Origin of the sequence: Kitasatospora sp. NPDC058063 (genome assembly GCF_042885395.1) — a bacterium.
Lineage (GTDB): Bacteria > Actinomycetota > Actinomycetes > Streptomycetales > Streptomycetaceae > Kitasatospora > Kitasatospora lactacystinica.
On sequence record NZ_JBHVSD010000004.1, the window covers coordinates 302209 to 359879 of the forward strand.

41 protein-coding genes and 1 riboswitch (2 of these 42 only partly in view) are annotated in these 57671 nt (G+C 74.0%); of the genes, 17 read left to right on the plus strand and 24 right to left on the minus strand.

All coding sequences use genetic code 11. The features are described from left to right. Together ACFVUY_RS09280 and ACFVUY_RS09285 are read right to left on the minus strand one after the other, a co-directional pair. Positions 1–218: the start of a sugar ABC transporter permease gene (locus ACFVUY_RS09280; protein ID WP_359898313.1), read on the minus strand. 715 nt of this gene lie to the left of the window's left edge; the window shows 218 of its 933 coding nt (coding positions 1–218); the start codon lies at positions 216–218; its stop codon lies beyond the left edge, outside the window. Further along, positions 215–1492, minus strand: coding sequence for an ABC transporter substrate-binding protein (locus ACFVUY_RS09285; RefSeq protein WP_387728516.1), 1278 nt, complete (start codon positions 1490–1492; stop codon positions 215–217). Before ACFVUY_RS09285 ends, ACFVUY_RS09280 begins: the two co-directional genes overlap by 4 nt. 211 nt (positions 1493–1703) lie before the next feature. Here ACFVUY_RS09285 and ACFVUY_RS09290 point away from each other — a divergent pair, with 211 nt between their 5' ends. Together ACFVUY_RS09290 and ACFVUY_RS09295 are read left to right on the plus strand one after the other, a co-directional pair. Next, positions 1704–2552: a universal stress protein gene (locus tag ACFVUY_RS09290; RefSeq protein WP_387728518.1), complete on the plus strand. Its 849-nt coding sequence runs from the start codon at positions 1704–1706 to the stop codon at positions 2550–2552. Positions 2553–2588: 36 nt separating this feature from the next. After that, entirely contained in the window at positions 2589–3161 is a 573-nt protein-coding gene (locus ACFVUY_RS09295; RefSeq protein ID WP_387686545.1) for a YbaK/EbsC family protein, read from the plus strand. A gap of 57 nt (positions 3162–3218) precedes the next feature. On the opposite strand, the gene ACFVUY_RS09300 is transcribed toward ACFVUY_RS09295, so the two are convergent. Genes ACFVUY_RS09300 through ACFVUY_RS09310 form a run of 3 tightly spaced genes read right to left on the minus strand, consistent with a single transcriptional unit; the run spans position 3219 to position 6219 of the window. Continuing rightward, a complete protein-coding gene (locus ACFVUY_RS09300; protein WP_387728520.1) occupies positions 3219–4106 on the minus strand; it encodes an ABC transporter ATP-binding protein in 888 nt (295 codons plus the stop codon). Next, positions 4103–5224, minus strand: coding sequence for a FecCD family ABC transporter permease (locus ACFVUY_RS09305; protein ID WP_387728523.1), 1122 nt, complete (start codon positions 5222–5224; stop codon positions 4103–4105). The genes ACFVUY_RS09300 and ACFVUY_RS09305 overlap by 4 nt, the downstream gene beginning before the upstream one ends. Then, positions 5221–6219: an iron ABC transporter permease gene (locus tag ACFVUY_RS09310; protein WP_359898319.1), complete on the minus strand. Its 999-nt coding sequence runs from the start codon at positions 6217–6219 to the stop codon at positions 5221–5223. Before ACFVUY_RS09310 ends, ACFVUY_RS09305 begins: the two co-directional genes overlap by 4 nt. A 90-nt stretch (positions 6220–6309) precedes the next feature. Here ACFVUY_RS09310 and ACFVUY_RS09315 point away from each other — a divergent pair, with 90 nt between their 5' ends. Next, a complete protein-coding gene (locus ACFVUY_RS09315) occupies positions 6310–7269 on the plus strand; it encodes an ABC transporter substrate-binding protein (protein WP_387728526.1) in 960 nt (319 codons plus the stop codon). Positions 7270–7426: 157 nt separating this feature from the next. Here ACFVUY_RS09315 and ACFVUY_RS09320 read toward each other — a convergent pair whose 3' ends face one another. Then, positions 7427–7846, minus strand: coding sequence for a MarR family winged helix-turn-helix transcriptional regulator (locus ACFVUY_RS09320; protein WP_387728529.1), 420 nt, complete (start codon positions 7844–7846; stop codon positions 7427–7429). Between the two features lie 69 nt (positions 7847–7915). Between ACFVUY_RS09320 and ACFVUY_RS09325 the strand changes: the two genes are divergently transcribed. Further along, positions 7916–8767, plus strand: coding sequence for an SDR family oxidoreductase (locus ACFVUY_RS09325; RefSeq protein WP_387728531.1), 852 nt, complete (start codon positions 7916–7918; stop codon positions 8765–8767). 89 nt (positions 8768–8856) lie between these two features. Here ACFVUY_RS09325 and metE read toward each other — a convergent pair whose 3' ends face one another. After that, positions 8857–11172, minus strand: coding sequence for a 5-methyltetrahydropteroyltriglutamate--homocysteine S-methyltransferase (gene metE, locus ACFVUY_RS09330; protein ID WP_387728534.1), 2316 nt, complete (start codon positions 11170–11172; stop codon positions 8857–8859). 155 nt (positions 11173–11327) lie between these two features. Continuing rightward, positions 11328–11571: riboswitch (cobalamin riboswitch) on the minus strand. Between the two features lie 114 nt (positions 11572–11685). Between metE and cobF the strand changes: the two genes are divergently transcribed. Then, positions 11686–12456 (plus strand): precorrin-6A synthase (deacetylating), encoded by a 771-nt coding sequence (cobF, locus tag ACFVUY_RS09335; RefSeq protein ID WP_387728537.1) that lies wholly within the window; start codon positions 11686–11688, stop codon positions 12454–12456. Between the two features lie 142 nt (positions 12457–12598). Here the strand turns inward: cobF and ACFVUY_RS09340 are convergent, their stop codons facing one another. The 5 genes from ACFVUY_RS09340 to ACFVUY_RS09360 form a co-directional block, all read right to left on the minus strand. Then, entirely contained in the window at positions 12599–13051 is a 453-nt protein-coding gene (locus ACFVUY_RS09340; RefSeq protein WP_359898326.1) for a MarR family transcriptional regulator, read from the minus strand. Continuing rightward, entirely contained in the window at positions 13051–14514 is a 1464-nt protein-coding gene (locus ACFVUY_RS09345) for an MFS transporter (RefSeq protein ID WP_387728538.1), read from the minus strand. The genes ACFVUY_RS09340 and ACFVUY_RS09345 overlap by 1 nt, the downstream gene beginning before the upstream one ends. Positions 14515–14666: 152 nt before the next feature. Then, the gene (locus tag ACFVUY_RS09350) at positions 14667–15023 is read right to left on the minus strand and encodes a zinc ribbon domain-containing protein YjdM (RefSeq protein ID WP_387686568.1); all 357 of its coding nucleotides are present in this window, start codon (positions 15021–15023) and stop codon (positions 14667–14669) included. A 160-nt stretch (positions 15024–15183) separates the two neighbouring features. Next, positions 15184–17280: a HelD family protein gene (locus ACFVUY_RS09355; RefSeq protein WP_387728539.1), complete on the minus strand. Its 2097-nt coding sequence runs from the start codon at positions 17278–17280 to the stop codon at positions 15184–15186. Between the two features lie 117 nt (positions 17281–17397). Next, complete coding sequence (locus ACFVUY_RS09360; RefSeq protein WP_380630844.1) at positions 17398–19017, minus strand: ADP-ribosyltransferase domain-containing protein; 1620 nt, start codon at positions 19015–19017, stop codon at positions 17398–17400. 263 nt (positions 19018–19280) lie between these two features. Between ACFVUY_RS09360 and ACFVUY_RS09365 the strand changes: the two genes are divergently transcribed. Continuing rightward, positions 19281–19967, plus strand: coding sequence for a macro domain-containing protein (locus ACFVUY_RS09365; protein WP_387686578.1), 687 nt, complete (start codon positions 19281–19283; stop codon positions 19965–19967). Positions 19968–20074: 107 nt separating this feature from the next. Here the strand turns inward: ACFVUY_RS09365 and ACFVUY_RS09370 are convergent, their stop codons facing one another. Then, positions 20075–20737, minus strand: a complete 663-nt coding sequence (locus ACFVUY_RS09370; RefSeq protein ID WP_387686581.1) for a TetR/AcrR family transcriptional regulator — start codon at positions 20735–20737, stop codon at positions 20075–20077. A gap of 99 nt (positions 20738–20836) precedes the next feature. Between ACFVUY_RS09370 and ACFVUY_RS09375 the strand changes: the two genes are divergently transcribed. Together ACFVUY_RS09375 and ACFVUY_RS09380 are read left to right on the plus strand one after the other, a co-directional pair. Next, positions 20837–21850 (plus strand): zinc-binding dehydrogenase, encoded by a 1014-nt coding sequence (locus ACFVUY_RS09375; protein ID WP_387728542.1) that lies wholly within the window; start codon positions 20837–20839, stop codon positions 21848–21850. A 324-nt stretch (positions 21851–22174) separates the two neighbouring features. Next, positions 22175–24991: a penicillin acylase family protein gene (locus ACFVUY_RS09380; protein ID WP_387728544.1), complete on the plus strand. Its 2817-nt coding sequence runs from the start codon at positions 22175–22177 to the stop codon at positions 24989–24991. Positions 24992–25033: 42 nt separating this feature from the next. Here ACFVUY_RS09380 and ACFVUY_RS09385 read toward each other — a convergent pair whose 3' ends face one another. Further along, positions 25034–25345 carry a hypothetical protein gene (locus ACFVUY_RS09385; RefSeq protein WP_387686587.1) on the minus strand — a complete coding sequence of 104 codons (312 nt, stop codon included), beginning with the start codon at positions 25343–25345 and terminating at the stop codon, positions 25034–25036. A 175-nt stretch (positions 25346–25520) separates the two neighbouring features. Between ACFVUY_RS09385 and ACFVUY_RS09390 the strand changes: the two genes are divergently transcribed. The 3 genes from ACFVUY_RS09390 (at position 25521) to ACFVUY_RS09400 (ending at position 28918) form a co-directional block, all read left to right on the plus strand. Continuing rightward, positions 25521–26072, plus strand: coding sequence for a YceI family protein (locus ACFVUY_RS09390; protein WP_387686867.1), 552 nt, complete (start codon positions 25521–25523; stop codon positions 26070–26072). 102 nt (positions 26073–26174) lie between these two features. After that, a complete protein-coding gene (locus ACFVUY_RS09395) occupies positions 26175–27392 on the plus strand; it encodes a pyridoxal-phosphate dependent enzyme (protein WP_387728546.1) in 1218 nt (405 codons plus the stop codon). 140 nt (positions 27393–27532) lie between these two features. Further along, complete coding sequence (locus ACFVUY_RS09400) at positions 27533–28918, plus strand: hypothetical protein (RefSeq protein WP_387686591.1); 1386 nt, start codon at positions 27533–27535, stop codon at positions 28916–28918. Between the two features lie 79 nt (positions 28919–28997). Here ACFVUY_RS09400 and ACFVUY_RS09405 read toward each other — a convergent pair whose 3' ends face one another. The 6 genes from ACFVUY_RS09405 to ACFVUY_RS09430 form a co-directional block, all read right to left on the minus strand. Further along, a complete protein-coding gene (locus ACFVUY_RS09405; RefSeq protein WP_387686593.1) occupies positions 28998–30053 on the minus strand; it encodes a zinc-binding dehydrogenase in 1056 nt (351 codons plus the stop codon). Further along, positions 30050–31714: a phytoene desaturase family protein gene (locus ACFVUY_RS09410; protein WP_387728759.1), complete on the minus strand. Its 1665-nt coding sequence runs from the start codon at positions 31712–31714 to the stop codon at positions 30050–30052. The genes ACFVUY_RS09405 and ACFVUY_RS09410 overlap by 4 nt, the downstream gene beginning before the upstream one ends. A 29-nt stretch (positions 31715–31743) precedes the next feature. After that, positions 31744–33453: a phytoene desaturase family protein gene (locus ACFVUY_RS09415; protein WP_387728549.1), complete on the minus strand. Its 1710-nt coding sequence runs from the start codon at positions 33451–33453 to the stop codon at positions 31744–31746. Beyond that, a complete protein-coding gene (locus ACFVUY_RS09420; protein ID WP_387728552.1) occupies positions 33440–42685 on the minus strand; it encodes an amino acid adenylation domain-containing protein in 9246 nt (3081 codons plus the stop codon). The genes ACFVUY_RS09415 and ACFVUY_RS09420 overlap by 14 nt, the downstream gene beginning before the upstream one ends. 70 nt (positions 42686–42755) lie before the next feature. Beyond that, entirely contained in the window at positions 42756–43613 is an 858-nt protein-coding gene (locus ACFVUY_RS09425; RefSeq protein WP_387686599.1) for a sterol desaturase family protein, read from the minus strand. Positions 43614–43921: 308 nt separating this feature from the next. Then, positions 43922–45355, minus strand: a complete 1434-nt coding sequence (locus ACFVUY_RS09430; RefSeq protein ID WP_387728554.1) for a helix-turn-helix domain-containing protein — start codon at positions 45353–45355, stop codon at positions 43922–43924. 356 nt (positions 45356–45711) lie between these two features. Here ACFVUY_RS09430 and ACFVUY_RS09435 point away from each other — a divergent pair, with 356 nt between their 5' ends. Further along, positions 45712–48921, plus strand: a complete 3210-nt coding sequence (locus ACFVUY_RS09435) for a M28 family peptidase (protein ID WP_387728557.1) — start codon at positions 45712–45714, stop codon at positions 48919–48921. Positions 48922–49027: 106 nt separating this feature from the next. Here the strand turns inward: ACFVUY_RS09435 and ACFVUY_RS09440 are convergent, their stop codons facing one another. Together ACFVUY_RS09440 and ACFVUY_RS09445 are read right to left on the minus strand one after the other, a co-directional pair. After that, positions 49028–49738 carry a hypothetical protein gene (locus ACFVUY_RS09440; RefSeq protein WP_387728560.1) on the minus strand — a complete coding sequence of 237 codons (711 nt, stop codon included), beginning with the start codon at positions 49736–49738 and terminating at the stop codon, positions 49028–49030. Positions 49739–49917: 179 nt separating this feature from the next. Continuing rightward, entirely contained in the window at positions 49918–50556 is a 639-nt protein-coding gene (locus ACFVUY_RS09445; protein ID WP_387686607.1) for a hypothetical protein, read from the minus strand. A 195-nt stretch (positions 50557–50751) separates the two neighbouring features. Between ACFVUY_RS09445 and ACFVUY_RS09450 the strand changes: the two genes are divergently transcribed. Further along, on the plus strand, positions 50752–51990 hold the full coding sequence (locus tag ACFVUY_RS09450) for a cytochrome P450 (RefSeq protein ID WP_387728562.1): 1239 nt from the start codon (positions 50752–50754) through the stop codon (positions 51988–51990). Positions 51991–51996: 6 nt separating this feature from the next. On the opposite strand, the gene ACFVUY_RS09455 is transcribed toward ACFVUY_RS09450, so the two are convergent. After that, on the minus strand, positions 51997–52515 hold the full coding sequence (locus ACFVUY_RS09455) for a MerR family transcriptional regulator (RefSeq protein WP_387728564.1): 519 nt from the start codon (positions 52513–52515) through the stop codon (positions 51997–51999). A 143-nt stretch (positions 52516–52658) separates the two neighbouring features. Between ACFVUY_RS09455 and ACFVUY_RS09460 the strand changes: the two genes are divergently transcribed. From ACFVUY_RS09460 to ACFVUY_RS09470, 3 genes are all read left to right on the plus strand, one after another. Next, the gene (locus ACFVUY_RS09460) at positions 52659–53900 is read left to right on the plus strand and encodes a CynX/NimT family MFS transporter (protein ID WP_387728566.1); all 1242 of its coding nucleotides are present in this window, start codon (positions 52659–52661) and stop codon (positions 53898–53900) included. A gap of 43 nt (positions 53901–53943) precedes the next feature. Next, positions 53944–54462, plus strand: a complete 519-nt coding sequence (locus ACFVUY_RS09465) for a carboxymuconolactone decarboxylase family protein (RefSeq protein ID WP_387728568.1) — start codon at positions 53944–53946, stop codon at positions 54460–54462. A 185-nt stretch (positions 54463–54647) separates the two neighbouring features. Then, positions 54648–56543 (plus strand): penicillin-binding transpeptidase domain-containing protein, encoded by a 1896-nt coding sequence (locus tag ACFVUY_RS09470; protein ID WP_387728570.1) that lies wholly within the window; start codon positions 54648–54650, stop codon positions 56541–56543. A gap of 135 nt (positions 56544–56678) precedes the next feature. Here ACFVUY_RS09470 and ACFVUY_RS09475 read toward each other — a convergent pair whose 3' ends face one another. Beyond that, on the minus strand, positions 56679–56990 hold the full coding sequence (locus ACFVUY_RS09475; RefSeq protein ID WP_387686623.1) for a hypothetical protein: 312 nt from the start codon (positions 56988–56990) through the stop codon (positions 56679–56681). Positions 56991–57206: 216 nt separating this feature from the next. Here ACFVUY_RS09475 and ACFVUY_RS09480 point away from each other — a divergent pair, with 216 nt between their 5' ends. Beyond that, on the plus strand, positions 57207–57671 hold the 5' portion of the coding sequence (locus tag ACFVUY_RS09480) for a UTP--glucose-1-phosphate uridylyltransferase (protein WP_387686625.1). The gene runs 444 nt beyond the window's last position; 465 of the gene's 909 nt are visible here — the first part of the coding sequence; it begins with the start codon at positions 57207–57209; its stop codon lies off the right edge, out of view.

Consider the following 57671-nt stretch of genomic DNA (forward strand, 5'->3'; position numbering starts at 1 on the left):
GCGAGCCCGATCCAGTGCGCCTGCTCGGGGAAGCGCAGGTCGTAGCGCTGCAGGGACAGGTAGACGGCGTAGCCGATCGGGTAGGCGGTGACGCCGAGCATCACGATCACCGCGGGGGCGCACAGCAGCAGGCCCAGCCGGCGCTCCTGGCGGGCCCCGCGCGAGGGCCCGGCCGGTTGCGGTGCAGCCGCGGCGGCGGTCTCGGTGGACGGTGTCACGGGATCAGCCCCTTCGAGCCGAGGGCGTCCTGGATCTGCCCGCGGAGGTCGGCCACGTCCTTCTCCGGGTGGATGCCGGCGGGCGGGGAGAGGGTGTGCGAGATGGCGATGGAGACGTTCTGGTAGGCCGGGGTCTGCGGGCGCACGCTGGCGGAGTCGAGGGCGGCCAGCACGTCGGCGGCGAACGGGTAGCTGGCGGTGAGCTCGGCCGTCTCGTACAGGCTGCGCAGCGAGGGCGGCAGGCCGCCCTTCAGCGCGTTGGTGAGCTGGTTGTCCCGGTCGCGCAGGCAGAGGGTGGCCTCGGCGGCGAGGTCGGGGTGCCGGCTGTACGCGCCCACCGCGAGGTCGATCCCGCCGATGGTCACGCTGGCGGGGCGGTCGGCGCTCACCGCGGGGTACGGGGCCCAGCGGAAGTGCGGGAACAGCTCCGGTCGGTTGGCCTTCATCGAGGGGTAGACGAAGGGGTAGTTGAGTTCGAAGGCGGCCGTCCCGGACTCCATCGCGAGCCGGTTCTGGTCCTCCATCTGGTTCGGCAGCGAGGGGTCGGCGGCCACCGACGTCGCCAGGTCGTGCATCACCCCGGCGGCCGTGACGGCGGGCGCCCCGAGCGAGGGCGCCTGCGCGTCGGGGGTGAGGATCGTGCCGCCCGCGCTGGTGACCAGCGTGTTGAACCAGACCGTCAGCCCCTCGTACTGGGCGCCCTGGATCTCCACGAAGTGCGGCTTGCCCTCGGCGGCCAGCTGCTGCGCCCGGGAGAGCATCTCCGCCCAGGTCCCGGGCGGGGTCGGCACCAGGTCGTCGCGGTACCAGAGCAGCTGGGTGTTGGAGTTGTAGGGCACGGCGTACAGCCGGTCCCGCCAGGTCGCGGTCCGCACGGCCGCGTCGAGGGTGTCGGCGGTGGCCCGTGCGCGCATCTCCCCGGTCCACTCGCGGATCCAGCCGGCCTCGGCGAACTCGGCGGGCCAGGTGACGTCCAGGCCCAGGACGTCCACCTCGGTGTCGTGCGCCGCCATCCGGCGCACCAGCTGCTGGCGCTGGCCGTCGGCGCCGCGGGGCAGCTTGTTGTAGCGGATCGTGTAGCGGCCGCCGGACTGCTGCCCGCAGCGGTCGGCGGCCTGCTGGAGGGCGCCCGAGTCGTCCGGGAAGTTGTACCAGTTCAGGGTGACCGGGCCGCCGCTCCCACCGCCCCCGCAGCCCACCAGGGCGGAGGCGAACACGGCCAGTCCGGCGGCGGCGCTCGCCCACCGCGAGCGGAACGTGGGGACCCTCGGCATCGTTCTCCCGCGCTGGGACGGACCGGTCCGGCCGACCCTAGCCGGGCTCCCCCGGCCCGGCCCGGCCCTCCCGGGCCGCCGGGCCGGGCGACCAGCCGGACGGCGGAACCGGGCCCCGGGCTCCCGGGAGGCGCCGGTCCGGGTCGGCACGGATACTGGCCGCACCGAAACCTCCGGAGGCTGGGACCGCACCGGAACCGAGGAGCACGCCGTGACCGGACCCGTCGTCGTCGGATTCGACGGCTCACCCGAGAGCCTGGCCGCCGCCGCCTGGGCCGCCCATGAGGCGCAGCGCCGCGGCCTGCGCCTGGACGTCCTCCAGGCCTGGCCCCGGCCGAAGCAGATCGCCCCCGGGAGCAGACCCGGCGACCACCCCGCGCTGGCACAACTCGCCGAGCGGGAGAGCGAGTTGCGCACGCTCGCGCCGGAGGTGGAGGTCGCCGCCACCTCCGTGGCCGCCGATCCCGTCGAGGCGCTGGAGGCGGCCGCGCGCGGGGCCGCCCTGCTGGTGCTCGGCTCGCGCGGGCTGGGCACCCTGCGCGGCTTCCTGGTCGGCTCGGTGAGCCAGGAGGTGCTGCGCCGGGCGGACTGCCCGGTGGTGCTGATCCGGGCCGGCGGGGACGAACCGGACGGCGCGGTGACGGTCGGCCTCGACCTGGCGCACCCGGCGGACGAGGTGCTGGCCTTCGCCTTCGAGGCCGCCGCCCTGCGCTCGGCGCCGCTGCGCGTCCTCCACGTCTGGTCCCCGCCGGCCGGCAGCGAGTACATGTCCTACGGGGCGATCGGCGGTCTGGAGGGCGAGGTCTCCGCCGTCGAGCGCAGCGGGCTCGACGGGGCCCTGGACCCCTGGCGGGCCCGGCACCCCGAGGTGACGGTGACCACCGACCTGATCCGCGGCAAGCCCGCCGTCGACCTGGTGGACGCCGCCGCGACGGCCCGGCTGCTGGTCGTCGGCCGCCGCGTCCGGCGGATGCCGCTGCGCCACCACCACCTCGGCCCGGTCGCGCACGCCGCGATCCACCACGTGCACTGCCCGGTCGCGGTCGTCCCGTACGGCTGACCGGGAGCCGGCCCGGGCGCGCTACAGTCCGGTGCCATGAGTGAGTCCGTACGCCCGCCCTTCGGGAACTTCGCCTCCGCCGTGGCCGCGCTGGAGGCCGGCGCGGAGCTCGCCGCGCCCGTCGCCGACGCGCTGAAGAACTGGGACGACCAGGAGGCCGCCGCCTCGGTGCTCTACGTGGACAGCGATCCGCTGAAGGCGGACACCGCCGTGTTCTGCGCGGCCTACGACACCCCGCCGGAGCTCTCGGCGAACTGTGTGGTGGTGGCCGCCAAGCGCGCCGGGGAGGTGACCCTGGCCGCGTGCCTGGCCCTGGCCACCACCCGGGTGGACGTGAACAAGGCGGTGCGCACCCACCTGGGGGCGCGCAAGGCGTCCTTCGCGCCGATGGACACCGCGGTCGAGCTGACCGGCATGGAGTACGGCGGAATCACCCCCGTCGGCCTGCCCGGCGACTGGCCGCTGCTGATCGACGAGGCGGTGGCCGCGGCCCCGTGGGTGCTGGTCGGCAGCGGGCGGCGGCGGGGCAAGCTCATCCTGCCCGGGTGGGCGCTGGCGAAGCTGCCGGGCGCCCGGGTGCTGCCGGGCCTGGCCGGCAGCACCGGCTGACCGGCCCGGCGGCACCAGGGCCCGGAGCCAACGGAGCCGGAGCCGGCGGGCCCGGAGTCAGCGGGCCCGGGGGGCGAGACCGACCGGGCAGACCACCGGGGTGCCGTGCACCGGGTCGGTGAGGATCACGCTCTCCACCCCGTACAGCTCGCGCACCAGCTCCGGGGTGACGATGTCGCGCGGCGCGCCCTGGGCGGCCACCTCGCCGTCGCGCATGGCCACCATGTGGTCGGCGTAGCGGCAGGCGGTGCTGAGGTCGTGCAGGACGAGGACGACGGTGCGGCCGCGCCCGGTCGTCAGGCCGCGCACCATCTCCAGCACCTCCAGGGCGTGGCCCATGTCCAGCGCCGAGGTGGGTTCGTCGAGCATCAGGATGTCGGTGTCCTGGGCGACGGCCATGGCGATCCAGGCGCGCTGGCGCTGGCCGCCGGAGAGGGTGTCCAGCGGACGGTCGGCCAGCTCGTGCAGGTCGGCGGCGGTGAGCGCGTGCTCGACCGCCTCGGCGTCGGCGGCGGACCACTGTCGCAGCAGGCCCTGGTGCGGCTGGCGGCCGTAGCGGACCAGGTCACGGACGGTCAGCCCGTCCGGGGCGGTGGCGGACTGCGGCAGCAGGCCGATGATCCGGGCGATCGCGCGGGTGGACAGCGAGGTCAGCGGCTTGCCGTCGAGCAGCACGGCGCCGGAGCGCGGGGCGATGGTCCGGGCGAGGCCGCCGAGCAGGGTGGACTTGCCGCAGCCGTTCGGGCCGACGATGACGGTGACCTGCTGCCGCGGCAGTTCGAGGTCGAGCTCGCGGACCACGATGGTGCGGTCGTGGCCGAGGCTCAGCGCGCTGGTCGCCAGCCGGGGCGCTCCGGCGGCGGTCGCGTCGGGCGCGGCGGTCCCGTCGGGCGCGGCGGTCCCGTCGGGCGCGGCGGTCGCGGTGGTCGCGGTGCGGGCGGTCATGCGGTCCTCCGGGGACGGGTGGTGAGCAGCAGCCAGAGCAGGTACGGGCCGCCCACGACGGCGGTGACCAGGCCGGCCGGGACCTCGATCGGCGACAGGACGGTGCGGCCGAGCAGGTCGGCGAGCAGGGTGAAGGCGGCTCCGGCGGCGGCCGAGGTGAGCACCGGGACGCAGCGCGGTCCGGCGATCCGGCGGGCGGCCTCGGGCGCGGCGAGCGCGATCATGCCGAGCGGTCCGGCGACGGCCACCGCCAGGCCCGCGCAGACCACGGCGACCACCAGGACGCCGACCCGCAGGCCGCGCACCCGGACGCCCAGCCCGGTGGCGACGGCGTCGGAGAATCGCAGCAGCGACAGCCGGCGGCCGAGCAGCACGGCGGCGGGCAGGCAGACCAGCAGACCGAGCAGGAGCAGCCCGACGGCGTCGGCGTCCCGGCTGTTGAGGGTGCCGACCGTCCAGGCGTACGCGGAGTTGGCGGCGTCGATGGCGGCGCGGGAGAGCATCAGGTTGGTCACCGCGCCGAAGACCGCGCCGATGCCGAGGCCGACGACCAGGAAGCGGTAGCCGTTGCGGCCGGCCCCGCCACCGAGGGCGAAGGCGAGCGAGGCGGCGGTGGCGGCGCCCACCAGGGCGGCGGCGGAGGGCAGCAGCTGGGTGGCGACGCCGGTGACGGAGGCGACGGCGAAGGCGGTGGCGCCCTCGTTGAAGCCGACGGTGTCCGGGGTGGCCAGCCGGTTCTGGGCGAGGGTCTGCATCAGGCAGCCCGCGACGCCGAGGGCGGCGCCGACGGCCAGTGCGGCCTCGGCGCGGGGCAGCCGCAGTTTCTCCACCAGCAGCACGTCGCGTGCGGTGCCGTCGCCGAAGGCGGCGCGCAGGGCGGTCACCGGGTCGAGGTTCGTCTCACCGACGGCCAGGCAGACGGCGGTCACCGCGACCAGGACGAGCAGCAGGGCGGCGCCGCCGAGCAGCGGCCGGACCGGGACGAGCACCGAGCGGCCGCCGAGGGCGAGCAGCCGGGTGCCGGGCGGGGTCGGCGGCCGGGTCGCGGCCGATGGCGTGCCGGGGCTCGCGGCGTTCTTCGCTGCGGCGGCTTTCGCGGTCTTCACGGTGGAGGTCACAGCGCGGGCATTCTGTGCGAGCGGACGACGGCGACCAGGACGGGGGCGCCGCACAGGGCGGTCATCACGCCGAGCGGCATCTCGTACGGGCGGGCCACCAGCCGGGAGGCCACGTCGGCGAGCAGCACGACGGCGGGCCCCAGCAGGGCGGAGACCACGAGCAGCCGGCGCAGGTCCGGGCCGACCAGGGCCCGGGCGGCGAAGGGCACCACCAGGCCGACGAAGGAGACCGGTCCGGCGATCGCGGTGGCGGCGCCGACCAGCAGGGCGACGGCGGTCACCGCGAGGGCGCGGGCCCGGCGGGGCTTGTGGCCGAGGCCGGTGGCGACGTCGTCGCCGAGGCTGAGCGCGGTCAGCGCCGGGCCGGAGAGCAGGGCCAGGACCAGACCGAGCAGCAGCACCGGCAGTACGGCCAGCAGTTGGTCGGTGCCGCGGCCGGCGACCGAGCCGATGGTCCAGAACCGGATCTCGTCGGCGGCCCGGGCGTCGGACAGCAGCAGGACGGAGGAGCCGGCGTTCATCAGCCCGCTCAGCGCCGCGCCGGCGAGCACCAGGCGGACGGGGTCGTCGCCGGCGCCGCGCAGCCGGGCCGCGCCGAGCGCCAGCAGGCAGCCGGCGGCGGCGCCCAGCACGGCGACGTACGGGCCGACGCTCGCGGCGCTGGCGCCGAGCACGATCGCGATCACGACGGCGAAGGAGGCGCCGGTGCTGACGCCGAGCAGGCCGGGCTCGGCCAGCGGGTTGCGGGCGGCGGCCTGCAGCACGGTGCCGGCCACGCCGAGCGCGAGCCCGACCGCGAGGGCCACGGCGGTCCGCGGGACGCGCAGGTGGAAGACGGTGAACCGGGAGTCGGAGTCGCCGTCACCGAGCAGGGTGGCGAACGCCCGTGACGGCCCCACGTCTCCCGCGCCGAGCAGCAGGCTCGCCAGCACGGCGAGCAGCAGTATCGCGCCGGCGGGCAGCAGTCCGCGCAGCAGGAGTGATCGGAATGTCACACCGGGCCTCCCCGTCAGGGCCTTACGTATGGTTAGGCTAACCTCAGAAAAACGGTTCGTCCGTAAACTACCATTCCTCGGAGAACACCCATGCTTGGCACCCGCTTTACCAAGACCCTGCTCGGAACGGCCGTCGTCGGCGCCCTCGCCCTGGGCCTGACCGCGTGCGGCTCCTCGGGTTCCGGCAGCTCCGCGGGTGGCTCCGACTCCTCCTCCACCGCCGCGAAGAGCGGCAAGCGCAGCATCGACACCGCCTTCGGCGCCGTGGAGGTCCCGGCCGAGGCCAAGAAGGTCGTCGCCCTCAACGACACCTCGCTGGACACCGCCCTCTCGCTCGGCGTCACCCCGGTGGGCACCAGCGCCAGCCGCGGCGGCACCACCGCCCCCGCCTACCTGAAGGCCGACGCCGTCCCGCTGGTCGCCACGGTCAAGGAGCCCAACATCGAGGCCATCCTCAAGGCCGGCCCCGACCTCATCCTGGCCTCCTCGGGCATCGAGAAGTCCCAGTACGAGAAGCTCTCCGCGGTGGCGCCGACCATCGTCCCCAAGGCCGGCGACTGGCGCTCGGTGCTCGCCGTGTACGGCGACGCCCTCGGCCACAAGGACGACCTGACCGCCAAGCTGGACGCGCTGGACAAGCGCGCCGCCAAGGCCGGCGAGGGCAAGACCGGCAGCGCCGTCGTGATGCGCTGGATGCCCAACGGGCCGATCGTGATGAACACCACCAACATGCCCGGCGACCTGCTGAAGAAGGCCGGCGCCGGCACCATGCCGATCGCCGACGGCCTGGGCGCCCAGCCCCACTCGGACCCGCTGTCCCTGGAGAACCTCAACAAGGCCGACGCCGACCGGGTGTTCGTCGCCACCCTGAACGCCGAGGGCGAGAAGGCCCTGGAGACCGCCCGCAAGCAGGAGGCGTTCACCCGCCTCAAGGCCGTCGGCACCAACCAGCTCATGGGCGTCGACGGCCAGGTGTGGAGCAGCAGCTCCGGCCCGATCGCGGCGGAGAAGGTCGTCGAGGACATCGAGAAGGCCTTCGGCGCGAAGTAGCCGCCCCGGCCGGGGAATTACCCCCCCGAGCATTCCGAAGGGCCGCCGTCGCAGCGAATGCGGTGACGGCCCTTCCGGCGGTTCCCACCGGCGGCGCGGGCCGGCGGCGACGCGTTGTGAACAACGGACCCCCGGGCAGCTGCCCGGGGGTCCGCCGTCATGCCTCCAGGACCAGCCGCAGGAGTTCGCGCAGCGACCCGCGCTGCTCGGCGTCGAGCCGGGCCAGCGGGTCGCCGGCGAAGGGCATGCGGGCGCGCAGATCCGCGGCGACCTCGCGGCCGGCGGCGGTGGCGGCGACGTGCTTGACGCGACGGTCGGCGGGGTCGACGCTGCGCTCGACCAGGCCGCGGGACTCCAGGCGGTCGACGATCACCGTCACATTGGACGGCTCCGCGTGCAGCCGCTCGGCGATCCGGCGCGTCGGGACCGGAACCTCGGCGGCGAGCAGCGCCTTGGCCTGCAGCGCGGTCAGGTCGTGGGCCGCCGCGGCCGCCTCGGACTCCCGGCCGTAGCGGCGGTTGACGGCCGCGAAGAGTCCGACGATCTCCTGGGTGAGGTCATCCGATGGGTGGGACATGACCACCAGACTATCCAGGTGCTTGACAAAGTGAAATGTCAGCCCACATAGTTATGGATCATATTGGTTATGATCCATAAGCACTGGGAGTCCAGCGAGATGAGCGACCGGACCGTCCTGATCACCGGCACCTCCTCCGGCATCGGCCTGGCCACCGCCGTCGCCGCCGCCCGCGCCGGCTGGCACGTCATCGCCACCATGCGCAACACCGCCAAGGCCGGCCCGCTGCTGGCGGCCGCCGAGGAAGCCGGGGTCACCGTCGACCTCCGGACGCTCGACGTCACCGACCCCGCGTCGGTCGAAGCCTGCCTGGCCGGCGTCGACCGGCTGGACGCGCTGGTCAACAACGCCGGCGCCGGCCACATCGGCACCCTGGAGCAGGAGAGCGTCGACGCCGTCCGCGCCGTCATGGAGGTCAACTTCTTCGGGGTGCTGCACGTCACGAAGGCCGCCCTGCCCCTGCTGCGGGCGAGCAAGGGCCGCGTGCTGACCGTGACCAGCGTCGGCGGCGTGGTCGGCCAGCCCTTCAACGAGGCCTACTGCGCCGCCAAGTTCGCGGTCGAGGGCTACATGGAGTCCCTCGCCCCGGTCGCGGCCACCGCCGGTGTGTCCGTCAGCGTCGTCGAGCCGGGCGCGGTGGCCAGCGAGTTCGTCGGCAACGTGGGCCTGACGGACGACGCGACCGAACAGGCCGGACCGTACGCCCCGGCCCTGGCCGCCTACCTGGACCGCACCCGCGGCGCCTTCGCCAACGCCCAGGCGGCCGAGGACGTGGCCACCGGAATCCTCGACCTGCTCGCCGCCGAACGACCCGCGTTCCGGATGCTCACCTCCGACGCCGCCCGGGCCTTCGCCGGGGTCAAGCTCAAGGACCTCGACGGCTCGGCCGTCCAGGGCCTCACCTCCGGCTGGGTCGCCTAGTCGATCACCGGGGCAGGAAGCCCGCGAGCGGCACGATGGCCGGGACCGGGGTGGGCGCGGCAAGGCCGCCGCGCCCACCCCGCCCGCCGTCAGCCGGCGAGTTCCTCGCGCAGCAGGCGGGCGGCGGCGACCAGGCTCTCCAGGGAGGCCCGGGTCTCCGGCCAGCCACGGGTCTTCAGCCCGCAGTCCGGGTTGACCCAGAGCCGCTCCGCCGGGATCGCCGCCAGGCCCGCGCGCAACAACGAGACGGCCTCGTCGGTGCTGGGGACGCGCGGGGAGTGGATGTCCCAGACGCCGGGGCCGACCTCGCGCGGGTAGCCCGCCCCGGCCAGCTCGCCGGCCACCTCCATGTGGGAACGGGTGGCCTCCAACGAGATCACGTCCGCGTCGAGTTCGTCGATCGCCGTCATGATCGCGCCGAACTCGGCGTAGCACATGTGGGTGTGAATCTGGGTGTCCGCGCGGACGCCGGAGGTGGCGAGGCGGAAGGCCTCGGTGGCCCACGCCAGGTACGCCGGGCGGGCGGCGGCCCGCAGCGGGAGGGTCTCGCGCAGCGCCGGCTCGTCGACCTGCACGACGGCGGCGCCGGCCGCCTCCAGGTCGACGACCTCCTCGCGCAGGGCGAGGGCCACCTGCCGGGCGGTGTCGGCGAGCGGCTGGTCGTCGCGGACGAAGGACCAGGCGAGCATGGTGACCGGGCCGGTCAGCATGCCCTTGACCGGGCGATCGGTCAGGCCCTGCGCGTAGCCGAACCAGTCGGTGGTCATCGGATGCGGACGGGAGATGTCCCCGGCCAGCACCGGCGGGCGCACGTACCGGGTGCCGTACGACTGGACCCAGCCGTGCCGGGTGGCGAGGTAGCCGGTGAGCTGCTCGGCGAAGTACTGGACCATGTCGTTGCGCTCGGGCTCGCCGTGCACCAGGACGTCCAGCCCGGCCTTCTCCTGGTAGGCGACGACCTCGCGGACCTCCGCCTCCATCCGCTCCCGGTAGGCCGGGGCGTCGATCCGACCCGCCGTCAGATCGGCGCGGGCGGTGCGCAGTTCGGTGGTCTGCGGGAAGGAGCCGATGGTGGTGGTCGGCAGCAGCGGCAGCCCGAGCCGGGCGCGCTGGGCCTCGGCCCGTACGGGGTAGGGCTGGGCGCGCCGGGTGTCGTCGGCGGTGACGGCGGCGGCGCGGGCGCGCACCGCCGGGTCGCGGGTGATCGGGGAGTTGGCGCGGGAGGCGAGGTCGGCGCGGTTGGCGGCGAGCTCGGCGGTGATCGCGCCGGTGCCCTCGCGCAGGCCCCGGGCGAGCAGTGCCGCCTCGCCGGCCTTCTGCCGGGCGAAGGCCAGCCAGCGGGCGATCTGCGGGTCGATGTCGCGCTCCGCGGCGGCGTCGATCGGCACGTGCAGCAGCGAGCAGGACGGCGCCACGTCGACGGTGTCGGCGAGGCCCAGCAGGGTCGCCAGGGTCGCCAGCGACTTCTCCAGGTCGTTGATCCAGATGTTGCGCCCGTCGATCACCCCCGCCACCAGCCGCTTGCCGGGCAGGCCGCCGGCGGCGGCGAGGTCCTCCAGGTTGGCGGCGGCCGGGCCGGTGAAGTCCAGCGCCAGGCCCTCGACCGGGGCCTTGGCCAGCACCGGCAGCGCCTCGCCGAGCCGGTCGAAGTAGCTCGCGACCAGCAGCTTGGGCCGCTCGGTGAGACCGCCCAGTTCGCGGTAGGCGCGGGCGGCCGCGTTCAGCTCGGCCGGGGTGCGGTCCTGCACCAGCGCGGGCTCGTCCAGCTGCACCCACGCGGCGCCGGCGGCGCGCAACTCGGCCAGCAGCCGGGCGTAGACGGGCAGCAGCCGGTCCAGCAGGGTGATCGGCTGGAAGTCGGCGGCCACCCCGGGCGCCGGCTTGGCGAGCAGCAGGTAGGTCACCGGGCCGACCAGCACCGGCCGGGCGGCGTGGCCGAGCAGCAGCGCCTCGCGCAGCTCGCCGACCGCCTTGGCCGGGTTCGCGGCGAACACCGTGTCCGGGCCCAACTCCGGCACCAGGTAGTGGTAGTTGGTGTCGAACCACTTGGTCATCTCCAACGGAGCGACGTCCTGGTTGCCGCGCGCCATCGCGAAGTACCCGTCCAGCGGGTCGGCGTCGACCGCCTCCCGGTGCCGCGGCGGGATCGCACCGACCGCCACGGTGGTGTCCAGCACGTGGTCGTAGAGCGAGAAGTCCCCGGTCGGGACCTCTTCGACGCCGGAGTCGGCGAGCTGCTGCCAGTTCGTCCGACGCAGGTCGGCGGCGGTCGCCAGCAGCGCCCCGGCCGCTACCGCGCCGTTCCAGTACCCCTCGATCGCCTTCTTCAATTCACGGCCCCGGCCCTGGCGGGGGTAGCCGTGGGCGGTGGCGACGCTCGCCGCGGCTGCGGACTTCGTGGTCAAGGGACTCTCCTTCGCGAGTCTGGATCCTCAAGTGCCCGGTGACGGCACGAGGACGCGAAGGGATGACGGACCGGACGGACGACCGCACCCGTGCGCGGCTCCGCCCGATATGGTCGCCGACCCGCCCACGAGGTCACCGGATGGCCGGGCGCGAACGCTCGCGCACGGGCAGTGGCAGGTCTTCGGACTCGCGGGCACACCCACCTCGGCCGAAACCGGGGCGGACACCTACTGGCCGTCGCTTCCCAGACCCGTCCCGGGTCCAGTGCGTATGACGGCGGTCGTTCCCACTCACCGCTGCGGGGCAGTCCCGGACTGGCCAGTTGAAAGGCGTCACCGGGTTCCCTCTTACGACACCCTGCCTGGCGGACAGGGCGAACCAGCTGCACCGCCAGCTTAGGGGCAAACCGTCGGCGTCGAGGCGGAAATCTCGCAAGGCGTCCGCGTGCTGAGACGCGGGCTCCGCGCCCGGCCCGGGCGGCGCACCCGGGAGCGGGCGGCAGAATGGCTCCCATGCGGCACATCTTCGTCATCGGCATCGGCGCGGGCGACCCCGACCACCTCACCCTGCAAGCGGTCAAGGCGATCGGTCGCACCGACGTCTTCTTCATCCTCGACAAGAGCGAGGAACGGCAGGACCTGATCGGGCTGCGCCGCCGGATGCTGGCCGACCACGGACGGCCCGGGCACCGCCTGGTCGCGGCGCCGGACGCCGAACGGGACCGCGCCACCCCCGCGTACGCGGCCGCCGTGGACGACTGGCGCGTCCGCCGCGCCGATCTGGTCGAACGGCTGGTCGCCGAGCACCTCGGCCCGGGCGAGAACGGCGCCTTCCTGGTCTGGGGCGACCCCGCCCTCTACGACAGCGTCATCGCCGTGATGGACGACGTGTCGAACCGGGGCGGCGTGCCCTTCGCGTACGAGGTGATCCCGGGCATCAGCAGCGTCTCCGCGCTCGCCGCCCGGCACCGCACCACGCTGACCCGGGTCGGCCGGCCGGTGCAGATCACCACCGGCCGCCGCCTCGCCGAGGGGTTCCCCGAGGGGGTGGACGACGTGGTGGTGATGCTCGACGGCCGGGCCGCCTTCGCCGGGATCGACCCCGAGGGGATGGAGATCCACTACGGCGCGTACCTCGGCACCCCCGACGAGGTGCTCGTCTCCGGTCCGCTCGCCGAGGCCGCCCCGCGCATCCGCGAGCTGCGCGAGCGGGCCCGGGAGCGCAAGGGCTGGATCATGGACACCTACCTGCTGCGACGCTCGGACGGCTGCCCCGACGCCTGACGGAGGCTCGACGGGCCACAGTGGCACCACCGTGCGCGCCGGACTCGTACCGGTTTCCCTGACACCGAGGACCTGCCGTCGACCATGCGGTCGGACGTCCTGCCAAGTCCGGGGCACCGGCCCGCCGCGTCGGGCGGCGGCCTCAGTCCAGGAGCTTCGCCACCACCCGGTCGAGCGCGCGGAGGTCCTCCGGCGGCAGCGCGAGCAGCGCGTCCGGCGGCGTGGCGAGGATCCCGGTGGCGAGCGCGGCCTTCGCCTCGCCCTCCTCGGTGAGGTGGACCAGCTTGGAGCGCCGGTCCGCCGGGTTGGTGATGCGCTCGGCGAGCCCGCGCCGCACCAGGTCGTCCACGATGACGCTGGTGTACGGCGGGTCGGCGGTCAGCCGCTCGGCCAGCTCCCGCAGGGTGATCGGGCCGGCGGCGAGCCGGCGCAGCGCCCTGACCCGGCTGAAGCTCATGCCGAGGGCTTCGGCGACGGTCCTGCGGCGGTCGTGGCGCTCCAGCACGAGCGCGTACATCCCCTGCCAGACCCGGGCCGCCGTCGCGGCGTCCGTCCCGCTCCCCTCCGGGTGCCCACCGGTGTCGAGGCGCTCCATCAGGCGTCCACCGTCTCCTTCGTCTCCGTGCTTCCCTCGGCCGCCTCCTCGGCGGCGAGCCGCCGCGCCGTGCGCTCGGCCGTCGCCCGGGCCCAGCGGCCGGAAGTGAGCGTACCGGTGACCAGCACGGCGGCGCCGCAGCCGGCGATGATCCACCATGCCGTCCGGGCCGCCCCGGTGAAGGCCGCCGGGTCCGCGAGGGCGCTGCCGGCCATCAGGGCGCCGGTGACCGCGACGCCCAGGGACTGGCCGACCTGTCGGCTGGTGGAGGCCACCGCCGCCGCCACGCCGGCCTGCGAGCGGGGCATCCCGGAGACGGCGGTGTTGGTGATGGGCGCGTTGACCAGGCCGAAGCCGGTACCGAAGAGCAGGAAGGCGAGGACCAGCAGCCAGCTCGGCAGGTGCTCGGAGTAGCCGACCGCCTGGAGCACTGCGCTCGCGGTCAGCGCCGCCCCGGCCAGCAGCAGCGGCGTGCGCGGCCCCCGGGCGGCCACCATCCGGCCGGACAGCGGCGCGGTGAGCAGCGACATGACCGCCATCGGCAGCATGAAGAGTCCGGCGTGCAGCGGGTCGAGCCCGCGGACGTCCTGGAGGTACAGGGAGGTGAGGAAGAGGAAGCCGCCGAGGCCGGCGAAGGCGGCGACCGCGATGACGGTGGCGCCGGAGAAGGGCGCGGATCGGAAAAACCGCAGATCGATCAGCGGGTCGGTGCGCCGGGGTTCGTACCGCAGCAGGCCCAGCAGCGCGCCGAGGGAGGCCGCCGTGCAGCCGAGCACCACGGGCGAGGTCCAGCCGCGCTCCGGCGACTCGATGATCGCGTAGGTGAGGGCGGCGAGCACCACGACGACCAGCAGCTGGCCGACCGGGTCCACCCGGCGGGTGCGGGCCGCCCGCGACTCCGGCACGTAGCGGGTGGTGAGGAAGAGGGCGGCCAGGCCGATCGGGACGTTGATCCAGAAGATCGCCCGCCAGCCGGCCGACTCCACCAGCGCCCCGCCGATGATCGGCCCGGCGGCCATGCTGATGCCCACCACGCCGCTCCAGACGCCGATCGCCCGGGCGCGCTGCCGGGAGTCGGTGAAGGTGTTGCTGATGATCGACATGGCGACGGGGTTGAGCATCGATCCGCCGACCGCCTGGAGCATCCGCGCGGCGATCAGCCAGCCGAGCCCGGGGGCCAGGCTGCACAGCAGGGAGGCCGCGGTGAACACCACCAGTCCGATCCGGAACACCCGGCGGCGGCCGATCCGGTCGGCGGTCGAGCCGGAGAGCATCAGCAGGCTCGCCAGCACCAGGGTGTAGGCGTCGACCGTCCACTGCAGGCCGGACACCGTGGTGTCCAGGTCGCGCCGGACGGCGGGCAGGGCCACGTTCAGGATGGTGTTGTCGAGGCTGACGATCAGCAGGCTCATGCAGCAGATGGCGAGCACGAGCCAGGGCCGCGGTCGAGCGGCATCGGGCATGACGAACGCTCCAGAGTTATTTGTGTTGTTGTAATCATTGTAATGCTACAACTAATCCGGGAGGCGACTCCACCCCCGACCGGCCCTGGACAGCGCAACGGCCGCACCCCGCCGATCTCCTCGACGGGGCGCGGCCGTTGGAGGCCCGCGGATCAGGCCTTCTTGACCACGCCGGACTTGAGCTGCATGGCACCGAAGCCCTCGATGCGGCAGTCGATGTCGTGCCCGTCGACACCGTCCACCAGGCGGATGTTGCGGACCTTGGTGCCGGCCTTGATACCGGAGACGCTGCCCTTGACCTTCAGCGCCTTGACCACCGTCACGGTGTCGCCGTCGCTCAGCACGTTGCCGACGGCGTCCTTGATCACGCGCTCGCCGGCCGGCGCGCCGGCCTGGTCGGCGCCGCCGGGCACCCACTCGTGGGCGCACTCGGGGCAGACCATGAGGGCGTTCATCTCATACGTGTACTCACTGGAGCACTGCGGGCACGGGGGAAGGTTGTCGCTCATGTGTTCAGGATATCCAGCTGTTCGGAGCTGGTCCGGGGCACGAGTGAGGAGGTCAGCGGGGGTACCGGCACCGGTCGGCCGCCGCTGCCGGTGGGCACGGGGTCGTGGCCGGCCGCCGCACCCGCCCGGCCTTCCCCATCCGCCCCCACCGCCGGGGCCGTCACTCCCCGCCCAGCGGCGCGGGCAGCGGACGGGAGTGCAGGACGTCCAGCCGGGAGACCGCCCGCGTCACCACCACGTACAGCCGGTGCAGGCCGCGCGCCTCGGCCTCCACGATGGCGGCCGGCTCCAGCACCACCACGTGGTCGTACTCCAGCCCCTTCACCAGCGAGGCGGGCAGCACCGTCACCCGCGCCGTGGTGCCGACCTGTTCGGCCGCCCCGGTCGGGATCCCCGCCGCGAGCAGCGCCTCGGCGGCCTCCGCCACCGCGCCGTCCGCCGCGATCACCGCGATCGAGCCCTCGCGCTCCAGCGCGGCCCGCACCGCCGCGACCGCCGCTCCGCCCAGGCCGCCCCCGGCCACCCGCCGCACCGTCAGCTCCCCGTCCTGCCGCAGCGACACGGCCGGCGGAACGTCCACGTCCAGCGCGCCCAGCAGGGTGTTGGCGAGGGCCGTCACTGCGGCCGGGACCCGGAAGCCGGTGGTCAGCGGCACCACCGCGGCCTGTGGCTTGCCCAGGTGGGCGAGCTGCTCGGGCCAGCTGCGGGCGGCCCACGGGGCGGTCGCCTGGGCGAGGTCGCCGAGAACGGTCAGGGAGCCGAAGGCGCTGCGGCGGGCGATCGCCCGGCACTGCATCGGGGAGAGGTCCTGGGCCTCGTCCACCACGACGTGGCCGAAGCCGGCCGGGCGCTCGATCAGGCCGGCCACCTCGTCCAGCAGCATCAGGTCGTGCTCGGACCACTTGGCGCTCTTCTCCGAGCGGGGCGGCCGGCGCCACAGGATCGCCGCCTGCTCCTCGGGGCCGAGCACCCCCTCGGCGGCCTCGGCCAGCAGGGCGGGGTCGCTCAGCAGCGCGGCGACCACGGCCTCCGGGCGCAGGTTCGGCCAGGCGGCCTCCAGAAAGGCGGCCACCGGCCGGCAGCGGCCGATCTTCCGCGACCAGGCGCCCGACCGGACACCGGTCCGCCGCTCGGCCTGGTCCTGGAGCATCGCCACCAGCCGGGTGCGCAGGCTCTCCCGGCCGATCGCGTACGGCGGCGCCTGCTCGCGCAGTTCGGCGACCGTCCGTTCCAGCCGCTCCGGGGGCACCCGCCACCGGTAGGAGCCGTCCGGTACGACCAGCGGCTCCGGGCCCGCCGCCCGGATGCGGCCGTACAGCGCCCGGCGCAGCACCGTCGCCATCCGCGCGTCCTGCTTGACCGCGGCGGCCCGCTCGTCGTCCACGGCGGCGACCGGCCGGGTGGCGACCAGGTCCTCGACGGTGCGCTGGGTGACGTCGATCTCGCCGAGCGCGGGGAGCACCTCGGCGATGTAGCGCAGGAAGGTCCGGTTGGGGCCGATGACCAGCAGGCCGCCGCGCTGGATCCGCTGCGGAAAGCTGTACAGCAGGTACGCGGCGCGGTGCAGCCCGACCGCGGTCTTGCCGCTGCCGGGCGCGCCCTGCACGCAGACCGACTCGCTCAGCTCGCCCCGTACCAGCACGTCCTGTTCGGGCTGGATGGTGGCGACGATGTCCCGCATCGGGCCGGTGCGGGGCCGCTCGATCTCGGCGGCCAGGATGCCGCCCTCACCACCGTCCGCCGCGGCGCCGGCCGCCGGGCCGTGCCCGCCGTCCGCGCCGAGGGGTTCGTCCTCCAGCCCGGTCAGCTCCTCCGGCGCGCCCAGACTCCACGGCGCCCAGCCGAACCGGCGGCGCCGCGCGAGCCCGAGCGGGGCGTGGGCGCTCGCCTGGTAGAACGCCCGGGAGACCGGGGCCCGCCAGTCGACCACCAGCGGCGGCACGGTCGGGTCCTCGGAGATCCGCCGGCGGCCCACGTAGTAGCGCTGCTGCCGGTGCTCCCCGGCCTCCGCGGTGTCGGCGAAGTCGAGGCGGCCGAAGAAGGACGGGCTCTCCGGCAGCTCGTTCATCCGCTTGGCGTGGGTGCGCAGGTACCGGCCGAGCGCCTCCGCGCTCGCACCGTCGCCGGAGACGTCCTCCGCGGCGACGACCTGGTGGCCCGCGTCCTCGACCTGCCGGGCCGTCGCGACCCGGCACACCTCGACGTAGGCCCGCTCCCGTTCCAGTTCGCCGTCCAGGTTCCGGATTTCCGAGGTCATCGTTCGCGCCCCTTCCCGCACAACGGGCTCGCCTGCCGTTTGGAGTCCAGCATAACTTAACTCAGTAAAAATACTGACTTGGTTGCTGCTCCAGGAAGCGGGTTCGGCCCGGGCGCCTCAGGACACCAGGGGCGCCTCCTCCAGCTCGGTCAGCGTCACGGTGCACAGGCCGCCGCGCTCCGCCCGGACGTCGGTGACCTCCAACTGCGTGCCGGGCAGCAGGATGAACTCCTCCTCGCCGGTGAACGCCGAGAAGTTCCTGATGCCGGCGGCCCGCACCGGACGCACCTCGAACAGCGTCCGCTTGCCCCGGCTGCCCAGGAAGGACCGCGCGACCCCGAGCTCGGAGGTGCAGGAGGAGACGCCCCACCACGTCACCGTCCTCCCGAGCGGGTACTGCCGCCGCAGGTCCAGCGAGACCCCGCGCCACAGCGGCGCGGTGCGGACGGGCAGCCGCGACACCGCCGCGAACAGCAGCCGCAGGTACGGCAGGTAGGGCACGAGCCGGCTGCGGTCCGGCGAGCGCAGCACCGCGTTGATCTCCCGGTAGAACGCGGACTCGCAAGTGTACAGGTACAGCGCGGCGATCTCGTCGGCGGACAGGCCGGTGGCCGCCTCGTCCGCCCGCCGCTTGCCGAAGTCGTGCGACAGCGACACGTGCCGGTCCAGGCCGCGCAGCAGCTCGGCGACCGGCGACACCGCCTCCCGGAAGCCCGTCGGCGGGGTGTCGAACACACCGGTGATCGCCGGCAGGACGAGGCCCTCGTCCTTCACCCCGGCGAGTCGGTCCAGGTAGAGCTGGTGCAGCTCCATGGTGGAGGCGATGAAGGCACCCATCCGCTCGGCGACCCCGGCCTCCGCCCCGCCGCCCTGCACCGACGGCGCGTTCCACCCCGTGCTGGGCAGCCAGTCGACCTCGTCGGCGCCGAGCGAGGCCAGGGCGGCGTTCACCGTGGCGAAGTGCTCGCCGTCGCAGAAGATGTCACCCTGGGCCGCCGGGTTGGCGTGGTCGATGTGGCGGACCTCGACCTCCGGGTACTTCTCCTGCAGCCGCAGGACGACGTTCTTCAGGCTGCGGGCGTGCGCGCCCCACCAGGCGAAGACCACGTAGCGGTCCTCCTCGGCTGCCCGCTGCTTGGCGCGGAGGATCTCCTCGACGATCCGCTCGGCGACCGGCCGCCAGAACCCGGTGTGCTCGTCCGGCCCCATCGCGCCGTCGCTGCTCGCGGTGAGCGCCGCGTTCAGCAGCAGCACGCCCTGGGTCAGCATCGCCTGGAACCACTCCGGCGGCTGGACCGTCTCCTGCTTCTTCAGCAGCGCCCGTATGTCGGCGATCGGCGTCTTCTTGGGGATGCCGTACTTCCACATCGCCGCGGCCTTGATCAGGCAGCGGATGCTGATCACCCGGCCGAACTGGCTGTCCTTCCAGTCGTGGAAGGTGTTGTCGAACATCGCGATGCCGGTGGCGCTCTCCGGCCTCGGGTACGGGTTCTGGCCGAAGACGACGACCTTCCACCGGTGCGGCGCGTGCGGCTTGAGCGCCTGGAAGGTCAGCTCCCGGACCGGGACGACCTCCGGGCCGCGGCCCGGGCCGATGAACGAGGCCGCACCGGGCTGCGCCTCGATCACCGGCTTCAGCAGCGGCAGCCACGGCTCGCCGCCGCCCGTGAAGAGGTCGGCGAGGGCGAGCGGGTCGTTCGGGTCGGGCTGGGTGGCGGGGGTGTCGACAGCGCTCATGGTGGTGCGACTCCGGCTGGTCGGGACCGTACGAATGTCAGACGAACGGCAGGTGATGGCCCGTCAGCTTCCCTGGCGGACACCACAGTCCTACCAGCAGGGTCCGACAATCCGGCCCGCGCCGAACGGCCGCCGACCGGCGCGGGCGAGGTGCCGACGGGGTGCCGACGGGGCCCGGACGGATTGTCAGTGCCGGGCGCTAGCTTCGTCGGTGTCACCAAGGAACCGGCCCACCGGGCACCCCCGACCGACAGGAGCCCAGCATGACCACGGACCGCACCGAGCCGCCGCTCAAGGTGGTGCTGACCGACCTCAACGCCACGGTCGTGGAGTCCTGGCGGGCGGCCTTCGCCGACGTCCCCGGGATCGACATCCGGCACGCCTCGCTGCTCACCGCGAAGGCGGACGCCTGGGTCAGCCCCACCAACTCCCGCGGCCGGATGGACGGCGGAACGGACGCCGCGATCAAGCGCCACCTGGGCGCGGGCATCCAGCTGCGGGTCCAGAAGGCGATCCGCGACCAGCACGCCGGCAGCCTCCCGGTCGGCAGCGCGGTCTGCGTCCCGTCCGGTGCCGTCAACCCGGCGTTCCTGATATCGGCCCCGACCATGCGGACCTCCTCGCAGAACGTCAGCGAGACCTTGAACGTGGCCCTGGCCTGCGCCGCCGCGTTCCAGGCCGTCCACCGGCAGAACCGGCTGCGGCCGGGCTCGATCCGGTCCGTCGCCCTGGTCGGCATGGGCGCCGCGACGGGCAAGGTCCCGCCCCGGGTCTGCGCCAACCTGATGTGGTCCGGCTACACCCTCTTCAACGACCACCACTTCGAGGACGACGACGACCTGCGCGCCACCGTCCTCGCCCAGTTGGACGACCTCGAAAAGGCGCCCGCCACCGAGCGGGTGCGCATCGTGCCGCCCGCACGCCGCGGTTCGCCCGCCCGCCGGGCCTGACCCCGCCCCGGAGCGGCCACCCGTACCGCCGCCCACCGCCCCACGGCCGCAGGGCGGCGGCGCCCCCCGCCCTGCTCACCCCGGCCGGACGCCCAGCCCGCGCGCCCTCAGCCCGCCGTGAGCGCCAGCCGGATCCAGCGCTCGGACTCGGCGACCGCCAGCCCCACGTCGAAGGCCTTCGGAGCGGCCGCGGCCTGCACCACCAGCCCCTTGAGCAGCCCCACGAAGGCCAGCGCGAAGGCGCCCGGGTCCACGCCGGGGCGCAGCTCGCCCTCCCGCTGCCCCTGCCCGACCACCTCGGCCGCCCATTCCCGGGTCCGGGCGTCCAGCTCCGCCACCGCGGTGGTCAGCTCCGAGGCCCCGGCGAGCGCCTCCGCGCCCAGCACCACGAAGGCCCGGCCCAGGTCGGTCGGGTTGCGCACGCCCTCCAGGCAGCCGCGCGCGAACCCGCACAGCTCGTCCACCGCGCCCGCCCCGCTGCGCTCCGGCGCGGCCGCCGCCATCGCCTCGGCCAGCGCCGCCTCCTGGAGCCGGGCGAGCAGTGCGGCCTTCGACCCGAAGTAGTGGGTGGCCAGGCCCCGGCTGAAGCCCGCCTCCTCCCCCACCCCGGCCAGCGTGACCCCGGTGCTGCCGTGCTCGGCGATCAGCCGGGCGGCGGCGGCGATCAGCGCGGACTCGGCCCGGGCCCGCCGTTCGGCCTGGGTGCGGCGCGCGGGCGCCTCCCGGAGCGTCCCGGGTCCGCCGGTTCGGCCCTCATCGTGCGTAGACATGCCACCATGCTACGGTGAACTTGCTTGTTGGATAACAAGTAACTTCCGGAGCGGCGGACACTCCCCCTGCCCGCCGCCCCCGCGAGAAGGGAAGTCCCGATGACCGCCACGATGCTCGCCGGCCGGCTCGACGTCGCCAAGGGCGCCTTCGCCGTGGAGGAGGTCCCCGTCCCGGTGCCCGGTCCGGGCGAGGTGCTGATCAAGGTCGAGGCCGCCGGCGTCTGCCTCTCCGACGTCCACCTGATCGAGGGCATGCTCAAGCCGCTCTTCCTCAAGGGCGACAAGGTCACCCTCGGCCACGAGGTCGCGGGCACCGTGCACACCCTCGGCGAGGGCGTGACCACCGCGGCCGTCGGCGACCGGGTGCTGCTGCAGGCCGGCGAGAACCGCGACGGCGTCGTGCACACCCGCGGCGTGGACTACGACGGCGGCTGGGCCGATTACGCGCTCGCCACCGCCACCACCCTGGTGCCCATACCGGACGAACTCCCCTTCGAGCAGGCCTGCTTCATCCCCGACGCGGTCTCCACCCCCTGGGCCGCCATCACCGCCACCGGCGCCGTGCGGCCCGCCGAGGCGGTCGGCGTCTGGGGCGTCGGCGGCCTCGGCGCCCACGGCGTGCAGCTGCTGCGGGCCATCGGCGCCTTCCCGATCGTGGCCGTCGACCCGCTGCCGGCCGCCCGTGAGCGCGCCCTGGCCTTCGGCGCCGACGCCGCCCTCGACCCGGCCGACCCCGCGTTCGCCCAGCTGCTGCGCGAGGCCACCGGCGGTCGCCCGCTGTCCGTCGCCTTCGACTTCGCCGGGGTCGCCCCGGTGCGCGAGCAGGCCATGGCCACCCTGGGCGAGCACGGCCGCCTGGTGCTGGTCGGCCTCACCGACAAGCCGCTGACCGTCACCAACGGCACCCTGGTCAGCTACCTGCGCCAGCAGATCCGCGGCCACTACGGCTCCGAGGGCCAGGACGTCGTCGACCTGGTCAACCTGGTCCGCGGCGGCCGGCTCGACTTCTCCCGCTCGGTGAGCGGCACCTTCCCGCTGGCCGAGGCGGCCCGCGCGGTCGAGGCGCTGGAGCGCAAGGAGGGCAACCCGATCCGCCTGGTGCTCAAGCCCTGACCCGGCCCCGCCGACCCGGCGCCGCACCTCCGGACTGAGCCCGGCGGGTGCGGCGCCGCCGTTTCCCCGGCCGCTCCACCGCCGGGACCCGCGGCACCGGGCCCGGCACCGCCGCCGCCACCTCGGCCGACTCCCGGGACAGCACGCCCCCGCACCCGACCCCGCACCTCGACCCCGCAACCCACAGCCCACACCCCGACCCCGCTGCCCAAACGCCCCAACTCCGCGCCCCCGCATAGAAAATGGCATGCACGCCACTAGCCAACCGGCCAGTAGCACCCCTACCGTCGACTCTTCCGTGAGACTTCGACGGAGGAGTCCGCCTTGCGTTCACGCCAGCGCCCCCGCCCCCGCTCCCTCCGACTCCCGGCCGCCGCCCTCGCCTCGGCCCTGCTCGTCACCGCCGCCCTGACCACCGGCCCCACCGCCACCGCCGCCCCCACCCCGGCGGTGACCGCCGCCGCCAACGACTACTGCGGCGGCCACTGCGCCGACATCCTGCCGCCCGGCGAGAACGGCAACGCCACCCTCGCCGACATCCTGCTCAACCGGGCCTTCGGCACCCGCCCCGCGCACACCGACGACCAGCTCGGCCCCTACGCCGCCCTCGCCTCCGGCTACCCCGGCCTGACCGAGGCCAAGCTGCGCGACTTCTTCAACGACGCCTCCTTCGGCGTCCCCGCCGACCAGGTGGCGAGCACCACCAGCCCGCGCCCGGACGTCACCATCGTGCGCGACAAGGCCACCGGCGTCCCGCACATCTCCGGGACCACCCGCTACGGCACCGAGTTCGGCGCGGGCTACGCCGCCGCCCAGGACCGCCTCTGGGTGATGGACCTCTTCCGGCACGTCGGCCGCGGCCAGCTGTCCGGCTTCGCGGGCGGCGCCGCCGCCAACCGCCAGCTGGAGCAGACCTTCTGGCAGGCCGCGCCGTATACCGAGGCGGAACTGCAGCAGCAGATCGACGCCATCGCCGCCCGCGGCGGCCGGGCCACCCAGGCGCTCGCCGACGCCAACGCCTACCTCGACGGCATCAACCAGTACGCCAAGGAGTCCTACAACGCCCGCACCTTCCCCGGCGAGTACGACCTCACCGGGCACATCGACCCGATCACCAACGCCGGCTCGATCGAGCCGTTCAAGCTGACCGACCTGGTGGCCCTCGCCTCCGTGGTCGGCGCGCTGTTCGGCTCCGGCGGCGGAGGCGAACTGGCCTCCGCCCAGGTCAAGTCGGCCGCCGAGGCCCGGTACGGCAAGGACGCCGGGGACGCGGTCTGGACGTCGCTGCGCGAGGCGGACGACCCGGAGGCCGTCCAGACCCTGCACGACGGGCAGAGCTTCCCGTACGCGACCGTCCCGGACCAGCCGCAGGGCACGGCGCTGCCGGACCCCGGCTCGGTGGTGCCCGAGCGGGTCGTCTACGACGCCACCGGCTCGGGCAACTCCGCCACCACCGAGGCGAACGGCGTCCTGCCCGGAAACCTGCTGACCGCCAAGCACGGAATGTCCAACGCCCTGCTGGTCTCCGGCGCGCACACCGACGACGGCCACCCGGTGGCCGTGTTCGGCCCGCAGACCGGCTACTTCGCCCCGCAGCTGCTGATGCTGGAGGAGATCCAGGGCCCCGGGATCAGCGCGCGCGGCGCCGCCTTCGCCGGCCTGAGCTTCTACGTGCAGCTCGGCCGCGGCCAGGACTACGCCTGGAGCGCGACCTCCGCCGGTCAGGACATCACCGACACCTACGCCGTCCCGCTCTGCACCACCGACGGCTCCCCGGTCACCACCGCCGCCAACTCCTACCTGTGGCACGGCCAGTGCCTGCCCTTCGACCGGCTGGAACGCAAGAACGCGTGGAAACCCACCACCGCCGACTCCACCCCGGCCGGCTCCTACACCCTGGTGATGTACCGCTCCAGGTACGGCCTGGTCAGCGCCCGCGGCACCGTCGGCGGCGCGCCCGTCGCCTTCACCTCGCTGCGCTCCACCTACCGGCACGAGGCCGACTCCATCATCGGCTTCCAGGAGCTGAACGACCCGGGCGCGGTGCAGGGCGCGGCGGGCTTCCAGCGGGCCGCGCAGGACATCAACTACACCTTCAACTGGTTCTACGCCGACTCGCGCGACATCGCGTACTACAACTCCGGCAACAACCCGGTCCGCGCCCCCGGGGTGGACCCGGGCCTGCCCGTCCAGGCCCAACCCGCCTACGAGTGGGCCGACTTCGACCCGGTCGCCAACACCGCCCGGTACACCCCGGCGGCCGAGCACCCACAGTCCGTCAACCAGGACTACTACATCTCCTGGAACAACAAGCAGGCGAACGGCTTCACCTCGGCCGGTTTCGGCAACGGCTCGGTGCACCGCGGCAACCTGCTGGACGACCGGGTCAAGTCCCTGCTCAGGAACGGCGGCAGGGCGAGCCGGGTCTCGCTCACCCAGGCGATGGAGAGCGCCGCCCTGGCCGACCTGCGGGCCGAGGACGTGCTGCCCGACCTGATCCGCGTGCTGCGCAGCGCGCCCGTCACCGACCAGGCCGCCCTCACCGCCCTGCAGCAGCTGGAGGCCTGGCTCGCCAACGGCGGCCAGCGGAGGGAGACTTCGGCGGGCAGCCACGGCTACGCGGACGCCACCGCGATCCGGGTGATGGACGCCTGGTGGCCACTGGTCGCCGAGGGCGTCATGCGGCCGGGCCTCGGTGACCCGCTGTTCGGCGCGCTGACCGGCGCCCTCCAGATCAACGAGTCCCCCTCGGGCGGGCAGACCGGCTCGGCCACCGGCCCGGTGAGCGCCAACGAGGCCATCCCGCACAAGGGTTCGGCCTTCCAGTACGGCTGGTGGAGCTATCTGGACAAGGACCTGCGCGCCGTCCTCGGCGACCAGGTGGCCGGCCCGCTGGCCCGGCCGTTCTGCGGCGGGGGCGACCTCGCGGCCTGCCGGACCGTCCTGCTGGACACCCTGAAGCAGGCCGCCGCCCGGACCTCCGCCCAGGTCTACCCGGGCGACGCGGACTGCTCGGCCGGTGACCAGTGGTGCGCCGACACGATCATCCAGCGTCCGCTGGGCGGCGTGACGGACGCCAAGACCACCTGGCAGAACCGCCCGACCTACCAGCAGGTGGTCCAGTTCCCGAGCCACCGCTGAGCGAAGCGGCCGGTGCCCCCGGCGAGGGGCACCGGCCGCCGGTCACTCCGCCGCGCCCACCCGCTTCACGACCGCCGCCGTGTCCTCGCGCAGGTACCGGGGCTGGACCCGCAGCCGCCGGACCGCCTTGATATACGTCTCCCGGCTGTCACCCGTGGTCATCCGGTCCGAGGCGGCTTCGGCCAGCTCGACGATGGACTCCATCAGCCCGGCGAGCGCCCCCAGCAGAGCCGCCTCCTCCTTCTCCGGAACCCTCTCCCGGCTGCTGTCCCGCGCCTTCGGCAGCGCGTTCTCCCGCAGCTGCCGCCGCGCCTCGTCCACCGCGTCGACCATCGCCCGTACGCCACTGTCCATCGCGACCCCCTCGTCCCTTCGCTCCTCCGGTGTACTCCGCGAGCCTTCCCACCCCGCCCGCCACTCAGACCCGACCCGACGCGCGGCCCGCGGGAACTGCCCCTAGCGTGGTCCGGGGACCGCCCGACCACCCCCGGGCCGAGACCCGGGCCCCGCACCAGGAGGCATGCCGACCATGACCGCCAACCTCGCCGAGCTCACCGGCGACTACGTCCTCGATCCCACCCACACCCGGATCGGCTTCGTCGCCCGCCACGCCATGGTGACCAAGGTCCGCGGCGCGTTCCACCGCTTCGAGGGCACCGCCCACCTCGACGGCGGCGACCCGTCCAGTTCCTCCGGCCAGGTGGTGATCAAGGCCGAGAGCATCGACACCGGCGTGGAGCAGCGCGACCAGCACCTGCGCACCAACGACTTCCTGGACGCGCCGAACTTCCCCGACATCACCTTCCGCTCCACCGCGGTCGAAGTGCGCTCCGACACCGACTACCGGGTCACCGGGGACCTGACCATCAAGGACACCACCCGCCCGGTCACCATCGACTTCGAGTACACCGGCAACGCCGTCGACCCGTACGGCAACCTGCGGGTGGGCCTGGAGGGCTCGGTCACCATCAGCCGCAAGGAGTACGGCGTCACCTGGAACGCGGCGCTGGAGGGCGGCGGCGTCCTGGTCGGCGACAAGGTCGTCCTGGAGTTCGACATCTCGGCGATCCGGCAGGGCTGACTCCTCCCCCGAACGGCCGGAACCGGTACCCCCGCGAACGGGTTCCCGCCGCGGCCCGCCAACCGCCGGACCGCGCGGCGGCCGCCCGGCTAGTCTCCTGGCATGCCAACAGAAGACTCCCTCGCGACCGGCCAGCGCTCCCTCGGCGACCCCGCCCTCGACTACCCGCTCTGGCCCCCGCTCACCGCCGGCTGCCCGCGCACCGGAACCGAGGACGTCTCCTACCCCGTCGAGGTCGACTACGCCTACGACAAGGCCGACCCGGCGGGCCTGTTCGCCCCCGCCCCGGTGCGCGGCGGCCTGGAGCGCTGGGCCCCGCTGCTGCCCCCGCTGCTCGCACCGGGTCTGGGCGAGGGCGCCACCCCGACGGTGGAGATCGAGCCCGGGGTGTACGTCAAGGACGAGTCCCGCAACCCCACGTGGAGCCACAAGGACCGGCTGAACCGCTGTACCACCAGCGCGGCCGTGGGCGTCGGCGCGCCGGGCCTCGCGGTCGCCTCCTCCGGCAACCACGGCGCCTCGGCGGCCGCCTACGCCGCCCGCGCCGGACTGCGCTGCGTGGTGTTCACCGGCCCGGACCTGCCGCCGAACGTCGACGCCTTCCTCAACGCCTACGGCGCGGTGGTGCTCCCGGTGCCGTGGGAGGCCCGCTGGCCGCTGCTGCGCCAGGTGGTCGACCGGCTGGGCCTGCACCCGGTCAGCAACCTGACCACCACCCACACCGGGCACGCGTACGGCCCCGAGGGCTACAAGACCGTCGCGTACGAGATCTTCCAGGACGTCGGCCTGCCGAGCGCGGTGTTCGTCCCGACCGGCTACGGCGAGCTGCTGTTCGGCGTCTGGAAGGGCTTCACCGAGCTGCGCCGGCTGGGCCTGACCGACCGCGTTCCGCGCATCCACTCCTGCGAGACGGCCGCCTCCGGGCCGCTCGCCCTGGCGATCGCCGAGGGCCTGCCGGCCGCCCGGGTGACGGTCGGCCCGAGCGACGCGTACTCGATCGCCTCCCCGGTCAGCGGCTACCGTGGCGTGCTCGCCGTCCGGGAGAGCGGCGGCCGGGCACTGACCCTGGACGACACTCAACTCGCCGACGCCCAGCGGGAGCTGGCCCGGGCCGGGCTCTGGACGGAGCTGTCCTCGGCGGCCGGCCTGGCGGGGCTGCGCAGCCTCGGCGAGCCGGACCTCGCCAAGGGCCCGGTGGTCTGCGTCTCGACCTCCAGCGGGTTCAAGGACAAGGGCGTCGGCACCGGTCGGACCGAGCCGGTCGCCCCCGACTGGGAGGCGGTCGCCCGCCGCCTGCGCGCGGCCGGCATCACCGGCTGAGCCCGGTCCTTCACCGCCGCGAGGCCCGCTGTTCGCCCGCCCGCCCACGCTCGTAGGGTCGCCGTAGGGTCGGTGTTCGCCGAGCGCCAGCAGGCTTGCACTCTCCGTCAACTCCCGTCACCTGCCGAAGGGTAGCCACCGTGTCGCGTTCCCTCCGCCGCCTGCTGCCGCTCGCCGTCGCCGTCGCGGCGGTGCCCGTGCTCGCCCTGCCCGCCCTCCCGGCCGGCGCGGTCTCGTACGGCACCCCGACGATCACCTTCTCGGCCGGATACCTGTCCGGCGCGGTCGGCGCCACCGGCGACCCGACCGTGACCGTGACGGTCGCCCAGTCCGGCGCCGCGGCCTCGGCGCTGACCGTCGCCGCCTCGGCCACCACCCGCAGCTCCGTGGCCCGCACCGGCGACGTCACGGTGACCGGCACCGGCGGCACCCGCACCCTGGCGGTCGCCGCCCAGGGCGTGGGCTACGCCGACCTCACCGTCAAGGTCACCGGCCTCGGCGGCAAGAGCGCCACCCGCACCCTGCACTACGCGGCCTCCCCCGCCGTGCAGTCCTCCGCCACCAGCCGCTACCTGACCGGCTCCAGCGACGCCTCGGCCGCCGTGGACGCGGGCGGCGGCTACATCGTGGTCGGCGACGACGAGTCCAACACCCTGCGCCTGTACGACCGCAACAACTCCGGTGCGCCGATCCGCACCTGGGACTTCAGCTCGGCCCTCGGCGTCTCCAAGGAGATCGACATCGAGGCCGCCACCCGGGTCGGGAACACCATCTACTGGACCGGCTCGCTGGGCAACAACAAGGACGGCGTGGTCAAGCCCGACCGGCACACCGTCTTCACCACCACCGTCACCGGCTCCGGCGCCGACACCCAGCTGTCCCTGGCCGGCTCCTACGACGGCCTGCGCGACGACCTGATCGGCTGGGACAACGCCCACGGCAAGCGCTACGGCTTCGCGGCCGGCGCCGCCGACGGCCAGGCGCCCAAGCAGATCGACGGGTTCAACGTCGAGGGCCTGGAGTTCGCCCCCGGCAGCACCAGCACCGCCTACGTCGGCTTCCGCGCGCCGCTCACCCCGGCCGTCACCGGCGGCCGGGCGCTGCTCGTCCCGGTCACCAACCTCCCGTCCCTGCTCAACGGTTCGGCCGCCCACGCGACCTTCGGCGACCCGATCGAGCTGGACCTCGGCGGGCTGTCCGTCCGCGACATCCGGCGCAACGACCTCGGCCAGTACCTGATCGTGGCCGGTTCCTGGGCCGCCGAGGACAACTCCGCCCCGTACGCGCTCTACCGCTGGAACGGTCAGCCCGGCTCCGCCCCGACCAAGCTGATCGACCTGCCGACCAGCGACTACGGCGCCTGGGAGGCCGTCCCGGACGTCCCGGACCTGGACGCCCCCGGCGCCCGCGCCCAGCTGATCACCGACGACGGCTCCGCCGACCTCTACAACGACGCCACCGCCGCCAAGGACCTCACCCACCCCGAGTGGAAGAAGTCCCGCAGCACCTGGTTCACCCTGAACTGACCGTCCCGGACCGGCCGCGCGCCAGGGCCCTTCGGCACATCCGCCGAAGGGCCCGCGGGCATCCTGGAAACGAACACGCTCAGAGTTCGACCAGCACCTTCCCCTTGCTCGCCGACCGGTCCCGGTAGAGGCCGCGGTAGGCCGCCGGGATGCTGTCGAACCCCTGGTGCACGGTCTCCTGGTAGGTCAGTTCCCCGCTGCGGACCAGCGCCCCGAGATCCCGCCGCAGGGCGGCCCAGTTCTCCTCGGTGAACCACTCCAGCGAGAAGATGCCCCGGATCGTGGTGCGCGGGAACATGATCATCGGCAGCAGCCGCGGCCCCGCCCAGTCCCCGCCGACCTGGCTCCCCCACTGCCAGCAGACGGCCACCCGGCTCTCCACCGCGAGCATCCCGAAGACCACGTCGGTCAGCGTCCCGCCGAGGCTGTCGAAGTAGCGGTCGATGCCCCCCGGGGCCAGCTCGGCCAGCTCCTTCTCCAGCCGCTCCGGCGCGTCGCCGTCGCGGTACAGCAGCACCCCGTCGAAGCCCAGCTCCCACAGCCCCGCCGTCTTCTCCGGCGACGCCGTGGTCCCGATCACCCGTGCGCCCCGGTGCTTGGCCAGCTGCCCGACCAGCGAGCCGACCGCCCCGGAGGCGCCGCCGACCAGCACCGTCGACCCGGGGCGCACGTCCAGGAACTTCTCGACCGTCGCCCAGGCCGTCATCCCGGGCCCGCCCAGGATGCCGAGCGCGGTGGACAGCGGCAGGTCCTCGTCGTAGTCGGCCGGGTCCAGCCGACGGAAGGCCGGGAAGACCATCGGGAACGTCCCGGTCTGCCAGAGCCTGGGCGCGCCGTTGCTGACCAGGTGGCTGCGCCAGCCGCCGAAGCCCTGCACCAGGTCGCCCGCCGCGAAGCGCGCGGCGGGCCCGGCGTCCAGCACCTCCATGATCGAGTCCGCGCCCATGTGGTCGCCGATCGGCGTGTCCAGCGCGATGCCCTGGAGGTAGGGGTCGACCGAGACGTACCGGGTGCGCAGCAGCATCTCGTCCGGGGCGAGCCGGACGTCCAGTTCCTCCACGACCTTCCGGTACATCCGCTCGACGTCCGGCACGCCGTCCACGTGCTCCCCGACGACCCACTTCTCGATCCTCACGAGGTGACTCCAAACTGGCGGTCGGTGGGGCCGACCGGTTCGATGAGCACGGTGGGCAGCGGTGCGCTGTCGTCCACCTCCGCGGTGAAGGGCTTGCCGTCGTCCCGGCAGATGAACTGGACGACGTGCCGGCCGGCCGCCGCCGCCCGGATCAGTCCGCCGGTGGTCGCCCAGACCCCGGAGAGGTAGAAGTTCGCCAGGCCGGGCAGCCCCGGGCCGTTGCGCTTTACCTCCTCCTCCAGCGTCTCGCCGCTCTCCACGAAGGGCTGCCAGCCCAGCACCGTCCCGTTGTAGTTGCCGGTGTAGCGGACCTGGGTGAGCGGGGTGGAGACGTCCTTGACGGCCACCGCCTCCCGGAGCCCGGGGTGGTGGCCGTCCAGGAACTCGACGATGGCGTCGCGCACCCGGCGTTTCTGCCGCTGGTACTCCCGTCCCCGGCCGACCGGCAGGGTGTGCAGTTCCTCGCCGCGCCGCACCCGGGGCTCCTGCTCCGGCCCGGTGCTCAGCTCCCGCCAGGGTTCGATGTCGCAGAAGTAGCTGGCGTACACCACGGTGGAGTCGGCGGGCGACAGCTCCGGGTAGTGGCGGCTGCGGAACTGGACATTGATGCTCGGGTGCCGGATGCCGGTGAGCCGTTCGGCGACCTCGTCCTCCAGCAGGTAGGTGGTGCACGGGTCCCCGGCCGGGAAGGGCCGGCGCAGGCCGAGGAAGACGGTGACGTAGCCGGGGAAGACCATGCCCGGCTCGGTGATGGTCTGGGTGTACAGCCGGCGGTAGGTGTCGCTCAGGTAGCGGCCCTTGAGCAGGTCCATCATGGTGGTCCGGCCGTCGCAGGCGGCCACCACGATGTCGGCCCGCACCTCCTGGCCGTCGCTCAGCCGCACCCCCACCGCCCGGTCGCCCTCGATCAGGACCTCGGTCACCTTGGTGTTGTACGTGATCTCGCCGCCCAGCCGCAGGTAGCGCTGCTCGATCGAGTTGGCCAGCCCCAGCGAGCCGCCCTCCGGCACCCCGGCCGACTGGCCGGCGTGGCAGGCGAGCTGGAAGTAGTTGGGCAGCACCGGGAAGTTGGGGTGCTTCTCGTACAGGATGAAGTTGAAGGCCTCGCGCAGCAGCGGGCTCCTGAACTTCGCCGAGTAGTCGCTCATCAGCACCGTGATCGAGCGCCGGATCACGTTGAAGTACGGCAGGAAGGAGGCGAGCATCCGCGTCCGCTCCCACCGGCCCATCAGCCCGACCGGTTTGAGGAAGGGGTAACGGGCCAGCGCCAGACGGAACTTGCGCAGCCCCGCGCAGAACTGCCGGATCTGCCGGGCGTCCTCCGGGGCCAGTTCCAGCAGGTGGGCCTCCAGCCGGTCGGGGTCGGAGTAGAAGTAGACCGCCCCGCCGTCCCGGGTGCGCACCACGTTGAAGACGTCGAAGTTGCGCATCCGCTTGCCCTGCAGCGCGCCGAGTTCGAGCCAGATCTGGTGCATCTCGTTGCCCGGGCCGCTGCCCAGCAGCCAGCTGATGCAGCAGTCGAAGGTGAACTCCCCGCGGTCCCAGCCGGTGCAGCAGCCGCCGGGGATCTCGTGCATCTCCAGGATCCGGGTGCGGTAGCCGTTCATCCGCGCGAAGCAGCCGGTGGACAGGCCACCGAGCCCTCCGCCGATGATGACCATGCTCTGCCGGCCGCCGGTCGTCGTCCCGCTCACTCCGCCGCTCCCACTTCCGCCACTCCCACTTCCGGCGCTCCCACGGTGGCCCGGCCGAGTTGCGGCAGCCGGCCCCACTTGCCCGCGTGCCAGGGTTCCCGGTTGTCGCTCGGCCAGGCCCGGAACGGCCGGCCGAGCTCCTGGCAGAGGTACTGCGCGGCGAACCGTCCGCTGGTGGCGGCCCGGATCAGCCCGCCGAGCGAGGTCCACTGGCCCGCCATGGAGAAGCCGCTCAGCCCGGGCAGCCGCATCCGGTCCCGGTTGACCAGCCGGTTGGCGGCGTCCTCGGCCTCGGAGAAGGCCTGCCAGGCGAGGATGCTGCCGTAGGTGTTGCCGGTGAACCGCTCGGTGGTCACCGGCGACGCCACGTCGACGAGTTCGATCCGCGGGCCGAGCTCGGGGTAGGTCCGCTCCAGGAACTCCCGGACGAACGCGGCGACTTCCTGCTTGCGCGCCCGGTAGGCCCGGCGGTCGCTGCTCCGCAGGTCCTTCCAGGAGCGGTAGTCGCTGAAGTAGGTGCAGTGCAGCACCGACTTGCCGGGCGGGGCGAAGCCGTCCGCGTAGGTGGAGCGCAGCTGCACCACCAGGCTACGCTGGAGCGAGCCGGGCAGCCGCGCACCGTCCTCGGGCGACAGCAGGTAGGTGGTGCTGTGCGGTTCGCCCTCGGGCAGCGGGCCGTCGACGCCGACGAAGGCGGAGACCACGGCCGGGTACAGGTTGCCCGGCTTGTCGAGCAGTTCGCCGTACAGCTTCTCGGTGGCGGGGCTGGAGTACCGGCCCTCCAGCAGCCGGTCGAGCACCGTCGGACCGTCGCAGGCGGCCACCACGTGGTCGGCGAAGTGCCGGGAGCCGTCCTTGAGTTCCACGCCGATCGCGCGCCCGTCCTCGATCAGGATGCGCTCCACCCGGCAGCGGTAGCCGATCACCCCGCCGAGCGAGGTGTAGCGCTCCTCCACCGAGCGGGCCAGCCCGAGCGAACCGCCCTCCGGGAACCCCGCGTTGCCGTTGTGGGCGGCCGCCAGGGTGTACAGGTACGGCAGCAGCGGGAAGCCCTCGGGCTCCTGGAGGAACATGTTGGGGAAGGCCCGCCGCAGCAGCGGGTCCTGGAACCGCTCGGCGAAGCCGCTCATCGGGGTGGTCGCGGTGCGCCAGAACAGCCGGAAGGCGGGCAGGACGGTGCGCAGGGTGCGCAGCCGTTCCGCCGTGGTGCGCAGCGGCGGCGGGGTGAGGCCCCAGGGCAGCTCGATCGCGGCGTAGCGGCGCAGGTCCCGGCAGAAGGCCCGGATCGGCTTGGCGTCGCCGGGCGCGATGGCCAGCAGGTGGGCCTCCAGCCGGTCCGGGTCGCCGTAGAAGGTGACGGCCCGGCCGTGTTCGTCGACCACCCGGTTGAAGGTGTCGAAGCGGGTCACCGACTTGCCGTCCAGGGCGCCGAGTTCGCTCCAGACCTGGTGCGCCCCGGTGCCCTCGGCGGTGCCGATCAGCCAGTCGATGCAGTAGTCGAACAGGTAGCCGTGCCGGGACCACGCGGTGCAGCAGCCGCCGGGCAGCACGTGCTTCTCGAAGATCCGGGTCTCCAGGCCGCTCATCTGCGCGTAGCAGCCGGTGGCGAGGCCGGCCAGGCCGGCCCCGATCACGATCACCCGGGGCGGGCCGCCGGCGGCCCGTTCCCTGGTGGACCAGTCCGGCCCGCGGTCAGCCGAGGACATCGGCGGTGCCCCCGGCCAGGATGGCGCCGGCCAGTTCGGCGTTGCGGGCGGCGAATTCCCCGTCGAGCATCTCGGCGTGGGCGCCGTGCCCGACGTACACCGCGGTGCCCGTGGTGGAGGCGCCGTGCCAGGCGCCCGGTTCGCCGCCCACGTGCACGGAGAGCCGGTCGCTTTCGCAGACCACGTCCAACTGGGCCCTGACGGTGCCGGTGTTGGGCGTCCTGCTGCTGAACTCCAGGTAGTCCCTGGCCTGTTCGATGGTCTCCCGGGCGACGATCCGCGAGCCGGTGTGGCGGTGCAGGTGCTCGTGGAGTTCGCGTTCGAAGACGGCCAGGTGCTCCTCTCCGAGGTCGAAGGCCTCGGTGACCCGGTAGGCGTCCACCAGCAGCACCGAGGCCACCGTGCGTCCGCGCCGCTCCAGCTCCTTGGCCACCTCGAAGGCGAGGTTGCCGCCGAGCGAGTAGCCGAGCAGGACGTACGGCCCGGAGGGGTGCAGCTCCTCGACCAGGTCCGCGTAGCGGGCGGTCTTGTCGTCGCCGGTCAGGTAGTTGAAGGAGGCGATGCGGTGCTCCGGCAGGTGCGCGGCGAGCTGCCGGTAGACCAGCCCGTGGCCGCCGGCCGGCGGGAAGCAGAAGACCGTGCGGTCCTCGGGCGCCGCGGCGTTGAACCAGAGGTAGGGTTCGCCGCCGGCCACCTCGCCGGTGATGATCTGCTCGACGGTGCGGGCCATGCCGTGCAGGGTGGTGACCTTGAACAGCAGGCCGACCGGGATGCTGATGTTGAACTCGCTCTGCAGGTGGTGGATCAGCTCGATGAGCCGGATCGAGCTGCCGCCGAGTTCGAAGAAGTCGTGCTGGAGGCCGACTTCGTCCAGGCCGAGCAGGTTCTGCCAGTGCTCGGCGACCCTCGTCTCGTAGAGCGTGACGGGCGGTTCGTGCTGGGCCCCGGCGGTGTCGGCCTTCGGCTCGGGCAGGGCCGCGAGGTCCACCTTGCCGTTCGGGGTGAGCGGCAGGGCGGGCAGTTCGGTGAGGTAGGAGGGGATCATCACGGTGGGCAGGTGCTCGGCCAGGTGGCGGCGCAGCTCGCGGCGGTCCAGCACGGTGCCCTCGGCGGGCACCACGTAGGCGGCGAGGGAGGCCTCGCCCCGGGCGTCCTGGCGGACCGTCACGCAGGCCTGGGCGAGTTCCGGACGGGCGGTGAGGTGGGCCTCGATCTCGCCGAGCTCGATCCGGTGGCCGCGGACCTTGACCTGGTTGTCGATGCGGCCGAGCAGGTGCAGGGTGCCGGCGGTGTCCCAGTGGCCGAGGTCGCCGGTGCGGTAGAGCCGCGCGGAGGCGCCGTCGAGCTCCAGGGTGACGAAGCGCCGGGCGGTCTGCTCCGGGTCGTTGGGGTAGCCGGCCGCGACGCCCGCGCCGCCGATCCACAGCTCGCCGGGCACGCCCACCGGGACGGGCTCGCCGTACGGGTCCAGGACGTACACCGCGCTGTTCGGGAACGGCCGGCCGATCGGCACCATCCGGCCGGGTTCCAGCTGCTCGGTCGCGCCCTCGTAGTAGGTGCTGTCGACGCTGGCCTCGGTCAGCCCGTAGGAGTTGACCAGCCGGGTCCGCGGGCCGCACAGGGCGCGCACCCGCTGGTGCTCGGCGGCCTTCCAGGAGTCGGAGCCGACGATCAGCAGCCGCAGGAAGTCCAGCGTCAGGCCCTCGCGCTCGCAGTGGGCCAGCAGCCCGCGGGCCACGGCGGGCACGAACTCGCCGCCGTCCACGGCCTCCTCGCGCATCACCCGGTACAGCCGGGCGGTGTCGAAGAGCAGCTCGCGGTCGACCAGGACGAGGGTGCCGCCGGTGCTGAGCGCCCGGGCGAAGTCCCCGGAGAAGACGTCGAAGGCGGTGCCGGCCATCTGGAGGTGCACCCGGACCTCGGTGTCCAGCCGGTACTCGGCGCGCCAGCCGGCGGTGACGGCGGCCAGGTTCCGGTGGTCGACCCGGACTCCCTTCGGCCGGCCGGTGGAGCCCGAGGTGTGGATCAGGTAGGCGGGCCGGTCCGGGTCGGCGGCGGGCAGCGGCACGGCGCCCCCCAGGACCGGCCGGTCCAGCTCCTGCAGGGTGACCGGCTCGGCGGGCAGGTCGGCGGGGAGCGGGCGCCGCTGGTCGACCACCACCAGCGCCGCTCCGGCGTCCGTCACCTGGTGGGCGAGCCGGTCGGCCGGGTGCCCGGGGTCGAGCGGCAGGTAGGCGGCGCCGGCCCGCCAGATCCCCAGCAGGGTGGTGATCAGCTCGGGCGACTTGTCCAGGCAGACCGCGACCACCGAGCCCTCGCCGACGCCGAGTTCGCGCAGTCTCACGGCGGTGCGCTGGGCCTGGCGCTCCAGTTCGCCGTAGGTCAGCCGGCGGACGCCGTCCCGGCCGGGCGCGACCACCGCGACGGCCTCGGGCCGTTCGGCGGCGGCCTTGGCGATCAGCTCGGGCACCGGGGTGTCGTGCTCGATCCGGCGCTCGGCGCCGCTGAATCCGGTGAGGATCTCCCGCCGTTCGGCGTCACCGAGCATCCGCAGCCGTCCGACCGGCTCGTCCTCGGCGGCGCGGGTCATGGCGTCCAGCAGGTTGCGGTAGTGCGCGGCCAGCCGCTGGACGGTGGCGGGCTCGAAGAGGTCCGAGTTGTACTTGAAGACGCAGTGGAAGCAGCCGTCCGCGCGGTCCTCGTAGGCGGACAGCGTGAGGTCGAACTGTCCTTCCTCCTCGGGGAGTTCGATGTACTCCAGGCGGTAGCCGAAGCGCTCCACGGCGACCTTGTGGGTGAGCAGGATGAACATCGCCTGGAACACCGCGGAGCGGCTCGGGTCGTGCTGGAGGCCCAACTGCTCGACCAGCAGCGGGAAGGGGTACTCCTGGTTGTCCAGCCCGCCGAGCACGCTCTCCCGCACCCGGCCCAGCAGCTCGGCCACGGTCGGCTCCCCGGCCAGGCTCACGTGCAGCGGCAGCGGGTTGACGAAGTAGCCGTAGACGGAGGCGAACTCCTCCTGGGTGCGGCCGGTGACGGGGCTGCCGACCACGATGTCCGGCTGCCCGGACCAGCGGTGCAGCAGCAGGTAGTAGGCGCTGAGCAGCACCATGAACGGGGTGGCGCCGTTGGCCCGGGCCAGCTCGTGCACCCGGGCGGTGAGTTCGGCGTCCAGCCGGAAGAACTCGGAGGCACCGTTGTGGGTCTGCACGGCCGGGCGCGGCTTGTCGGTGGGCAGGGCCAGCACCGGCATCTCGGCCGGCAGGTGCCCGCGCCAGTAGTCGAGCATCCGCCGCGCCTCGGGCCCGGCCAGGAAGCGGTTCTGGCGGTTGAGGAAGTCCAGGTAGCGGGCGGGCACCGGGGGCAGTTCCGGGGTGCGGCCCTGGCGCAGCGCCTCGTAGACCTCGAACAGCTCCTCGATGAAGGTGAAGGTGGAGATCGCGTCCGAGACGATGTGGTGGACGGCCTTCATCAGGACCCAGCGGTCCGGCCCGCGCCGGAAGAGCCGGAGCCGCACCAGCGGGTCCTCGGCGAGGTCGTACGGCCGCCGGTACTCGTGGACGATCAGGTCGTGGATCTCCTCCCACGGCCGGCCCTCGACGTCGAACAGTCCGGTGTCGGCCTCGGCCTCCTCCCGGATCCGCTGGACCGGGCGGCCCTCCTCGGCGGTGAAGGCGGCGCGCAGTTCGGGGTGCCGGGCGACGAGGTGGCGGAAGGCCCCGAACATCAGCTCCGGGTCGAGCTCCGCGCGGACCTCGACGGCGCCGCCGATGTTGTACGCGAAGCCGTCCGGGTGCAGCAGGCGCAGGAACCAGAGCGCCTGCTGGTTGTGGGTGAGCGGGAAGCGGGACTCGTCGGCGTACAGCTCGACCTCGGCCTCGGCCGGGCCGCCGTCGGCGGTGAGCCGCTCGGCCAGGCCCTCGGTGAGCAGGTCGACCAGGTCGCCGACGGTGCCATTGCTGAGCAGGGCCACCACCGGCAGGGCGACGCCCTGTTCGCCGTGCACCCGGGCGCGCAGCTCCATCGCGAGCAGCGAGTCCAGGCCGTGCGCGCCGAGCCTGGTCTCCGCGTCGATCCGTTCGGCGCCGATCCGCAGCACGGCCGCGGCGGCGGCGGTGAACCGTTCGACGACCAGCTCCCGGCGGGCCTGCGGGTCGGCCGCGCGGTAGGCGTCCAGGAAGCCCCCGGTCTCGACCGGGGCCTGCTCCGCGGCGCTCGCCGCCAGGTCGGCGACCAGCGGCGGCGGCGCCGGGTACCAGGCGAGGAAGGTCGGCCAGTCGACCACGGTGGCGACCAGCAGCTGGGCGCGGTCCTGGCCGAGGACGCGCTCCAGGACGGCCGTTCCGGCGTCCGGCGGGAGCGAGCTCATGCCCCGGGCGTCGCGATAGTGGGCGACCAGGCCCAGCTCCTCGATCATGCCGGTGGCCCAGGGCCCCCAGTCCAGGCTGAGCCCGGGCAGCCCCTCGGCCCGGCGGTGGTGGGCCAGGGCGTCCAGGAAGGCGTTGCCGGCCGCGTAGTTGGTCTGGCCTGCGGTGGTGAGCAGCGAGGCGACGGAGGCGAACAGCACGAAGTGGTCGAGCGGTTCGTCCCGCAGCAGCCGGTGCAGCAGGTGGCCGCCGATCACCTTGGGGGCGTAGCCGGCGTCGAACGCGGGCCGGTCCATCTGGGCCAGCAGGGTGTCCCTGACCTGTCCGGCCAGGTGGAACACGCCGCGGATCGGCGGGAGTTGGCGCTGCCGGTAGTCGGCGAGCCAGTCGGCGAGGGCGGCCTCGTCGGTGACGTCGATCGGGGCGAGCAGCGGTTCGGCGCCGAGCGCCTGGAGCTCGCGCAGGAAGGCGATCCGCTCCCCGACCGGGGTGTCCGGTTCGGTGTAGGCCCACTCGGAGCGCTCGGGCAGGGCGGTGCGGCCGACCAGGATCAGCCGCCGGGCGCCGCGCCGGACGAGGGTGCGGCAGAGCAGCCGGCCGAGGGCGCCGAAGGCGCCGGTGACCAGGTAGCTGCCGTCGGGGCGCAGGACCGGCGGCAGCGGCCGGGTGAGGCCCTCGGCCTGCCGCAGCCGGCTGGTGAGCCGGCCGCCGGACCGCAGGGCGATCTCCTGCTCGTCCCGGGCAGCGAGTTCGGCGAGCAGCGCCTCGGCCTGGTCGGCGGCGGCGACGGCCGGGTCGAGGTCGATCAGGGTGCCGCGCTGGGCGACCAGCTCCTGCTGCCACAGCACCCGGCCGATGCCCCAGGCGGGGGCGCCGAGCGGTTCGACCCGGTCGCCGGGGGCGGCGGGCTGGGTGCCCCGGGTGACGATGTGCAGCCGGCCGTCCGGGCGGGCGGCGGGCAGGGCCTGGGCGAGGGCGATCAGGGAGTAGGCGCCGAGGGTCGCGAGCGGGCCGAGCCGGTCGGCGGTGGTGGCGGCGAGGGCGGGCTGGTCGAGGTTCCAGAGGTGGACGACGGCGGCGAAGCCTGGGTCGAGGTCGGCGAACAGTCGCCGGACGTCCTCGGCGGAGTCGGGCCGCACGGTCGAGTGTCCGTCGCCGTGCCGGTACTCGGTGCCGGGCCGGACCAGGTGGCAGCGGGCGCCCCGGCCGGCGGCCAGGGCGGCCAGCCGCTCGGCGAGGCCCCCTTCGTCGGCGAACAGCAGCAGGTCGCCGGGGGTCCCGTCGACGGCCGGTGCGGCGGCCTCCACCCAGTCGACCTCGGTGAGCCAGCCGTCGATGGTGGCCAGCCCGACGGAGGCCGGGGCCTGGGCGACGTCGGCGACCCGGAAGCCGGTGACCCGGCCGACCGGGGTGCCGTCCTCGGTGTAGAGCGCGAGGTCGCCGACGAGTTCCTCGCCGCTGTCCCGGGTGACGGTGGCGTGCACCCACAGCGGGCGGTCGCCGATCTCGTCGAGCCGGACCTCGGCGATCGAGACGGGGAGCCGGACGCTGCCGCCCTCGGGCTCCTCCAGCCGGGTGGTGAGCAGGGTCTGGAAGCAGCCGTCCAGCAGTACCGGGTGCAGGTGGTGGTCGGCCGCGTCCGGGCCGAGCTCGGCGGTCGGCCGGATCCGCGCGAGCGCCTCGCCGGGGCCCGCCCACACCTCGGCGATGGCCTGGAAGGCGGGCCCGTAGTCGTAGCCGCGCGCGGCCAGCTGCCGGTAGCAGTCCGGGCCGTCGAGGTGCCGCCCCCGGGCACGGAGGGCGTCCGCGTCCAGCGCGGGGCCGTAGCCGCGGCGCTGGCCGGTGCGGACCCGGCCGCCGGCGTGCACGGCGGGCTCGCCGCCGGCGGGGGTGGAGGCGATGGTGAAGCGGGCGTCCTCCGGCGCGTAGCCGAGCTGGACGGGGACGGGCTCGGTCTCGGAGAGGAACAGCGCCCGGTTCAGCTCGATCTCGGCCAGCGTCACCTCGGTGCCGCCGGTCAGGGTGCGGACGGCCTGGGCGGCCATCTCCAGGTACCCGGCGGCGGGGAAGACGACCTGGCCCTCGATCCGGTGGTCGGTCAGGTAGGGCAGCCGCTCGGGGTCGAGCACCACGGTCCAGCCGGGCTGGGCGCTCGCGGTGCGGCGGCCGAGCAGCGGGTGGTCCAGCTGCCCGAGCCGGACCTGCTCGACCGGCTTGGGCTCCACCCAGTACCGGTCGCGCCGCCACGGGTAGGCCGGCAGCGGTACCGGGCGGCCCGCCGGGTGCAGCGCGTCCCAGCTCAACTCGACGCCGAGGGTGTGCAGTTCGGCGAGGCCGCGGGCGAGGCGCTCGGGCTCGTCCTGCTGCCGGCGGATCGACGGCAGGACGTGCGCCCGCTCCGCGCACTCGCGGATCGCGTGGCCGAGCACCGGGTGCGGGCCGACTTCCAGGAACAGTCCGTGGCCGTCCTCGGCCATCCGCTCGACGGCGGCCCGGAAGCGCACCGGGTTGCGGACGTTCTGCCACCAGTACTCGCCGTCCAGCTCCGGCCCGCGGGCGAGCTCCTCGCGGGCGGTCAGATAGAGCGGCAGCCGCGCCTCCTGGGGCTTGATGACGGCGAGCGCGGCCACCAGCTCGTCCCGGATCGGGTCCATCCGCACGCTGTGGTAAGGGACTTCGACGTCCAGCAGGCGGGCGAAGACGCCCTGCTGCCGCAGCTCCTCGGCCAGCTCGGCCAGCGCCTCGGTGTCCCCGGCCAGGGTCACCGCGGAGGGGCTGTTGATCGCGCCGAGCGAGATCCGGGAGCGGTACGGGCGGATGCGGCGCTCGGCCTCGGCCTCCGGCAGACCGACCGCGAGCATGCTGCCGCTGCCCGCCAGGCGCTGCTGGAGGCGGCTGCGGGCGAGCACCACCCGCACGGCGTCGGCCAGGTCGTACACCCCGGCCTCGTGGAAGGCGGCGACCTCGCCGGTGCTGTGGCCGACCACCGCGTCGGGGCGCAGGCCGTGGCTCCGCCAGAGCGCCGAAAGGCCCACCTGGACGGCGAAGTTGGCGGGCTGGGCGAGCCAGGTCTCGGCCATCCTGGAGTCCGCCTCGTCCCGGCCCAGCTCGGTCAGCAGCGACCAGCCGGCCTGCGCGCGGATCTCCTGGTCGACGGCCTGCACGGCCTCCCGGTAGACCGGCTCGTGCTCGTACAGCCCCCGGCCCATGCCCCACCACTGCGGGCCCATGCCGGTGAACACCCAGGCCAGCCGGCGCTGCCGGCGTTCCCGGGCGCGGCCCTGGACCACGCGCGGGTGCTCCTCGCCGCGCGCGTACGCGGCCAGCGCCTCGTCCAGGTCCTCCCGGGTGGAGTAGACCACCCCGAGCCGCTCGGGCAGGTGCTGGCGGCGGTGGGCCAGGGTGTGGCCGAGGTCGGCCAGGGAGGTCCCGCCGGCGAGCTCCTGCCGTACGGCGTCGGCCAGTTCGGGAAGTGCGGCGGTGTCCTTGGTGCTCAGCGGCAGCACCGAGCGGGCCGGCCCGGCCACCGCTGCGGCGGGATCGGGCCGCGGCGGCTCCTCCAGCAGCACGTGGGCGTTGGTGCCGCCGAAGCCGAAGGAGTTGACGCCCGCGCGGGCCGGCCCCCGGTGCTCGGGCCAGTCCACCGGGACGGTCGGGATCTCGAACGGCAGCGCGTCCAGGTCGATGCCGGGGTTGGGCCGCTCCAGGTTGAGGTGCGGCGGGATGCGGCGGTGCTTGATCGCGAGCGCGGTCTTGATCAGCCCGGCGACGCCGGCCGCCGCCTCGGTGTGTCCGATGTTGGTCTTGACCGAGCCGACGTAGCAGCGGTCCCCGGGCCGGCGGCCGATGCCGAGCACCCGGCCGAGGGCGGCGGCCTCGATCGGGTCGCCGACCGGGGTGGAGGTGCCGTGCGCCTCGACGTACTGGAGGCTGCCGGGCACCACCCCGGCCTCGGCGCAGACCCGCTCGATCAGGGTCACCTGGGCGTCCGCGCTGGGGACGGTGATGCCGTTGGTGCGCCCGTCCTGGTTGACGCCGGTGCCGAGGATGACGGCGTGCACCGGATCCCCGTCGCGCAGCGCGTCGGAGAGCCGCTTGAGCACGACCACGCCGACGCCCTCGGCCCGGACGTAGCCGTCGGCGGAGGCGTCGAAGGCGCGCGACCGGCCGTCCGCGGAGAGGAAGCCGCCCTTGGTCTCGGCGATCGTGTACTGCGGCGCCATGTGCAGCAACGCCCCGCCGGCCAGGGCGAGTTCGGTTTCGCCGCGGAGCAGGCTCTGGCAGGCGAGGTGGACCGCGACCAGCGAGGAGCTGCACGCGGTGTCGATCGAGACGCTGGGCCCGCGGAAGTCGAAGCAGTGCGAGATCCGGTTGGACACCATCGTCATCATGGTGCCGGTGGCGGTGTGCGCCGCGATGGTGCCGAAGTCGAGGTCGGCGAACTGGAGGATCTTCCAGTCGAGGGTGAAGGCGCCCATGTAGACGCCGACCTCGCGGCCGGCCAGTTCGCCGGGGCGCAGGCCGCCGTCCTCCAGGGCCTCCCAGCTGACCTCCAGGAGCTTGCGCTGCTGCGGGTCCATGTGTTCGGCCTCGCGCGGGCTGATCCCGAAGAAGTCCGGGTCGAAGGTGTCGAAGCCGTCGATGTAGCCGCCCCGGCCGCCGATCAGCCGCCCCGGCTTGGCCCGGTCCCTGCTGCCCAGGGTGCCGGTGTCGTAGCGGTCGGCGGGCGTCTCTGCGAGACAGTCCCGGCCCTCGATCAGGTTGCTCCAGTAGGACCGGTGGTCGTTGGCGTGTCCTGGCAGGCGGCAGCCGATACCGGTGATCGCGATGCGTTCGCGGGGCACGGCGAAGGGCGAGGAGGTCATGGTCCAATCCGGGGGTGATGGCGTGGCGCCGGGGACACGGGCAAGTGGGAGCGGCCGCTCGGGCCGGGGTTCAGACGGACTGCTCGGTGGTCTTCGCCCGGCGCCAGGGGTGCAGCAGAGTGGCACCGAGCTCCCCGGTGGTGGGGAACGCGGCCGGGTCGGTGAGGCCGACGGCCTTCGGCACCCTGCCGGGCCGCCAGGTGAAGCTCCCGAACACGTGGTCCCAGAGCGAGAGGTCGGAGGCGTAGTGGCCGGCTTCGGCGAGGTCGGTGCTGTGGTGCAGGCGGTGGAGTTCCGGCCCGGCCAGGACGTGGCCGAGCGGGCCGATTCGGACTTCGATGTTGGCGTGGACGAAATACCCCTGAGCCAGGACGAATATTCCGACCACGAACACTGAATCCGGCGAGAATCCGATCAGCGCCAGCGACAGTTGGACCACGGACTGTGCGACGAGCACGTCCAGGAAATGATTCACGCCGTTGTTCGCGACGTTCACCTTGTCCGGGACGTGGTGCACCCCGTGCAGCCGCCAGAGCCACCGGTTGCGGTGGGACCAGCGGTGCACGAGGTAGTCGCCGAGCGAGCCGACCAGCAGCGCGAGTGGGATCTCCATCGCGAACGGCAGCGCCGGGTGGGCCGGGCCGAGCACCTCCACCAGCGTCGCCACCAGCCCCTGGGCCAGCGCTCCACCGACCATGCTCAGCACGAAGTAGACGCTGTACCAGCCGAGTTCGCGTCGGCTCGGATGCCAGTCGACCCGGTACGGGATCACCCGTTCCAGGACCGCCAGGTATCCGAGGACGGCGACCAGGAAGAGCGGGGAGACCCGGTCCGGCGCCCAGTGGAAGTGCAGGGTCGCGACGGCCGTGCACAGCACACCCAGCAGCAGCAGCGGGTGGGCGAGCCGGCGGGCAATGGCTGACAGCACGCGCCCCCCGTTCTTCGCGGACTAACGACTGGAAACGTCAGAGACTCTAGCGGCAGACACGCGCCGTGACAGTCATTCGACGTGTTAACTCCATGAATGACCCGATCGGCGGACTATACGCTCACGAAGTTGACGTTCGTACGGCGTGAAGGGGGCGCATTTTCGAGAAGGAGTGGGAATTGGCGGCGTGCGACCGCATCCGTCCAGGTCGGCGGGCGCTGGTGTGCGCCCCTTCCGTGCCACCCCGCGCGGCCACCTGATCCGGCCAATCGGGCGGCCGTCGCCGCGGCCCCCGGAGCACCGCCCGATCAGGAGCGGGCCGGCTCCGCCAACCGGTGTGCGGCACGGGGCGCGTGCGCCGCGAGACGGTCGCGCAGACCGCGCAGCTCGTACTCGACCAGCGCGGGCAGGGCGGTCACGCCGGTCGCCTCCAGGGCGGGCCCGAGCAGTTCGACGGCCGTCGCCGGGTCGTGCGCGCAGACGTGGCAGTCGGCCGCCCGGACGATGAAGAGCAGTCGACTGGAGGGCAGTTGGTCCGGACCCAGCAGGCCGAGGGCGGTCTCGGTGGCGTCCAGCGCGCGGCGGGCCAGCCGGGGGTCGTCGGTGGCGGCGGCCAGGTCGCGCAGCGCGGCGGCCGCGGCGGACTCCACCCGCATCCGCATCGAGGCGATCGAGAGCCAGGGCACGTCGACCTCGTCCTCCGCGCCGATGTGGTCCAGGTGCGCCCGCGCCAGCCCGATCTGCCGGACGGTCGCCCGCACGTCACCGGTGAGCGCGTACGCCCGGGCCCGGCTGATCCGGCCCATCGCGCCGGCCCAGTGCCGGTCCGGAGCGACCCGTTCGATCTCGCGGGCGTAACCGAGCGCGGCGACCGGGTCGCCGTCCAGCCGGGCCAGGATGCTCATGTCACTGAGCGTGCCGACCTGGGTGGCCCGGTCCACGGCCAGCCCGGCCCAGGTGAGGGCGCGGTCGTAGCAGGCCATCGCGGTGGCGTTGCGACCGTCCTGCATCCGCAGCGCACCGGCCGCGTGGGCGTGCTCGGCGGCCAGCCGGACCAGCGGACCGCGCTGCACGGCGGGGGCGCCGGCGAGCCGGGCGAGCACCGCGTGCAGGGTGCGCTCCACTGCGGCGGCCAGGCCCGGCCGGTCACCGGTCTCGCCGGAGCGCAGGTGGGCGGCGAGCAGCCCGGTCAGGGCGTGCGCGGTGACGTCGTCCAGCGGGCGCCCGGCGGCCGGGTCGGCCAGGCCCTCCGGGGCACAGAACTCGGCGTGCAGGGCGACGAGTTCTCCGGCCTGGGGGACCGCGCAGCCCTCGGCGCCGTGCAGCGGGCAGAGCAGGCCGTAGTCCGGCAGTCGCAGCGGAGCGGGGGCCGGGGGCGGGACGGGCGCGCCGGGCGCTGCCCCGCCCGGCAGCGGAGGTCGGAGCAGAGCGGGTGAGAAGGCGTCCAGCACGCACAGCTCGGCGCTCTCGGCGCGCTGGCAGGCGGCGCTCAACTCGCCTTCCGCGCCGAGGAGCTCGTCGATCCGGTCGGCGACCCGGGGGGTGACCCGGCGGGCGCCGTGCTCGATCTTGCTGACCGCGGTGTGGTCGTAGCCGATCCCGGCGCCGAGCTGCGCCTGGGTGAGTCCGGCCCGGCGCCGCCAGTGCCGCAGCCGGGCACCGAACTCGCGCCAGGCGTCCTGCCCCCGGCCGGTCGGCGGTGCCGGCACCACCGCCGCAGGGACCACACGGTTGCGCTGCACGGCTGCCTCCCGGGCGGGTCGTCCTCGGCCGGTCGCAGGGACTGCCGACGGTTCCAGTGATTCCGACGACTCCGATGACGAGGACGGTACTCGATCGCCACCGGCTCCGTACATGAGGTGGTCTCAACCACTTGAAGGAAAGCCCAGCTTGACGCAAAGCCGGACCTGCGGGCTTGACGGAATTTGCCAACCCCTTGCCTCGCACGCACCAGGCATTGACCTGGGCATGACGCCGTGTGAGGGTTCGGGCACCCGAGCGCGGACGGCCCGCACGGCCGTCCCCCAGATGCGGCCCCCTGCGGTGTGCCACCGGCCTGCCGTCCGCGGCCGAGGACCCCCACACGCGAGGAGCCCCGATGATGCAACGCAGGATTTCCGCGGGAAGGTTGCTGACCGCGGCGACCACCCTGACCGTGCTGGCCGGCATGATCGCCGCCACCGCGGGGCCGGCCACCGCCGCACCCGCCCCCTCCCCGGCGCCGCCGAGCGCCCTGGCCGCCGCCGTCAACGCCGCCGACGCGGCTGCGAACGCGGGATTGGACGCGCTGGCCAAGGGCCCGGGCGAGACGTACGAGCGCAAGGCCGTCACGCCCTGGCTCGGCGGCCTGTACTCCGTCTCGTACGAGCGCAGTTACCACGGCCTGCCGGTGGTCGGCGGCGACGCGGTCGTCCTCGCCGACTCCCGGGGCACGGTCCGCGCCCTGCAGTCCGCCGCCACCGGCCCCGTCGGCGGCTCGACCACCCCGCAGGTCAGCGCGGCGGCCGCGGAGAAGACCGCCCGTACGAAGCTGGCCACCGTGGACTCGGTGGACTCCCGCCGCCTGGTCGTCCGGGTCAAGGACGGCACCGGCCGGCTCGCCTGGGAGACCGTCCTCAAGGGCCGCACCGCGTCGGCGCCCAGCACGCTGCACGTCTTCGTGGACGCGGCCACCGGCGAGGTGCTCGACAGCTACGACGACGTGCGCGCCGGCACCGTCAACAGCAAGTGGAACGGACCCGCCCCGGTCACCATCAGCACCACGAGCTCGGGCGGCTCCTACTCGCTGCGCGATCCCAACCGGCCCGGCCTGTCGTGTTCCGACTACAGCACCGGACAGGTCTTCTCCAAGTCCTCCGACTCCTGGGGCACCGGCAGCGCCTCCAGCAAGGAGACCGGCTGCGGCGACGCGATGTTCGCGGCCCAGAAGGAATGGGACATGCTCCGCGACTGGCTCGGTCGCAACGGCCACAACGGCAACGGCGGCAGCTGGCCCGTCAAGGTCGGCCTCAGTGACGTCAACGCCTACTGGGACGGCAGCACGATATCCATCGGCCACAGCCAGGCCAACGAGTGGATCGCCGCGATCGACGTGGTCGGCCACGAGTTCGGCCACGGCATCGACCAGTACACCCCCGGCGGCGCCAACAACGAGTCCGGCCTGGGCGAGGCCACCGGCGACATCATGGGCGCCCTCACCGAGGCCTACGCCAACGAGCCCTCGCCGTACGACACCCCGGACTACACCGTCGGCGAGATGATCAACCTGGTCGGCAACGGCCCGATCCGCAACATGTACAACCCCTCCCTGGTGAGCAACAACCCCAACTGCTACTCGGCGTCCATCCCGAACACCGAGGAGCACGCCGCGGCCGGCCCGCTCAACCACTGGTTCTACCTCCTCGCCGAGGGCTCCGCCCCCGGCGGCGGCAAGCCCACCAGCCCCACCTGCAACAACTCCTCCGTCACCGGCATCGGCATCAAGGACGCCGGCCGGGTCTTCTACGGCGGCATGCTCCTCAAGACCAGCGGCATGACCTACAAGCGCTACCGCACCGCCACCCTGACCGCCGCCAAGAACCTCGACCCCACCTGCACCTTCTTCAACCGCGCCAAGGCCGCCTGGGACGCCGTCAGCGTCCCCGCCCAGACCGGCGACCCCACCTGCACGCCGTCCGGCAGCAACGACTTCTCGCTCTCCCTCGGCCCGGCCTCCGGCTCCGTCCAGCCCGGCGCCTCCACCACGGCCACGGTGAGCACCGCGGTGACCTCCGGCACCGCCCAGACCGTCGCCCTGACCGCCTCCGGCCTGCCCTCCGGCGTCACCGCGAGCTTCAACCCCTCCTCCGTCCAGGCCGGCTCCTCCGCCACCCTCACCCTCAACGCCTCCTCGAGCGCGGCGAACGGGACCTACCAGATCACCGTCACCGGCACCGCCGGCACCACCACCCACACCGCCCAGTACAGCCTCACCGTCGGTGGCGGGGGCAACCCCGGTGGTTCCGCGCCCGACATCGACGTCGCCAAGATCCAGGCCCACCTGTCCCAGCTGAACAGCATCGCGAGCCAGAACGGCGGCCACCGCCGGGCGGGCAGCGCCGGACACAGCCAGTCGCTGGCGTACATCAAGGGCAAGCTCCAGGCCGCCGGTTACAGCGTCACCGAGCAGACCTGCACCTCCTGCACCTACCAGTCCAACAACCTGATCGCCGACTGGCCCGGCGGCCCGGCCGACCAGGTCACCATGTTCGGCGCCCACCTGGACAGCGTCTCGGCCGGCCCCGGCATCAACGACAACGGCTCCGGTTCGGCCACCCTGCTGGAGAACGCGCTCGTGCTCGCCCAGCAGAACCCCAGCCTGACCCGGCACGTGCGGTTCGCCTGGTGGACCGGTGAGGAGCAGGGCCTGCAGGGCTCGCAGTCCTACGTCGGCCAGCTGGGCTCCGCCCAGCGCTCCGCGATCAAGGCGTACTACAACTTCGACATGATCGCCTCGACCAACGCCGGCTACTTCATCAACAACATCAACTCCGCGGCCTCCGCCCCGATGAAGGCCTACTGGGACTCGCTGAACCTCAAGCCGGAGGAGAACGTCGAGGGCCAGGGCCGCTCGGACGACTACTCCTTCCAGCAGGCCGGCATCCCGACCTCCGGCTACGCGGCCGGCGCCAGCGACACCAAGACCTCGGCCCAGGCGGCCAAGTGGGGCGGCACGGCGGGCCGTTCCTACGACTCCTGCTACCACTCCTCCTGCGACACCACCGCCAACATCGACGCGACGGTGCTGAACCGCAGCGCCGACGGCGTGGCGTACACCATCTGGAAGACCTCGGTCGGCGGCACCACGCCCACCAACGACTTCTCCGTCTCGGTGAACCCCGCCACCGCCACCGTCAAGCCCGGTGAGACCACCACCGCGACGGTCGCCACCTCGACCACCTCCGGCTCGGCCCAGACGGTCAACCTGACCGCCTCGGGCGCGCCGACCGGCGTGACGGTCTCCTTCAACCCGTCCTCGGTGCAGTCCGGCGGCTCGGCGACGCTCACCGTCGCCACCTCCGCCTCGACCCCCACCGGCACCTACAACATCACCCTGACCGGGACCGGCTCGGCCACCCACAGCACCAGCTTCTCGCTGGTGGTGGGCAGCGACTCGCCCAACCCCGGCGGCACCTGGACCGCCGGCACCACCTACCAGGCCGGCGACATCGTGACCTACAACGGCGTCAGCTACCGCTGCCTCCAGGGCCACACCGCCCAGGTCGGCTGGGAGCCGCCGATCGTGCCCGCGCTCTGGCAGCAGGTGTGACCGGGACGCTCTGACACCCGGTGAAGCCGCTGCGCCGCGGTCCGTCGAGGGGACGGACCGCGGCGCAGCCGTACGCCCGGGCTCTCGGGGTCCGCGCCCGGCCCTCTCAGCCCGGGTGGAAGGCGACCCGGACGGTCTCGTCGAACGGGACAATCAGGCCGTTGCCCGTCTCCCAGGTCCAGGTGTGCGGGATCAGGAACATCCGGCCGCCGGAGTGGGCCAGCAGGCGCAGACCCTCGTAGCGGTAGCGGAACCGCTCGCCCGGCTCCACGCCCGGCAGCGCCGTCTCCCGCACCCCGGACCATCCCAGGTGGAGGCGCTCCGGGGTGTCCAGGACGACCGCCGGACGCCGGTAGAGGTGCCGGGCCAGCTGCTCCGCGTCGGCCGTGCCCTTCTGCTGGGCGTAGCCGCCGACCGCCCAGAACGCGCAGAGCACGGCGATCGCCACGCTGATCCCCAGCGCCGCCCGCTCGCCGGTCAGCGGGTACGGCGCGCCGGTGCCGCGCACGTACAGCAGCCGGGCCAGGACCGCGAGCAGCAGTCCGCCGCCGATCAGCAGCGGGGTGCCCATCGGGCCGGCGTCGAACACCTCGAAGCCGGCCAGGAAGCCGAGCAGCAGCAGCGGCACGACCAGTACGGCGACGGCCGAACAGGCCCGTCGCACCGTCCGGGCGCCGACCGTGCCGCCCTCGGCCGCCCTGGTCGCGACGTGGTAGCCGAGCGCGCCGACCAGCGCCCCGCACAGGGCGACCCCGGCCGGCACGTACAGCGCGGGGGAACTGCGGAGCAGCACGTCCTGGGTGGCGAAGCCGATCATGCCGGCGTCGATGCCGAAGTAGCCGTAGAGCGAACTGGTGTAGGCGTAGCCGAAGAAGAAGAGCAGCGCGGTGAGGAGGGTGGTCGGGGCGACCCAGGTGGCGAGCTTGGCGATCCAGTCCGACCAGGAACGCGAGGACGGCCGCTCCGGCTCCCCCGGGGGTGCCTCCTCGGCAGGGCTCAGTAGGTGCTCCCGGTGCCGGTGGGGGCACCGGTGTACGGGCTCGACCCGCCGGTGGGGGTCGAGCCGTTGGTCCCGCCGTTGCCGGTGCTGGCCCCTGCGCCGGGGTTGCTGATGATCACCGAGCCCACGGCCTCGATCCGCTTGGTGGAGTTGTCGGCCGTCACCGTGAGGCAGATGTTCCGGCTCTCGGTGCCGGGCTTCCACGGCGGGAGCTGGAACTCGACCCGCTCGCTCTGCCCGTTGATCACCTGGACCTGCTGCGAGGCGGGGGTGGCGTACTCCGTACTGCCGCAGTCGGACACCTTGCTGATCACGGCCGTGAAGTCGGTCGTGGTGCTCGACGGGAAGGACAGGCTGATCCGGGCGGTGCGGTCGCTGCCCTGGACGTTCGCCGAGGGCTCGCCGGCGTTCCGGAAGCTGCCCTGGTCCCCCTCGTCCTTGGTCCGCTGGTCGTCCGGCTGCCCCGAGGCGCTGTTCTGGCCGGTCTGCCCGGCCTGGGGGGCACCGGCCGACCCGGAGCCGCCACCGCCGCCACCGCCGCCGCAGGCCGTGAGGGCCGGGAGGAGCAGGGCCACCGCCAGCCACCGGGCCGCTCGGCGGGTCCGGCCGCCTCCGAAGTGCCGGGTCCCGGGCATGCGTTCTCCCATCCGCGCAACGAGCAGGGGCCGGTCGGCCCGGTCGCACGCTAGCCGTGCGCGGACGTCCCGGCGGGCCCCCGCGCCGTCCCGGGCCGGGGCCGCCACCCGTTCGGCGCAACCCGGGCGGGCCCGCCCTGGCATAGAGTCGGGCCGCAACGGACGCACCGTCAGCCGAACGGAAGGACCCGCCCCGTGAGCACGGACACCCGCCCGGTACCGGAGCTGGCCGCCGAGGCCGTCGAGCAGTGGCGGGCCGAGGAGGCCGAGCTCGTCGAGCTGCTGGCCCGGACGCGGCGCGGCGTCGGCGGCATCGCAGCGTTCCGGCTCGGCCCGACGCCGACCGTCCTGGTCACCGACCCGGCCGCCGTGCAGCACGTCCTGGGCCACCACCCGGACCGGTACGTCAAGCGCTCGCACCGCGCCCGGATGCTGGTCGGGGACGGCGTGCTGTCCGCCGCCGGCGACGCCTGGAAGCGTCAACGGCGGCTTCTGCAGTCGCAGTTCACCGGCACCGGGATGCGCCGCTACGAACACCGAATCGCCGCGGCGGCGCGCCGCACCGCCGAGCGCTGGGAGGGGTACCGGCGCACCGGGGAGACCTTCGACGTCGGCGAGGAGATGCGCGGCTTCGCCCTGGACACCGTCTGGCGGGCGCTCACCGGGCAGCCGCTGGACGACCGGACCGACGGCGAACTCCGGTCGGTGGAGCGGGTGGTGGCCGCCATGCCGACGCTGCCGACCAACGCGGCGGACGCCCGGGACGCGGTCGCCGCGGACCTCGCCCGGATCGACGCGGTGGCGCACGCGGCGATCGAAGCGGCCCGCTCGGCCGACCCGACCGAGGAGCCCGGGGTGCTGCGGATGCTGGTCGAGGCGGGCGAGCGGCACCCCGAGTACACCGACCGGCTGATCCGGGACGAGCTGGTCACCCTGCTCGTCGCCGGCCACGAGACCACGGCCACCACGCTCACCTGGCTCTTCCTGCTGCTCGACCGCCACCCCGAGGCCCGGACGGCCGATCCGCAGGCGCTGGTGAGCGAGACGCTGCGGCTCTACCCCTCCGCCTGGCTCCTCCCCCGGCACGCCCTGGAGGACGACGTCATCGCCGGGCACCGCATCGCCGCCGGGACGGACGTGCTGGTCTGCCCGTACCTCACCCACCGGGACCCGGCACTGTGGCCCGACCCGGAGCGCTTCGACCCCGCCCGCTTCGCCACCGACGCCGACCGCCCCGGGCAGCTCGGCGCCTACTTCCCGTTCGGCCTCGGCGCCCGCGCCTGCCTGGGCACCCGGTTCGCGCTGCGCGAGACCACCACGCTGCTGGAACTCCTTTTGCCGATGGGGCCGTTGGTTTTCCGTTCACGGCCGGCGGGGGCGGCGTACAGCATCACCGTACGGCCGGACGGGCCGACGCCGGCGGTGCTGGGCTGAGGCCTCCTACGGCGCGGAGCCGTCCGGCAGCGGGTGCTCCGGCTGCGGGTGCTCCGGCAGCGGGTGCTCCGGCTGCGGGCCGTCCGGCAGCCCGGGCAGGAAGCCGTCGGAGAGCTCCTCGCCCGCCAGGGCGGCGTCCACCCGGGCACTGATGTGGGCCCGGGTGGTCGGACAGTCGAGCGGGCGGTCCCGACTGCACAGCAGCATGTGGGTGAGGACGGCCGCGGCGTGTTCCAGCCGGCGGGCGCGGGCGAGCATCCCGTCCCGCTGGGCGTGCAGCAGCGCCCTGCGCTCGGCCGCCTGCCCGCTGGCCAGCACGGCGGCGGTCCCGCCGACCGGGATCATCCCGTCCACGTGCCAGAGCTGGACCAGGGCGAGGCGTTCCAGCGCCTCCCGGTCGTAGTGGCGGACCCGGCCGCGGCGCGCGGCGGGGGCGACCAGGCCGCACTCCTCGTAGTAGCGCAGGGCCGGCACCGAGAGACCGAAGGCCGTCGCGACCTCGGTGATCGAGTACAGCTCCGCCATCTGCCGCCTCCTCCGTCAGGGGAGGGCCCGGACCGGATCATGTTCGGGCCAGGTTGTGTTCGGGCCGGGTTGCGCTCAAGCGCGCTTGAGCGAGAAAGCTTAGGCAAGCCTAACCTCTTGTCGAAGCGAAGGGCCCTCCTCTCATGCCGCCCACCGATGCGCCCGCCACCACCGCGCCGGTCACCGCCGTACCCGCGCCCGGCACCCCCCGGGCCTCCGGAGCCCTGCTCGTGCTCGGCTTCGTCCTGCTCAGCCTCAACACCCGGGTCGCGTTCGGGCAGATCGGGCCGCTCGCGCCGGTCGCCGGGTGGGGCCCGGGCACCGTGACGCTGCTCGCGCTGCTGCCGCCGCTGTGCATGGGCCTGTTCGCCCCGCTCGGCGCCCTGGCCCGGCGGCGGCTCGGCGAGGAGCGCGGGCTGTTCTGGGCGAGCGTGCTGCTGCTGGTCGGAGCGGCGCTGCGGACGGCGGGCCTGCCCGGGCTGTACGCGGGCACGGTGCCGGTCGCGGTGGCGGTGGTGAACGTGCTGATCCCGGTGTTCGTCCGGGCCCGCTTCGCACCCCGGCGGATCGGCACCATGACGGGCGTCTACGCGCTGTCCATGGGCGCCGGTTCGGCGGTCGTCGCCGCGCTGGTCGCGCCGGTCGCGGACGCCTGGTCCTGGCAGGCCGCGATCGCGATCGCCGTCGTCCCCGCGGCCCTGGCGGCGGCCGGCCTGGTGCCGCAGCTGCGGGTCGCACGGGAGCTTCGGGCCGCATCGGAGCCGGCCGGGCCCGCCGCACCCGTCGGACGCCGACCGGTCGGGCGGACGGCGCTCGGCTGGAGCCTGACGGCCTTCTTCGGCGTCCAGACCCTGGTCTTCTACGCGACGCTGGCCTGGCTGCCCACCCTCCTGGTCGACGCGGGACTGAGCCGGACCGCCGCCGGCACCGACCAGGCCGTGCTGATCCTCGGCCTCGCCGTCGGCGGGTTCCTCGTCCCGACCCTGGCCGCCGCCCGGACCGACCAACGGCCGCACATCCTGGGCGTGGTGGCCGTCTGCGTCCTCGGTCTGCTCGGCCTGGTGCTCGCCCCGGCCGGCGGGGCCCCGCTCTGGGCCGCCGTCCTCGGAATCGGCATGGGCGGCGGGCAGGCGCTCGCCGCCGTCCTGTTCGCCCGCCGGGGCACCGACCCGGAACACGTCGCCGCGCTCTCCACCATGGCCCAGACCTGGGGCTACCTGCTCGCCGCCACCGGCCCCGCGCTCGCCTCGGCGCTGCGCACCACGAGCGGCACCTGGACGGCACCGTTGCTCGCGATGGCCGGCCTGCTGGTGGCCGGCTGCGTCCTCGGACTGCGGGCGGGGCGGGCTGTCACAAACCCGCGCCGGGATCCGTCGGACAGGTGACCGCACGGTCCACCCACCCGCTCGGAAGAAGAGGAACGCCAGCATGAACGCCAGCACGAACACCCGCCCGATCACCGCCGAGGTCCCGCTGCGCCCGCGCATGGCCCAGGATCCGGTGGAGCTCGTCCCCGAGATCACCGAGGTCTCGGCCGCGCTGTTCAGGGCCACCGGCAACGGGTCCGTCCCCCGGAGCACCATCGGCCTGGTCCAGCTGCGGGCCGGCCAGATCGCCGGCAGCACCTACCTGACCGTCCTGCACACCGGTTTCCTCCGCGCGGCCGGCGAGTCCGAGGAGCGGATCGCCTCGGTCGCCGGCTGGCCGGACTCGCCCTGGTTCACCGCCCCCGAGCGCGCGGCGCTCGCCCTGGCCGAGGCCGTCCTCCGGCCCAGTCCGCACGGCGAGCGGGTGTCGGACGCGCTGTACGCCGAGGTCGCCGGGCACTACGACGACAAGGCGCTGACCACGCTCATGCTCGCCATCGGCCAGGTCAACTTCTTCACCGCCATCGCCCTGGTCGCCAAGCCCGTCCCCGGCCGGTCCTTCACCGACCCCTGGGCCTGACCGGCCCGCACCCCTGCGGCCCGCCCGGCCGATCACCGGGCGGGCCGCACCGGTCGACCGATCACCCGTCCCGGCATAGGCTGATCCGCGCCCGAACGGACTTTCGTCCGGCCGGGCCGAGGCGGGCCGACATACCGGAGGGGGCGTGCCCGCGGCACACGAGGGATCACAGGGGGGACGGCGGCATGTCCGGGGAGCGGAAGAACGACCGGCACGACCAGCACGACGAGTACGACCGATATGACCAGTACGACGAGGACGACGGGCACAGCGGGCACGCCGGAGTCCACGGGCACGAGGGGCTTCACGGGCACGAGGGGCTTCAGCCGCAGGACGGCTACGGCGCCCACCGGGAGTACGACGAACTCGCCGACGACGACGTCCGGTACGAGCCGTTCGACGAGGACGAGGAGCAGGACGGTGGCGGGGCCCCGCGCGGATCGACCACGCGCCGGGTCGTGATGGTGGCGGCCGGAGGGGTGTTCGCCGCCCTGCTGGCGGTCGGCGGCTACGGCGCCTACAACGTGCTGAACGCCGTGACGGACAACGGCCCGTCCGGCGCTCACCAGGGTGCCGGCACCGTGTCGAAGGCCCCGCAGGACCCGCCGACCGCCGAGCAGGCCGAGGCGGCGGCCAAGGAGTTCCTGGCCGCCTGGAGCCGCGGCGACATCGCGGCCGCCTCCGGTCTGACCGACCGGCCGGAGACCGCCCGCGCCGCGCTGACCACGTTCCAGGAGCAGGTGGGCCCCCGCTCGCTCGCCCTGACCGGGACGGGCCGCGCCCAGGCCGACTCCCCGAGCGAACCGGCCCTGGGCTTCCGGGTGAAGGCGGAGTTCGAGGGCACCCCGGACGCCTGGGAGTACGACGGGGTGCTGAGCGTCGTCCGCTCCCAGGACGGCCGGCCCGTGGTGCGCTGGAAGCCGTCCGTGATCCACCCGCAGCTCGCCCAGGGCGGGACCATCGCGGTGAAGGCACTGCCCAACGCCGTCTCCAAGCCCACCGACCGCAAGGGCCGGCCGCTCGACACCTTCCCGTCGCTGCGCGCCGTCCTCCCCCAGATCACCCCGCCGGACGGCGCCGCCACCGTCACCGGCCGGGCCGTCATGCTCTCGGGCCCGGGCGGCGGCAGCGAGCCGGAGCAGTTGTTCGTGCTGACCCCGCCGAGCGCCCCGCAGGTCAAGCTCACCCTGGACGCCGACCTGCAGCAGGTGGCCGAGGAGGCGGTCAAGCAGCAGTCGGCGAACGGCAATCCGGCCTCGCTGGTGGCCGTCCAGCCGAGCACCGGGAACATCCTGGCGATGGCGTACGCCCCGCAGGGCGGGTTCAACCGCGCGATCGCGGGCGGCCAGGCGCCCGGCTCGACGATGAAGGTGATCACCGCGGCCGCCCTGCTGGAGGCCGGGGTCGGCCCGGACACCGTGGTGCCCTGCAAGGCCACCACCTACTCGCCGCGCGCCTGGCACAACGACGAGCCCGGCGACTTCCCGTCCTACACGCTCGCCGACGACTTCTCCCACTCCTGCAACACCGGCTTCATCGACAAGGGACTGGAGAAGCTCCAGCCCGGCACCCTGGGCACGGTGGCCCGCGACCAGTTCGGCCTCGGGCTGGAGTGGCACATCGGCGTCCCGAGCCGGGACGCGACCGTCCCGGCGCCCGGGAACAAGGACGAGGCCGCGGCCTCGTACATCGGCCAGGGCCGGATCCAGGCCAACTCGCTGGCGATGGCCTCGGTCGCCGCCACCGTGCAGAGCGGGACGTTCCGCCAGCCCGTGCTGCGCGAGGACGCCAAGCGGGCGACGGCACCCGGCAAGCTCCCGGCCGACGTCGCCCGGGACCTGCGCGCCATGATGGCGAAGACCGCCACCCAGGGCACCGCCCGTACCCCGATGGCCGGCCTGTCCGGCCAGATCGGCGCCAAGACCGGCACCGTCGAGGCCGGCGGCCAGGCCAACAACAGCTGGTTCATCGCCTACCGCGGCGACCTCGCCGTCGCCGCCGAGGTCGAGGGCGGCGGGCACGGCTTCAGCGCGGCGGGCGTGGCCGCGGCCCAGGTGCTGAAGGCGGGTGGCAAGGGCTGAGCCGACCGCCCACGGCCGCCGGGCCACGCCTCGCCGGCGGCCGGGCCGGGACGTCCGGCGCGCACCGCCCGCGTGCGCGCCGGGGCGCGTGCGCGGGGGTGGATTGGAGCAAGTGCTGTGGCGCGGGGGGGTGGTTCAGGCGGTTCCTTCGCCGTGGATCAGACGGAGGTCCGGCACGCCGGGGAACGGAGGAGTGCGCTCCGCCTCCCGTTCGGCGATCAGGTCGGCCAGCATCCGGGCGCCCATCGCGCGGAACCCGGCCTTGCGCTCCTCGTCGGCCTCCTCCTCGCCCGGGTAGAGGATGGCGTGGACGGCCCCGTGCTCGTCGTCCCAGGTGTAGCTGCGGTACGGCGGCGGGCCGGGCTCGCCCGCCTCTTCGGCTTCGCCCGTCCCTCCGGTCCCGCACGTCGTTCCGGTCTCGTCCGTCGTTCCGGTCTCGTCCGTCATGGGAACCTCCGGTGGTCGTCCTCGGGTGGTCTTCCGGTATGGGAAACGATTCGGGAGCAAAAAGGGCCCGGCCCCGCCGGGGAATCCGGACGGCTTCCGCGGGGCCAACTTCCGTATGCCGACCGTCCACTTAACGGCACGTCAGCGCTTGATAGCGTCGACCGGGACGCCGCGTCACCACGGCGCCGCACCTCCCACGAAACGAGAGAGCGCCACATGGCCCCCAGGACGATCCGCCGAGCCGTCATCCCCGCCGCCGGCCTCGGCTCCCGCCTCCTGCCGCTGACCAAGGCCACGCCGAAGGAGATGCTGCCCGTCGGCGACAAGCCGGTCATCGAGCACACCGTGCGCGAGCTGATCGAGAGCGGAATCACCGACATCACCATCGTCGTGAACGGCGACAAGGGCCTGATCCAGGAGCACTTCCGCCCCAACCCCGTCCTGGTCGAACAGTTGCGCCGGGACGGCAAGGAGGCCTTCGCGGCGGCGGTCGAGGAGGTCGGCGAGCTGGCCCGCAAGGGCCACATCAGCTACCTCTACCAGCACGGCCCGTACGGCAACGGCACCCCGGTGCTCAACGCCGCCCGCCACTTCGGCGACGAGCCCTGCCTGGTGCTCTGGCCCGACGACGTCTTCGTGGCCGAGGTCCCCCGCGCGCAGCAGCTGATCCGGGCGTACGAG

Bases quoted from the DNA above. Each gene is read 5' to 3' on its own strand.
- ACFVUY_RS09285 (WP_387728516.1), bottom strand. From the start codon at position 1,492: ATGCCGAGGGTCCCCACGTTCCGCTCGCGGTGGGCGAGCGCCGCCGCC.
- ACFVUY_RS09295 (WP_387686545.1), top strand. From the start codon at position 2,589: ATGAGTGAGTCCGTACGCCCGCCCTTCGGGAACTTCGCCTCCGCCGTG.
- ACFVUY_RS09300 (WP_387728520.1), bottom strand. From the start codon at position 4,106: ATGACCGCCCGCACCGCGACCACCGCGACCGCCGCGCCCGACGGGACC.
- ACFVUY_RS09315 (WP_387728526.1), top strand. From the start codon at position 6,310: ATGCTTGGCACCCGCTTTACCAAGACCCTGCTCGGAACGGCCGTCGTC.
- ACFVUY_RS09320 (WP_387728529.1), bottom strand. From the start codon at position 7,846: ATGTCCCACCCATCGGATGACCTCACCCAGGAGATCGTCGGACTCTTC.
- ACFVUY_RS09325 (WP_387728531.1), top strand. From the start codon at position 7,916: ATGATCCATAAGCACTGGGAGTCCAGCGAGATGAGCGACCGGACCGTC.
- cobF (WP_387728537.1), top strand. From the start codon at position 11,686: ATGCGGCACATCTTCGTCATCGGCATCGGCGCGGGCGACCCCGACCAC.
- ACFVUY_RS09340 (WP_359898326.1), bottom strand. From the start codon at position 13,051: ATGGAGCGCCTCGACACCGGTGGGCACCCGGAGGGGAGCGGGACGGAC.
- ACFVUY_RS09345 (WP_387728538.1), bottom strand. From the start codon at position 14,514: ATGCCCGATGCCGCTCGACCGCGGCCCTGGCTCGTGCTCGCCATCTGC.
- ACFVUY_RS09350 (WP_387686568.1), bottom strand. From the start codon at position 15,023: ATGAGCGACAACCTTCCCCCGTGCCCGCAGTGCTCCAGTGAGTACACG.
- ACFVUY_RS09355 (WP_387728539.1), bottom strand. From the start codon at position 17,280: ATGACCTCGGAAATCCGGAACCTGGACGGCGAACTGGAACGGGAGCGG.
- ACFVUY_RS09360 (WP_380630844.1), bottom strand. From the start codon at position 19,017: ATGAGCGCTGTCGACACCCCCGCCACCCAGCCCGACCCGAACGACCCG.
- ACFVUY_RS09365 (WP_387686578.1), top strand. From the start codon at position 19,281: ATGACCACGGACCGCACCGAGCCGCCGCTCAAGGTGGTGCTGACCGAC.
- ACFVUY_RS09370 (WP_387686581.1), bottom strand. From the start codon at position 20,737: ATGTCTACGCACGATGAGGGCCGAACCGGCGGACCCGGGACGCTCCGG.
- ACFVUY_RS09375 (WP_387728542.1), top strand. From the start codon at position 20,837: ATGACCGCCACGATGCTCGCCGGCCGGCTCGACGTCGCCAAGGGCGCC.
- ACFVUY_RS09385 (WP_387686587.1), bottom strand. From the start codon at position 25,345: ATGGACAGTGGCGTACGGGCGATGGTCGACGCGGTGGACGAGGCGCGG.
- ACFVUY_RS09390 (WP_387686867.1), top strand. From the start codon at position 25,521: ATGACCGCCAACCTCGCCGAGCTCACCGGCGACTACGTCCTCGATCCC.
- ACFVUY_RS09395 (WP_387728546.1), top strand. From the start codon at position 26,175: ATGCCAACAGAAGACTCCCTCGCGACCGGCCAGCGCTCCCTCGGCGAC.
- ACFVUY_RS09410 (WP_387728759.1), bottom strand. From the start codon at position 31,714: ATGGTCATCATCGGCGGAGGGCTCGGTGGCCTGTCCACCGGCTGCTTC.
- ACFVUY_RS09415 (WP_387728549.1), bottom strand. From the start codon at position 33,453: ATGTCCTCGGCTGACCGCGGGCCGGACTGGTCCACCAGGGAACGGGCC.
- ACFVUY_RS09420 (WP_387728552.1), bottom strand. From the start codon at position 42,685: ATGACCTCCTCGCCCTTCGCCGTGCCCCGCGAACGCATCGCGATCACC.
- ACFVUY_RS09435 (WP_387728557.1), top strand. From the start codon at position 45,712: ATGATGCAACGCAGGATTTCCGCGGGAAGGTTGCTGACCGCGGCGACC.
- ACFVUY_RS09440 (WP_387728560.1), bottom strand. From the start codon at position 49,738: ATGATCGGCTTCGCCACCCAGGACGTGCTGCTCCGCAGTTCCCCCGCG.
- ACFVUY_RS09445 (WP_387686607.1), bottom strand. From the start codon at position 50,556: ATGCCCGGGACCCGGCACTTCGGAGGCGGCCGGACCCGCCGAGCGGCC.
- ACFVUY_RS09455 (WP_387728564.1), bottom strand. From the start codon at position 52,515: ATGGCGGAGCTGTACTCGATCACCGAGGTCGCGACGGCCTTCGGTCTC.
- ACFVUY_RS09460 (WP_387728566.1), top strand. From the start codon at position 52,659: ATGCCGCCCACCGATGCGCCCGCCACCACCGCGCCGGTCACCGCCGTA.
- ACFVUY_RS09465 (WP_387728568.1), top strand. From the start codon at position 53,944: ATGAACGCCAGCACGAACACCCGCCCGATCACCGCCGAGGTCCCGCTG.
- ACFVUY_RS09470 (WP_387728570.1), top strand. From the start codon at position 54,648: ATGTCCGGGGAGCGGAAGAACGACCGGCACGACCAGCACGACGAGTAC.
- ACFVUY_RS09475 (WP_387686623.1), bottom strand. From the start codon at position 56,990: ATGACGGACGAGACCGGAACGACGGACGAGACCGGAACGACGTGCGGG.